This window comes from Catenulispora pinisilvae, from assembly GCF_015356865.1.
Taxonomy (GTDB): Bacteria; Actinomycetota; Actinomycetes; order Streptomycetales; family Catenulisporaceae; genus Catenulispora; species Catenulispora pinisilvae.
Genome location: NZ_JAAFZA010000038.1, coordinates 1 through 57,671 on the forward strand (window position 1 = coordinate 1; position 57,671 = coordinate 57,671).

The 57,671-nt window shown below is 69.7% G+C and carries 42 protein-coding genes (1 of these 42 running past the window's edge); 15 read left to right on the plus strand and 27 right to left on the minus strand.

The window, feature by feature from the left end:
- Positions 1–240: 240 nt before the first annotated feature.
- Positions 241–1,257 (plus strand): putative endonuclease domain-containing protein, encoded by a 1,017-nt coding sequence (locus IZR01_RS13150; protein ID WP_194899199.1) that lies wholly within the window; start codon positions 241–243, stop codon positions 1,255–1,257.
- A gap of 220 nt (positions 1,258–1,477) precedes the next feature.
- On the opposite strand, the gene IZR01_RS13155 is transcribed toward IZR01_RS13150, so the two are convergent.
- From IZR01_RS13155 to IZR01_RS13165, 3 genes are all read right to left on the minus strand, one after another.
- Complete coding sequence (locus IZR01_RS13155) at positions 1,478–2,929, minus strand: ATP-binding protein (protein ID WP_194899200.1); 1,452 nt, start codon at positions 2,927–2,929, stop codon at positions 1,478–1,480.
- Positions 2,930–3,149: 220 nt separating this feature from the next.
- Positions 3,150–3,623: a hypothetical protein gene (locus tag IZR01_RS13160; RefSeq protein WP_194899201.1), complete on the minus strand. Its 474-nt coding sequence runs from the start codon at positions 3,621–3,623 to the stop codon at positions 3,150–3,152.
- Complete coding sequence (locus IZR01_RS13165; RefSeq protein ID WP_228559363.1) at positions 3,605–4,237, minus strand: hypothetical protein; 633 nt, start codon at positions 4,235–4,237, stop codon at positions 3,605–3,607. Before IZR01_RS13165 ends, IZR01_RS13160 begins: the two co-directional genes overlap by 19 nt.
- 123 nt (positions 4,238–4,360) lie before the next feature.
- Here IZR01_RS13165 and IZR01_RS53200 point away from each other — a divergent pair, with 123 nt between their 5' ends.
- Together IZR01_RS53200 and ltrA are read left to right on the plus strand one after the other, a co-directional pair.
- Entirely contained in the window at positions 4,361–6,784 is a 2,424-nt protein-coding gene (locus tag IZR01_RS53200; protein ID WP_194899202.1) for a helicase-associated domain-containing protein, read from the plus strand.
- Between the two features lie 832 nt (positions 6,785–7,616).
- Positions 7,617–8,867: a group II intron reverse transcriptase/maturase gene (gene ltrA, locus IZR01_RS13175; RefSeq protein ID WP_194923994.1), complete on the plus strand. Its 1,251-nt coding sequence runs from the start codon at positions 7,617–7,619 to the stop codon at positions 8,865–8,867.
- Positions 8,868–9,077: 210 nt separating this feature from the next.
- Here ltrA and IZR01_RS50450 read toward each other — a convergent pair whose 3' ends face one another.
- A complete protein-coding gene (locus IZR01_RS50450; protein ID WP_228559365.1) occupies positions 9,078–9,554 on the minus strand; it encodes a WXG100 family type VII secretion target in 477 nt (158 codons plus the stop codon).
- A 97-nt stretch (positions 9,555–9,651) separates the two neighbouring features.
- Here IZR01_RS50450 and IZR01_RS13185 point away from each other — a divergent pair, with 97 nt between their 5' ends.
- The 3 genes from IZR01_RS13185 (at position 9,652) to IZR01_RS13195 (ending at position 12,438) form a co-directional block, all read left to right on the plus strand.
- Entirely contained in the window at positions 9,652–10,272 is a 621-nt protein-coding gene (locus IZR01_RS13185; protein ID WP_194923972.1) for a hypothetical protein, read from the plus strand.
- Between the two features lie 23 nt (positions 10,273–10,295).
- Positions 10,296–10,919, plus strand: coding sequence for a hypothetical protein (locus IZR01_RS13190; RefSeq protein ID WP_194923973.1), 624 nt, complete (start codon positions 10,296–10,298; stop codon positions 10,917–10,919).
- Between the two features lie 172 nt (positions 10,920–11,091).
- On the plus strand, positions 11,092–12,438 hold the full coding sequence (locus tag IZR01_RS13195) for a peptidase inhibitor family I36 protein (RefSeq protein ID WP_194923974.1): 1,347 nt from the start codon (positions 11,092–11,094) through the stop codon (positions 12,436–12,438).
- Positions 12,439–12,467: 29 nt separating this feature from the next.
- Here the strand turns inward: IZR01_RS13195 and IZR01_RS13200 are convergent, their stop codons facing one another.
- Positions 12,468–12,944: a nuclear transport factor 2 family protein gene (locus IZR01_RS13200; RefSeq protein ID WP_228559367.1), complete on the minus strand. Its 477-nt coding sequence runs from the start codon at positions 12,942–12,944 to the stop codon at positions 12,468–12,470.
- 144 nt (positions 12,945–13,088) lie between these two features.
- Complete coding sequence (locus IZR01_RS13205; protein ID WP_194923975.1) at positions 13,089–14,630, minus strand: ATP-dependent DNA ligase; 1,542 nt, start codon at positions 14,628–14,630, stop codon at positions 13,089–13,091.
- A 156-nt stretch (positions 14,631–14,786) separates the two neighbouring features.
- Between IZR01_RS13205 and IZR01_RS13210 the strand changes: the two genes are divergently transcribed.
- Both IZR01_RS13210 and IZR01_RS13215 read left to right on the plus strand, forming a co-directional pair.
- Entirely contained in the window at positions 14,787–15,308 is a 522-nt protein-coding gene (locus IZR01_RS13210; protein WP_194893060.1) for a SigE family RNA polymerase sigma factor, read from the plus strand.
- A complete protein-coding gene (locus tag IZR01_RS13215; protein ID WP_194923976.1) occupies positions 15,302–16,558 on the plus strand; it encodes a hypothetical protein in 1,257 nt (418 codons plus the stop codon). The genes IZR01_RS13210 and IZR01_RS13215 overlap by 7 nt, the downstream gene beginning before the upstream one ends.
- A gap of 22 nt (positions 16,559–16,580) precedes the next feature.
- Here IZR01_RS13215 and IZR01_RS13220 read toward each other — a convergent pair whose 3' ends face one another.
- Complete coding sequence (locus tag IZR01_RS13220) at positions 16,581–17,453, minus strand: rhomboid-like protein (RefSeq protein ID WP_194923977.1); 873 nt, start codon at positions 17,451–17,453, stop codon at positions 16,581–16,583.
- 83 nt (positions 17,454–17,536) lie between these two features.
- On the opposite strand from IZR01_RS13220, the gene IZR01_RS13225 reads away from it, so the two are divergent.
- A complete protein-coding gene (locus tag IZR01_RS13225) occupies positions 17,537–18,085 on the plus strand; it encodes an NUDIX hydrolase (protein WP_194923978.1) in 549 nt (182 codons plus the stop codon).
- Between the two features lie 17 nt (positions 18,086–18,102).
- Here the strand turns inward: IZR01_RS13225 and IZR01_RS13230 are convergent, their stop codons facing one another.
- The 10 genes from IZR01_RS13230 to IZR01_RS13275 all read right to left on the minus strand — a co-directional run bounded on the left by IZR01_RS13230 (position 18,103) and on the right by IZR01_RS13275 (position 34,229).
- Positions 18,103–19,134 (minus strand): mannonate dehydratase, encoded by a 1,032-nt coding sequence (locus IZR01_RS13230; protein WP_194923979.1) that lies wholly within the window; start codon positions 19,132–19,134, stop codon positions 18,103–18,105.
- A 4-nt stretch (positions 19,135–19,138) separates the two neighbouring features.
- Positions 19,139–19,948, minus strand: coding sequence for an SDR family NAD(P)-dependent oxidoreductase (locus IZR01_RS13235; RefSeq protein WP_194893065.1), 810 nt, complete (start codon positions 19,946–19,948; stop codon positions 19,139–19,141).
- 69 nt (positions 19,949–20,017) lie between these two features.
- Entirely contained in the window at positions 20,018–20,824 is an 807-nt protein-coding gene (locus IZR01_RS13240) for an NAD-dependent epimerase/dehydratase family protein (RefSeq protein ID WP_194893066.1), read from the minus strand.
- On the minus strand, positions 20,806–24,693 hold the full coding sequence (locus IZR01_RS53205; protein WP_194923980.1) for a fibronectin type III domain-containing protein: 3,888 nt from the start codon (positions 24,691–24,693) through the stop codon (positions 20,806–20,808). The genes IZR01_RS13240 and IZR01_RS53205 overlap by 19 nt, the downstream gene beginning before the upstream one ends.
- Positions 24,690–25,643 (minus strand): carbohydrate ABC transporter permease, encoded by a 954-nt coding sequence (locus tag IZR01_RS13250; RefSeq protein ID WP_323746997.1) that lies wholly within the window; start codon positions 25,641–25,643, stop codon positions 24,690–24,692. The genes IZR01_RS53205 and IZR01_RS13250 overlap by 4 nt, the downstream gene beginning before the upstream one ends.
- Positions 25,640–26,539, minus strand: a complete 900-nt coding sequence (locus IZR01_RS13255; RefSeq protein WP_194893068.1) for a carbohydrate ABC transporter permease — start codon at positions 26,537–26,539, stop codon at positions 25,640–25,642. The genes IZR01_RS13250 and IZR01_RS13255 overlap by 4 nt, the downstream gene beginning before the upstream one ends.
- Before the next feature lie 105 nt (positions 26,540–26,644).
- A complete protein-coding gene (locus IZR01_RS13260; RefSeq protein ID WP_194923981.1) occupies positions 26,645–28,000 on the minus strand; it encodes an ABC transporter substrate-binding protein in 1,356 nt (451 codons plus the stop codon).
- 40 nt (positions 28,001–28,040) lie between these two features.
- Positions 28,041–29,264, minus strand: a complete 1,224-nt coding sequence (locus IZR01_RS13265; RefSeq protein ID WP_438939697.1) for an enolase C-terminal domain-like protein — start codon at positions 29,262–29,264, stop codon at positions 28,041–28,043.
- A gap of 122 nt (positions 29,265–29,386) precedes the next feature.
- Positions 29,387–32,383, minus strand: coding sequence for a DOMON domain-containing protein (locus IZR01_RS13270; protein ID WP_194923983.1), 2,997 nt, complete (start codon positions 32,381–32,383; stop codon positions 29,387–29,389).
- 31 nt (positions 32,384–32,414) lie between these two features.
- Positions 32,415–34,229, minus strand: a complete 1,815-nt coding sequence (locus tag IZR01_RS13275) for a glycoside hydrolase family 36 protein (RefSeq protein ID WP_194923984.1) — start codon at positions 34,227–34,229, stop codon at positions 32,415–32,417.
- Positions 34,230–34,317: 88 nt separating this feature from the next.
- On the opposite strand from IZR01_RS13275, the gene IZR01_RS13280 reads away from it, so the two are divergent.
- Entirely contained in the window at positions 34,318–35,169 is an 852-nt protein-coding gene (locus tag IZR01_RS13280; RefSeq protein WP_194923985.1) for an SMP-30/gluconolactonase/LRE family protein, read from the plus strand.
- 39 nt (positions 35,170–35,208) lie between these two features.
- Here the strand turns inward: IZR01_RS13280 and IZR01_RS13285 are convergent, their stop codons facing one another.
- The 3 genes from IZR01_RS13285 to IZR01_RS13295 all read right to left on the minus strand — a co-directional run bounded on the left by IZR01_RS13285 (position 35,209) and on the right by IZR01_RS13295 (position 40,537).
- Positions 35,209–36,183 carry a LacI family DNA-binding transcriptional regulator gene (locus tag IZR01_RS13285; RefSeq protein WP_194893087.1) on the minus strand — a complete coding sequence of 325 codons (975 nt, stop codon included), beginning with the start codon at positions 36,181–36,183 and terminating at the stop codon, positions 35,209–35,211.
- 104 nt (positions 36,184–36,287) lie between these two features.
- On the minus strand, positions 36,288–39,482 hold the full coding sequence (locus IZR01_RS13290) for a glycoside hydrolase family 2 TIM barrel-domain containing protein (RefSeq protein ID WP_194923986.1): 3,195 nt from the start codon (positions 39,480–39,482) through the stop codon (positions 36,288–36,290).
- A 41-nt stretch (positions 39,483–39,523) separates the two neighbouring features.
- Entirely contained in the window at positions 39,524–40,537 is a 1,014-nt protein-coding gene (locus tag IZR01_RS13295) for a LacI family DNA-binding transcriptional regulator (protein WP_194893075.1), read from the minus strand.
- A gap of 198 nt (positions 40,538–40,735) precedes the next feature.
- On the opposite strand from IZR01_RS13295, the gene IZR01_RS13300 reads away from it, so the two are divergent.
- Together IZR01_RS13300 and IZR01_RS13305 are read left to right on the plus strand one after the other, a co-directional pair.
- Positions 40,736–41,785, plus strand: coding sequence for an acetylxylan esterase (locus tag IZR01_RS13300; protein WP_194923987.1), 1,050 nt, complete (start codon positions 40,736–40,738; stop codon positions 41,783–41,785).
- Positions 41,786–41,863: 78 nt separating this feature from the next.
- Positions 41,864–44,029, plus strand: coding sequence for an NHL repeat-containing protein (locus IZR01_RS13305; protein ID WP_194923988.1), 2,166 nt, complete (start codon positions 41,864–41,866; stop codon positions 44,027–44,029).
- Between the two features lie 110 nt (positions 44,030–44,139).
- Here IZR01_RS13305 and IZR01_RS13310 read toward each other — a convergent pair whose 3' ends face one another.
- The 5 genes from IZR01_RS13310 to IZR01_RS13330 form a co-directional block, all read right to left on the minus strand.
- Positions 44,140–44,883, minus strand: coding sequence for a PspA/IM30 family protein (locus tag IZR01_RS13310; RefSeq protein ID WP_194893078.1), 744 nt, complete (start codon positions 44,881–44,883; stop codon positions 44,140–44,142).
- 37 nt (positions 44,884–44,920) lie between these two features.
- Positions 44,921–45,916 carry an EamA family transporter gene (locus IZR01_RS13315; RefSeq protein ID WP_194923989.1) on the minus strand — a complete coding sequence of 332 codons (996 nt, stop codon included), beginning with the start codon at positions 45,914–45,916 and terminating at the stop codon, positions 44,921–44,923.
- A gap of 172 nt (positions 45,917–46,088) precedes the next feature.
- Positions 46,089–47,012: an alpha/beta fold hydrolase gene (locus IZR01_RS13320; protein ID WP_194893080.1), complete on the minus strand. Its 924-nt coding sequence runs from the start codon at positions 47,010–47,012 to the stop codon at positions 46,089–46,091.
- Positions 47,009–48,382: a M20/M25/M40 family metallo-hydrolase gene (locus IZR01_RS13325; RefSeq protein ID WP_194893081.1), complete on the minus strand. Its 1,374-nt coding sequence runs from the start codon at positions 48,380–48,382 to the stop codon at positions 47,009–47,011. The genes IZR01_RS13320 and IZR01_RS13325 overlap by 4 nt, the downstream gene beginning before the upstream one ends.
- Positions 48,383–48,394: 12 nt before the next feature.
- Positions 48,395–49,357, minus strand: coding sequence for a LuxR C-terminal-related transcriptional regulator (locus tag IZR01_RS13330; protein WP_194893082.1), 963 nt, complete (start codon positions 49,355–49,357; stop codon positions 48,395–48,397).
- Positions 49,358–49,606: 249 nt separating this feature from the next.
- On the opposite strand from IZR01_RS13330, the gene IZR01_RS13335 reads away from it, so the two are divergent.
- The 3 genes from IZR01_RS13335 to IZR01_RS13345 all read left to right on the plus strand — a co-directional run bounded on the left by IZR01_RS13335 (position 49,607) and on the right by IZR01_RS13345 (position 56,138).
- Positions 49,607–53,803 (plus strand): outer membrane protein assembly factor BamB family protein, encoded by a 4,197-nt coding sequence (locus tag IZR01_RS13335; RefSeq protein ID WP_194923990.1) that lies wholly within the window; start codon positions 49,607–49,609, stop codon positions 53,801–53,803.
- Between the two features lie 166 nt (positions 53,804–53,969).
- Complete coding sequence (locus IZR01_RS13340) at positions 53,970–55,250, plus strand: MFS transporter (protein WP_194923991.1); 1,281 nt, start codon at positions 53,970–53,972, stop codon at positions 55,248–55,250.
- Positions 55,251–55,298: 48 nt separating this feature from the next.
- Positions 55,299–56,138 carry an alkaline phosphatase family protein gene (locus IZR01_RS13345; protein ID WP_194923992.1) on the plus strand — a complete coding sequence of 280 codons (840 nt, stop codon included), beginning with the start codon at positions 55,299–55,301 and terminating at the stop codon, positions 56,136–56,138.
- Between the two features lie 35 nt (positions 56,139–56,173).
- On the opposite strand, the gene IZR01_RS13350 is transcribed toward IZR01_RS13345, so the two are convergent.
- Together IZR01_RS13350 and IZR01_RS50460 are read right to left on the minus strand one after the other, a co-directional pair.
- Positions 56,174–57,103, minus strand: coding sequence for a ribonuclease Z (locus IZR01_RS13350; protein ID WP_194923993.1), 930 nt, complete (start codon positions 57,101–57,103; stop codon positions 56,174–56,176).
- Positions 57,103–57,671, minus strand: partial view of a TetR/AcrR family transcriptional regulator gene (locus IZR01_RS50460; protein ID WP_228559371.1) — the 3' portion only. The gene runs 190 nt beyond the window's last position; 569 of the gene's 759 nt are visible here — the last part of the coding sequence; its start codon lies beyond the right edge, outside the window — the gene reads right to left on this strand; the stop codon is at positions 57,103–57,105. The genes IZR01_RS13350 and IZR01_RS50460 overlap by 1 nt, the downstream gene beginning before the upstream one ends.

Below are 57,671 nucleotides of genomic sequence, written 5' to 3' on the forward strand. Positions count from 1 at the left end.
CGTCCAGATGCGGCAACAGCGACTCGAACACCCCTCGGAACAACTCGACCATCTCACCCGGAACCGTCGTCATACCATATGAACGACCCACCCAACGGGAAGTCACCTGTAAAACAAATGCGCCCCCCTCATGGCCGGTTTTCCGCAACCATCGGCGTCTGTCGCCAACACGTCGCCGGTTATCCACAGGCTGCATGGGCGAGGTTGCCGCCGGTCGCGCCAGACTCCGACAGTTGAATCATGAGACAGACCAAACGCTACGAATCCGCCACCAGGTACGACACGGCACTCGTCAACGCACTGATCCGGTCGCAGGACCAGGTGGTCTCCCATCGGCAACTGCTCGAGCGCGGGTTCCCCGACCGGACGATCCGCAACCGCACGGCGCTGGGCGGCCCGTGGCAGCGAATACTCCCTCACACATATCTCACGCAGACCGGACCGCCGACGCCGCGACAGTTGGGACGGGCCGCGCTTCTCTATGGTGCGCCAGACTCGAAGTGGGGCGCCGTGCTCACCGGAGGCGCGGCGCTGGAGCTGTATGGGATGCGGAGGCTGCCCAGTCAGAAGCGGGTTCACATCCTCGTGCCGAGCGACAACCAACGCGCCACCACCGGTCACGTCGTCATCGAGCGGACGGCACGAATGCCAGCTCAGGTTACGCGGCACGGATTGGCCTGCGCGCCGTTCGCACGCGCGTTGGCGGACGCCGCCCGCCACTCGACAGACCTCGACGAGGTACGGGCCATGATGGCCGAGGCAGTCCAGCGCCGATTCTGCACACCACGGCACATCATCGACGAGGTTCGCGACGGGCCCATCCGCCACTCAAAACTCGCACATCGCGTAGCGCTGGAGATCGCCGACGGAATCCGCTCGCCGGCCGAGGGATGGCTCCGCGAGGCATTCACCCGGTTCCGCGTGCCACCGCCACGCTGGAACGCCACCCTCCGCGACGCGACCACGGGACAAACCATCGCGATCCCCGACGCGCTGTGGGCCAACTGCTGCCTCATCGCCGAAGTCGACTCCAGGGACTACCACTTGAGCCCCGATGACTGGCAGCGAACACAAGAGCGCCACACTAGGCTCGCAGCGCTCGGCTTCGTGATCCTCCACTTCGCACCAACCCGGATCAAAGCGGACCCCGAAACGGTCTGTATCGAAGTCGGAGCGGCACTCGCCGCCAACACCGGGCGCCCCTGGCCACAGTCAGTGCTCATGACGCGCGCCGACGACGTCGTGTGCACCTCATGAATGGAAAAACCGGGATCTTCCAGCTTTCCTGGAAGATCCCGGTTTTTACTGATGGTGGAGCTGATCTTGCGGTACTTGAACACCGTTGACCTGCCACATGGCACTGCACACGCCGATCGGCAGGACGAGCCGGCTGGCCCTCCGTAGCGCTGCGTCGTCCACGCGGATAGAACTCGCGACGTATACCGCGCTCGCCACGGGGTCGGAGGCCGAGTTTCGGTCATTCACCGTGGTAGATGCGTGGCAAGTCTACGAGTTGGATGGAGGGGTCCTCGGTCGCGCGCCGCCGGAGTTCAGGCATGAATCCGGCGCCACTGTAGAAGATCAGCCGGGTGTCGGCGGCTTGGGCCGGATCCCGAGTGCGGAGAAGGTCTCGAGTCCCTTCCAATCGGCGGAGGTGGCCCATTCCGATGATGTCGCTCCATTTCGCTTCGCCGATGGCCAGGAGGATTTCACGCCCGGATCCGTCGCGGCCGAAGGCGGCCACATCGACTTCGCGTCCGGTACGTGTCGCCGGATCGCTGAGGCTGCCGGAGGCGACACGGTCGGCGTTGCCGCCGAGGGTGTCCGGGCTGGCTTGCCAACGGGTCCACTCACGGGATAGTTGCTCGAAGTGCGGGCCGAGGACCTTGGACTGGAACGTCGGCTGGACGCGCTGCCAGACACGCTCAGCGCGTCCGGGGCGTTCCAGATCTCCCCAAACCGGGCGCATGACCGCGTGATAGAAGGACACGAGAGGCTCGGCGATCCGGTACGAGGAGCGGTTCTTGCGGAATGCGTCCTCCTCATGGGTGATCATGCCGACGTCCTGCAGAACTGACAGCGGATGTGCCAGGTCGGTGGACTTGCGTCCGAGGTAGTCGGCGATACCGCCGCGGTTCGCGTTGCCATTGGCGATGGCGGCCAGGACCGAATGGTATAGGGCCGTGTCGTAGAGATCCGGTTCCTCGGCCAGCAGGTAGCGGGCTTCACGGAACAACGGCCGGCCGGGGTTCAAGACCGCACGGGCGACCCAGGGGTCGAAGTCTTCCGGGTCTGCGGGGGAATCGCCTTGAGCGAACTCCCGCCGGTAGGCCGGGGTTCCGCCAACGATCGAGTGGGTCAAGGCGGCAGTGCGCTCATCGGTGATTCCCCAGAATTGTGCCGCGAGACGATAGTCGAGGGTGGGGACGATCAGATCGAGGCCCGCTCGCCCGCGCAAGGGGGCGTTCCCCGCCAAAAGCTTGCCCATGAACGAAAGGGCCGACCCGCACAGCAACAACCGCACCGGAGTATTCGAGTGTTGAGCTGCCGGGTCCAAAGCGCGCTGGATGATCGACGGCAGCGCCGGGGACGCCTTGGCCAGGAAGGGGAACTCATCGATCACGACGACCTTGGGGCCATCAGTGGCGATCCTCATGAGCCGGCCGATCGCCTCATCCCAGTCCGCGAACCGGAACGGCGTCGGCTCGTCCAGGTGTCGGGCCAGAGCCTGTCCGAACTGGCCCAGGGCATCGGCCTCGGTGGTCTCGGTCGCGGTGAACATGAAACCGCAGGTCGCCCGAGAGATCGCATCCAGAAGGAACGTCTTGCCCTGGCGCCGTCGGCCGGACACTATCCCGAGCGTGGCCCGCGCCTCGGCGTAGGTGGCGAACCGGGCCAGCTCCGACCACTCGAAGTCCCGATCGAACATCTCAGCCGGCCTGGTCACACGAGCAACATCCATCAGCGCCTCCGCATCGAGTAGGTCCAGCTATTATAACTCCACCTATTCAAAGGGACTTCGCCGTCGACCCCTGGGAGGAGCCCGCCGGGGACGCCACCGGCACCCGTTTATTCGACAAGTCCCCAAGTGTGCGCGTGGCCCACCACGTCACGGCGGCTCGGCCCGGGCGTATCCGACGTGCAGCCGGTCAACGCCGCCTTATGACGCGTTGCGCGGTGTCCGGGATCTCGGCGCCGATCGCGGCAGCAAGTAGATGGAACCCCGCATGTCCCGGAAGCCGTTCCAAGCCAGCGGTGATCAACGCTCGGGCACGTTGGCTGTCACCGACCAGTAGTGCCACCCGTGCCTGGAAGGCGACGATGTCCGAGCTGGCCGACGCCAGTGCGGGATGTTCGGCGATCCGGATCAGGCGGTCGGTGCCGTCGTAGTCGGGCAGACGTTCCAACAGCAGGTCATGCCACACGGACAGATCGTCTCCGCGGCGGGACCGCTCGAACTCCGTGGGGTCGTAGCTGCTGACACCGGTCAAGACACCGCGGCTTGATCGCCGCCCCGTGGGTGTCGATGTCGGCGTGAGCCGGTCGAGCTGTTCCAGGTACGCATCCGTGCACGCGATCCACGCGTCCGGTGTGGGCAGCAGTTTCACGACGACCGACGCCAACGACACCTCCTGATCTGCGACCGGGCCGTCACCGACGCGGGTCCAGCCGTATTCTGCTCCCACCGGACCAACTGGGACATGGCCCGGTCCGCGAACGCCGGCATCCCGTAGCGGCGCAGCACGGAGGCCCACAGGTCGGCCACGAGATCGGAGACCACGATGCGCGCAGCCGCCACCGGGTCCTCGCTGTGCACGTAGTCATGGTCCTTCAAGGTCACGGCCAGGCTGATGAGCTGCTCCAGCGCCTTCTCGGCCGCGGCGGGGTCCGGGGCGGCGAGAGCGGCCCGCGCGTCGGCCACGTGCTGCCGGAACGTGACCCGCCAGCGCGACCGCTCGGTGCGGTGTACCCGCCGGTCGCCGGCCATGTACGCCCCGGATCTCACCATGGAGACGAACTCGGCAGCCGCGCGTCGCACCTGTTCCGGATCCGGCGCCTCGGCCTTGCTCCGAGCTTTCGGAACCTGCGGGGTCGCAGCCGTCTCGGCTTCGATCCACTCCCGCAACGGGGCGGCGCCGCGCCAGTACAGATTCCACAACGCCTTCTTCAGACGCTCCTCGTCCAGCGCTGCGAGGCGCGCATAGAACTCGTCCTTGCCCATCCGGTCACTCGCCACACCGATCACGATAGCCGGGCAGGGAGTCGCGCCTGCCGCGGCCGGCCGAATCGTTGCCCGCGCGCAGTAGTACCGAGTAGTTCCACCTCGGCGTCCGGCATGCCGCAGGTAGGCTCTGGGGACGTGAGCGGACAGACAGCGGGTGCGGTGACGGCGGCGCGGCTGCGCGCTCTGGGCGGAGACGGACTGGCGACCTTGCTGCGCCGACGCTCCGACGCTGTGACCGACCCGGTTCCGGGGAGCCTGACGGAGCTCGCCGAGCGCCTGGACACCGCCGCGTCGGTGACGGCCGCGCTGCGGCGGGTGGATCTGATGACGCTGCAGGTGGCCGAGGCCGTTGCGGCTCTCGGCGGGACGGTGCGCCGGCCGGCGCTGGAAAACCTGCTGGGGATCACGTCCGACCCGTCGCCGTCGGCGCTGGACCGGGTGCTGTCGGGGCTGGCCGCCGACATGCTGATGGATCCCGGATCCGGGGCGCTGACGCCCGTCCTGGCCGGGGCGTGGGCCCGGCCGCTGGGGCTGGGGACGCCGGCGGCGGACCTGTACGCCTCCCGCACTGCCGAGGACTTGAAGGCGTTTGCCCGCGCGGCCGGGCTCAGGGTCGGCACTCGCAAGAGCGAGGTGCTGGCCGACGTCGTCGCGACGTTCATCGACCCGGACACGGTGCGCGCCGTCGCCAGCAGGCTTCCGCAGCCCACGCAGGAGCTGCTAAGGCGGATCGCCGACGGCGAAGAGATCCACGAGTACACCTACTACTCCCCGCGATACAACCGACCGCAGCGGCCCGTCGACCATGCGATCGCGTGCGGCCTGGTCGTCCGCGCCGACTGGGACAGCGGCCTGCGCATGTGCGCGGAGGTCGCCCTGGCTTTGCGTGCGGGCTACACCGCCCCGTTCGACCACGCCGAACCCGCCCTGGAACGCACGCTCGTCGCCCCGTCGACGGTCGCCGACGGCGCCCTGGCCGCGGCCGGCGCTTTCGTCCGCTCGGTGGCCGCGTTGCTCGACCACTGCTCGCGCGCCAAGGTCGCGGCCCTGAAGTCCGGCGGCATCGGCACCCGTGAGATTGCGAAGCTGGTCAAGACCCTGCGCTGTTCCGAGGACGAGGTCCGTCTGACGCTGGCGCTGAGCCATGCCGCCGGGCTCCTCGCGCTCGACGGCGGACAGGCTGCCCCGACCAGCGGGTACGACCACTGGCTCACGCTCGATCCCGCCGAGCGTCACGCCGCGCTCGGCGCCGCGTGGTGGTCTCTGCCCACAGTGCCGCTGGCCACCACCGGTGCCTGGAATCCCGCCGAAACCGAGCCTGCACCCGGCTCCGCCCTCCGGCGAGCCCTGATGTCGCTCGTCGCAGACCACAACGAGGCAGGTGAGGCATCCGGCGACAACGACACGGCAACTGCCACCGCGCTCGCCGACGACACGGCCCTGCCCGCCGCAGCGGCCTGGCAGTTCCCGCTGCTGGCCGGACCCCGCGAGCAGGCGACCGCCCGGGCCGGCGCCTGCTGGCGCGAGGCACAGCTCCTTGGCGCGGTCGCGGCCGGCGCCCTCACCGGGCTCGGCCGCGCACTACAGTCCGGCACGGACCCCGCCACCGCCCTAGCAGGATTGGAATCGGCCCGCGGAACTGCCCGGCTTCAAGCCGATCTGACTGCCGTCGTCACCGGCACCCCGTCATCGGCTCTGTCCGAACTGCTGGACTCCTGCGCCGATCTGGAGACCCGCGGCACCGCCTCGATCTGGCGCTTCAGCCCGTCCTCCGTCCGCCGCGCGCTCGACACCGGCGACTCCGAACTGTCCTTGCGGCAGCGCCTGTCCGCCATCGCCGACGGCGGCCTGCCACAGCCGTTGGAATACCTGATCGACGACATCGCCCGCCGCCACGGCACGGTCCGTGCGCAAGCCGTGGCCTGCTGCCTGCGCAGCGACGACACCGCCCTGCTGGCCGAGATCGCCGCCGAGCGCCGGCTGCGCGGTCTCGGACTACGCCTGCTGGCCCCGACCGTCCTGGCTTCTGACCAGCCACTGGACCAGACTCTCGCAGCACTGCGAACCGCAGGCTTCGCCCCACTGTCCGAAGCCGCGGACGGCACCCCGATCATCGAGCGCGTCCAGGCCCGCCGGGCCCCGGCGAAACCGAAGGCTGCGAAAGTCGTCAGCCTCCGCAGCGCACGCGCGCAGGTCCCCGAACCCCGCCAGGCCTCCCGACCGCCGTCTCCGACGGATCCCAGCGTGCTCGCCAAGCAGCTACTGGCCGGGCCCGACTTTGCACTCACCGCGCCGAACCCGATCCTGCACGCGGTGAGCGGACACGCCCGCGACCTCACCACGGCCGAAGCGAAGATCCTGGCCCACGCCATCGACAACCACCTGCCGGTAACCATCGAATACGTCAACCGCCAAGGCGGCACCAGCACCCGCACCATCGAGAACATCCAACTGGCCGGCGGCTCGGCGCTGCTGGCCTGGTGCCGCCTCCGTCAAGACGAACGCTGGTTCAACCTCGACCGCATCCTCACCGTCGAGCCGACAGCCACCCAGACGTGACGCGGTGGGGTGGCGAAGAGGAACTTCCTGAACCGCGGCCCGACTGTGGCAGCACCCGCCCAGCCGTAGCACCGTTGCCCAGAGCCCAAAAAATCGGGATCATACAGGAATTCCTGGATGATCCCGATTCCTACTACTTTGTGGAGCCGGCGGGAATCGAACCCGCGTCCACGCATAATTCGCGAGTCGGTTCTTTTCAAATACGGCGCCATCTTTCGAGATGGCGCCGTATTTTTGTTGTGCGCCCAGCATGGGCGGTTGTTTGGAGGTGGAAGTCCTCTGGGGGTGGAGCTGGTGCCTACCCCGAGCTGGAGGCAAGGGCGTCGTCGTGAGGCGGGGTCTGGAGGAAGCCCGAGGCGAGACCTGGGTACCGAGGAACACGAACCGTGTAGGAGGCGTGCTGGTCGGGTCAGTCTGCAACGGAAGACGACGCCCGTCACCGGCAAGAGGGCCAGTGCGTAAACGCGGCGGGGATTCAGGGATAGCAGCCGTTCTTACCTGGGGAGATCTGTTCGGGTGTCGGGAGGCCGGGGTTGCCGGGAGGTCCGACCTGACCGGGGCCGTGAGGTGCCGGTGGGACCGGATAGAAGTCAGCAGAGGTCGCGTAGTACCGGCCGGGATGTGCGTGGTGGGTCGGGAAGGGCCGAACGTCAAGTGGAGCGGAGTAGTTGGTGTTGCTCGTGCCGGTCACGGTGATCGCAGCCATCCCGCGGACGCGGGCCTGGTGGGGAAGGGGACGGTGCATCCGTTGAGTACCCCGTCAGAGCGTAGTGGCCGGTCGGTGCGCATCGAGGAGGACGCTCACCGCGATCAGGGGGATCTGTGGCAGCGGATGCTGTCGCGGGAGAACCTGATGGCGGCGCTCAATCGAGTCGAGGCTAACCGGGGTGCGCCCGGTGCGGATGGCATGACCACGGAGCAGTTACGGCCGTGGCTGGTCGAGCACTGGGCGCGGATTCGGGAGGAGCTCGATGCTGGGGTGTTCCGGCCGCAGCCGGTCCGTCGGGTGGCGATTCCCAAGCCCGGGGGTGGCGAGCGGATGTTGGGGGTGCCTCGGGTGCTGGATTGTTTTCTTCAGCAGGCGATGGCCCAAGTCCTTGTCCCGATCTTCGATCCGGAGTTTTGTCCGACGTCGTTCGGGTTCCGTCCGGGTCGCAGTGCGCACCAGGCGGTGCGCAGGGCGGTGCGGGCGATCGAGGACGGTCACCGCTGGGTGGTGGATCTTGATCTGGACCGGTTCTTTGACCGGGTCCAGCATGATGCGCTGATGGCCAGGGTGGCCAGGAAGGTCGATGACCGCCGGGTGCTCAAGCTCATTCGCCGGTTCCTGGAAGCCGGGATCAGGGACGGCGGGATCGTTTCGGCGTCGGTGGAGGGGACCCCGCAGGGTTCTCCGCTGTCGCCGATCTTGTCGAACATCATGCTGGACGACCTGGACCGGGAGCTGTGGGATCGCGGTCTGCGGTTCGTGCGCTACGCCGATGATGTTCGTATCTTCGTGCGCAGCAAGCGGGCCGCTACCAGGGTGCTGGGCTCGGTTACGAAGGTGATCGAGGGCCGGCTGCATCTGTTGGTGAACCGGGAGAAGTCGAAGGTGGTTCCGGCGTCCGTCATGACGATGCTGGGGTTCGGCTTCTACTTCGTCCGGGGCGGGAAGGTCAGGGTCCGGGTCGATCCGAAGGCGGTTGTTCGTCTGAAGATGCGGATCCGGGAGCTGACCTCGCGCAGGTGGTCGATCGCGATGGATGAGCGGATTGCGGCGATCAACCGCTATGTCACCGGGTGGATGGGCTACTTCCGGCTGGCGGACACCCCGAAGGTGTTCGCCGAGTTGGATAAGTGGTTCCGCCGCAGGATGCGGCAGATCCGCTGGAAGGAGTGGAAACGCTGGTCGGCGAGATATCGGAACCTGAAGGCTCTGGGTATCGGCGACTGGCAGGCCCGCGAGTGGGCGTCCAGTAGCAAAGGCTACTGGCGCATCGCGGGGTCCGCTGTTCTGGACAGGGCGCTGCCGAATTCCTACTGGGGCGACCAGGGCTTGAAACTGTTGAAACCGACCTGGCTGAGATTGAGATCAGCCTGACGAACCGCCGGATGCGTGGCCCGCATGTCCGGTGGTGTGGGAGGCGGGTCGGGTGACCGACCCGCCTACCCGATTCTAGGCCGTGGTCGGCGCGGCATACAGTCTCGGCGGCAGGGGCGGGATCGCCGGTCAGGGCCGCTCGGGCTATGCCGTCGTGAGACTCGCCCGCCGAGGGCGATCCTGGCTGTTGGAACGCCGGGTAAGCGGAATTCAGGGCTCGAGGATCTCCCCGAGGTCGACTCGCGAGTCGAGGCACGCGACGAACTGGTCGCGGTGGACGAACAGCTGCTGGTACGCCTCGGAGCCGGGCTTGTCGACCGTGATACGGACCAGGTCCGGTGAGTCTGCGGGCAGGTCCTCGAAACAGATCGCGCAGCTGTAGATGATGGTCGACGAGTCTTCCAGCCAGTACGCGGTCAGGGCATCAGAGGCTTCGCCGTAGGAGACGTACAGCTTCTGCAGACGGCCCGGTAGCGGGCCGAAGGCGGCTTTGAAGGCGTCGGCTGTTTGTCCGACCCAGGACAGTGCGGTGGCGTCGCCGCCGAACGAATTCAGAGCGGACCAGGCACTTTGGACGTCGTGCGAGAAGTCCCCGAACTCCTTCGCCAGCGCCTGGACCGACTCCACCATGCCCGGCGTCGGATCCCCGCCCAGGCCCAACACGTCCCATCCGATTGGACGCACCACTAGTAAGCCCCCCGATTCCCCCGTGCGGCTGCCGCCGCCATAACAGTGTTCTGCGTTACCTCGACGTACGACGGTGGATGAGTGTACAAAGTCGTTCATGGATTCCGAAACCCCTGAGCTGGGACCGATTACCTACCGTCTCGGTCTGGGGGAGGATTGGTACCGGATTCGGTTGGATGAGCACGCCGAGGCAGACGTCAAAACCTTCCTGGACGTGATGTTCGACGGCCTGCCCGCCGATGCGGTGGAGCAGGTAAGGACCCTGTTCTCGGTGCAGTTCGCGACGCAGATCGCCGCGGCTCGTGCCAGGCGCGGGATCGAGATGCTGGTGCCGGCGCCGAAGCCCGGGGGTGCTGCTCTGCCCGGCGCCGCGGTGCTCATCGCCGAGGTGGTGATTCCGACGTCGGTCGTGCCCGACCCGGTCGAGGTCGCCGCCCGGGTGGCGCGGGGCTCCGCCGGTGCCCGTACCGGTGTCATCGCGGGTTCGGTCGCGGTGCGGATCGATCACACGGCCGCTGACACTGAGGCGGACGAGGACGATGGGAAGCCCGAGTCATCGACTCGCAAGCGCATCGAATACGTGTTGGCGGTGCCGGACGACCACCGCTGGCTGTCGATCGACCTGAGTGTGCAGGCCGTCGCGGGGTTCGATGTGGAGCGGACGATCACAGAGTTCGATGAAGCGGTCGCGGGGCTTGATTGGTCTGAGGCGGAATAGTCCCCTTGTGATTTCATGTGCCCATGACTCAGGACAGCGTGGCCATACCCGCCAAGGAGTTCTACGCGAAGCGCACTCGCCACTACCTCGCCGAGCGGGGTTTGGACGAGCAGGTGCTGGCCGCGGTGTCAATTCAGCCCGCCGGGCAGTCGCAGGACACGCTGAATCGGAGTGTCGGCGGTGCGGTCGGGAGTGTGGCCGGGGGCGTGGCTGCGGGTGCGCTCGGCGGGGGCGGTCAGGTGTCGGAGATGCTGCCGGTGATCGGGAGCAGGGTGGGTCGTGGTGTGGCCAACGATCTGAACGCCGGGCGGGAGGTGCCCGTCGGTCGGGCGACGTGGGCTGACGGGCAGTTGCCGAAGAACGGGTTGCTGGTGTTGACGAGCGGGCGGCTGCTGGTGTTCTCGAAGGCCGCGATGGGGTTGTTCAGTGCCAAGCCGAAGGCGGCGGCGATGGACATCCCGCTGGGCGAGGTGAGTGGCGTGTCAGAGCCCGTGGAAGTGCGGGTCGCGGGGATGAACACGGTGCAGGTGGCGATCGGGCTGCGCTCCGGTGGGGCATTGCGGGTCGAGTTCCCGATGGTGGCCGTCAAGAACGGCACCGCGCTGGTGGCGGAGTTGGTGCGGCGGATCGCGCCGACCGCGGCCTAATACCCCGGATCCACGGCAGTCACTGCCTATGACACGCACGTCCGACTGTGCAATCAGTGTGCTGTGATTATGCCGCCCGCCTGCGACACTACTGACGGTGTCAGTCATCTCACAACTCTTGGAGTGACCTCACCCACCCCACACGCACCACGACCTCACGAAGGGAAAGACCATGTCCCTCCTCCTGTACAGCAGACCCCGGCGCCGGATGCGGGCGACCGTGGCGGCGGTGGCCGTGCTCGCGGCGGCGGCCGCCACCACCGGTGCGATGGCCGGGTCGGCGCAGGCCGCGGCGACCGGCTCCCGCTGGACCGAGAACCTGTCCCAGGTGCAGTCCTCCGACTTCAACGTCGCCTGGACCGGCGCGGCACTGACGGTCAAGGACGGCCGGGTGCACGCGGCGTCGGCGCAGGACACCCGCGGCTACGGCCAGGACGTCCTGCCCGCGCACAGCCTCGCCGCCCCGGCGAACCAGGTCGTGGTGACGCTGACCGCGAACCGGCCGGCCGGCTCCGAGGCGCAGGTGGACGTCCGCGGCCTCGGGCTGAACGGGAAGTGGACGCAGTGGACGTCCGCGCGGGCGACCGGGGCGACCCGGCTGCCGGAGTCGGTGACCAAGGTGCAGGCGCGCATAACGTTGCGCAACGGCGCGCAGGGAGCTGTACCGGGTATCAGTAAGCTGACTCTGGACGCCACCGACGTCGCCGGTGCCGTGCCGCAACTCGCCCCGGCATCAGAGTCCTACCAGGTCTACGCCACCCGGGAAGGCCTGGTCGGCGGCACGACCGCGAACGGTCACGTGATCCAGCCCAACGACCACTTCGTGGCGCTGCCCTCGGGCACCGCGCTGTCGCCGAACGGCAGTGGCGACTACTCGGTCCAGGTCTGCGGCCCGAGTGCCTGTGAGACGGCGCCGGTCTGGGACGTCGGCCCGTGGAACACGCACGACGACTACTGGGACGCCAGCCGGGCCGAGTTCACCGACCTGCCGCAGGGCGAGCCGGAGGCACAGGCCGCGTACCAGAGCGGCTACAACGGCGGCCACGACGAGTTCGGCCGCAGCGTCTCCAACCCCGCGGGCATCGACCTCGCCGACGGCACCTTCTACAACATCGGCCTGAACGACAACGGCTACGTCACCGTGACCTACCTGTGGACCGGCGGCGGTGGCGGCAGCGGCCCGTCGGTCACCGGCATGGGCCAGTGCGCCACGTCGTCCAACGCCGACTGCTCCGGTGCCGCGGCCGGCAACGGTTCGGACTGCTACAGCGGCCACTTCTGCATCTACACCGGCCCGAACTACACCGGCACCGTGTTCTCCTTCTATCACTGCCAGTACAACGGCGGTGACTGGGCTCTACAGAACTGGGTCGCGGCCGGGTCCTATATCAACGACAACTCCGGTGGGACCGACGCCGACACCAAGGACCAGAACCACAACGTCATCACCGCATCCGCACCAGGTGACAGAAACACGAACTACGACTTCAATCCGGTCTACTACATCCAAGCATGCTGATGTCGTGAGGCATCGGGGAGCGTGCCTGGTCACGCGACCAGCGCACGCTCCCAGTGCTGGGTGTCGGCGTATTCCCGCATCGTCACGATCTTCTCGTCGCGGACGATGAACACGGCGATGTTGCGCTGGTCGTAGGAGCGGCCGGTCTTGCCGACGCCCCAGGAGCGCCATTCGATCAGCACCTGCTCGCCCTGGTCGAAGACGTTGGTGACTTGCAGACCGACCTCGTGGGCGGGGTCGAAGTGCGCGAAGGCGGTGCGCAGGAAGCCGTCGATGACCTGGTCGCGGCCCTGCCAGGTGCCGGAGATCGGGAGGTCGCCGCCGTACCAGACGGAGCCGTCCTCGGCCCAGCAGTCGCGGATCGTTTCCTGGTCGCCGTCGGCGAGGGCCGCGAAGTAGCGGAGGACGAGCAGCCGCGGCGTGGTGGCCGTCGTGGCACCTGTAGCACCCGTGGCACCCATGGCAGCTGTGGTAGCGATCGGTGTGGTGTCCGTGGTCGTGTTCATCGCGCTGTCTCTCCTAGATCCGACTGGCCGCCGGTGCTTCCCCGCCGGCACAGCTCCAGTTCAGCGCAATAGATCGCGGCGACCAATGAGCAGTCCGCTCTCGCATCCATCATGGATCGTGATGGTTGGAAAGCCATGCCCGCCTCAGCCCTGGACGAACTGCCGCACCGCGTCGATCGTGTCAGCATCCTGAGCCCGCTTGTCGTCGCGATACCGGATGATCCGTGCGAACCGCAGCGTCACCCCACCCGGGTAGCGCGAACTGCGCTGGACGCCGTCGAACGCCACCTCGACCACCAGCTCCGGCCGTACGCGCACCGTCCAGTCGTCCGCGGACGTCTGCAACGCCCGCAACCGCTCGGTCTGCCAGGCCAGCAGCTCGTCGGTCATGCCCTTGAAAGTCTTGCCCAACATGACGAATCCGCCGCTCTCGGGGTCGCGCGCGGCCAGGTGCAGGTTGCTCAGCCGGCCGCTGCGCCGGCCGTGGCCCCACTCGGCGGCGATCACCACCAGATCCAGGGTGTGCACCGGCTTGACCTTCAGCCAGGCCGAGCCGCGGCGGCCGGCGGTGTAGGGGGCGGCGAGGGACTTCACGACGACGCCTTCGTGGCCGCGGTCGAGCGCGTCGTTCGTGAACGCCTCCGCGGCCTCGGGGTCGTCGGTGACCAGGCGCGGGGCCAGCGCCGCGGGCGGCGCGATCGAGGCGAGCAGGGCGGAGCGTTCCTGGGAGGGCAGGTCGATCAGGTCGCGGCCGTCGAGGTGCAGGAGGTCGAAGAGGAAGACGGTCAGCGGGATCTGCTCGCGGAGTTTGGTGACGTCGCGACGGCTCCCGGTGCGGCTCGCGGTCTCCTGGAAGGGGCGCGGTCGGCCGTCGGCGGCCAGGGCCAGCGCCTCGCCGTCCAGCACCGCGGACGTCACCGGGAGCGCCCGCGCCAGCGCGACGGCTTCCGGCAGCCGGTCGGTGATGTCGTCCAGACTGCGGGTGAAGACCTGGACCCGGTCGCCGTCGCGGTGGATCTGGACCCTGATTCCGTCGAGCTTCCACTCCAGCGCCGCCGGGGATGCCTTCTCCAGCGCCGCGGTGACGTTCTCGGCCGTCCCGGCCAGCATCGGCTGGATCGGGCGCCCGAGGACCAGGCCGATCCGGCGCAGCCCGGGGACACCGTCGCTCAGCGCGGTCTGGGCGGCCGCCGCCAGATCGCCGCCGAACATGGCCGCGCGGCGCACCTCGGCGGCCGGGACCTGCGCCGCCTTGGCGACCGCGTCGGCCATGACGCCGTCCAGCGCGCCCTGGCGCAGCTCGCCGGTCAGGAGCCGGTGCAGGAAGGCTTGTTCCTCGGCGGTGGCGCGGGCGAACAGCGCGGTCAGCAGCTCGCGGCGGCGGGCCTGCGATCCGGCACCGGAGGTCGTGCCGATCTCGCCGAGGATCCGGTCGACCTCGGCGACCTCCAGCTCGGCGACCTCCAACCCGCCGGCCCCGGCGGCCGGGGCGGGGAGGTCGCGCAGGGTGGCCCAGCCGACGCCGATCTGCCGCTGCGGCAGTTCCCCGGACAGGTAGTGGACGGCGACCGAGATCTCCGCGGGCGCGGCCGTCCGCAGCCGTTCGGCCAGCAGGGCGATCTTGGCCGAGCGGGCCGAGGTCTCGGCGACCGCCGTGGAGGTGGTGGCCAGATCGAGCAAGCGCATGAGGAAATGGTCCGCCACCGCACTGACAGGTGCGAGCCGAGTCACCCACATGGTGGTGGTGAACGCGGGGTCGGGGTCGGGGTGCGGTTCGGCAAGTGTTCCCGCCGGCGGCAGTGATTTCGGGGCCCTGCCTCGTGTAGTAGGGCGAGGAGGGCAATGGACATCGAAGATGAGCGGCGGTTCCGGGAGTTCGTCGGCGCCCGGTCGAAAGCGTTGCTACAGACCGCCTATCTGCTGACCGGCGATTGGGAACACAGCCGCGATCTGGTGCAGAGCGCGCTGGCGGGACTGGCGCGCAGGTGGGGCCAGCTGGCCGAGCCGGGGCGCGCCGAGGCCTACGCGCGCAAGGCGATCTACCACGCGCACGTGGACCGCACGCGGCGGCTGTCGTGGCGGCGCGAACGGACCACGGCGACGGTGCCGGACACACCCGCGGAACTGTCGGACCCGGCCGATCTGGTCGCCTCGCGGCAGGACGTGATCGCGGCCCTGCGCAAGCTGCCGCCGGGGCAGCGTGCCGTGGTCGTGCTGCGGTATTTCGAGGATCGGACGGACGAGGACATCGCCGAGGTGCTGGGGATCTCCACCGGCACGGTGCGCAGCCAGCGCTTCAAGGCGCTGAGGGCGTTGCGGGTGAGCGTGGGCAACGACTTGAAGGAGGAGGAGACGGCATGGTGACGGAACAGGACTTGCGGGAGGCGTTGGCCGAGGTCGTCGAGGACCCGGAGGCGGACGCGTTCACGCTGGGGCTGTCGGACCGGGCCCTGGCCGAGGCCGGCACCGGTTCGTACTGGCGGCGGGCGATGGTGGGCAAGCGCGGAAAGCTGGTGCCGGGGATCGCCGTCGGCTCGGCCTTCGTGGTCGCCGCGGCGGTCGGCGTGGCGGCGCTCGGCGGCGGTTCCGGCGGCGGGTCGACGGTATCGACGGTCGTGGTGCCCAACACGTCCGCGGATCCGGTGGGTCAGTCGGCGCTGACGGAGTTCGCGGCGGAGTGCATCGACGGGCGCGGACCGAAGCTGGCCCTGTCGTACGTCTGGAACCCGGCGACGCAGCAGTATCAGGGCGTTCTCGGTGACGTGTCGACCTCCTTCCAGGCGTCCCCGAACGGGAAGCAGGCGCTGGTACAACAGGGCCTGCCGCAGTGGGCACAGTCGTGGGCTGTCGCGGACTGGTCGGACGCGGTGGCCGGGAACCTGACGAGGCACCTGATCACGGACCCCGTCGGCATGCAATGGACCGCCGACGGCAAGGAGGTGGTCACCCAGCTCGCCTGGGACTCGGTGGGGAAGACCGAGACCATCGTGGTCAAGAACAAGACGGCCGACTTCTACGACCCGGCATCGGGCCGCCTTCTGGCCTCGGTCCTCATCCCGCACCAGGTGCTCGCGATGGCGGCGAGCGGTCAGTGGTCGGTGCAGCAGTGGCAGGGCGACCATGACAGTGTCCTGTTCCCGCTGCTGCGCAGCGACGGCAAGGAGATGGTCTTCCTGAACGCGCAGGGTGCCACTGTCCGGACCCTGACATTCAAGGACGGCCTGCCCGCGACGATCCTGAATCAGTCGGAACCATCCGAGGTGGCCGCGATCTCTCCCGACGGCCGCTACCTCGCGGAGTCCGACAACGGGCAAGTCGCGACCTTCGACCTCAACGCCGGCGGTAAGCGCATCGGCACCATGGACGACGCCTCCCGGAACTACTACAACGGCTGGACCGGCGACCACCAGATCGTCACCGCGACCGACGAGTCGCAGTCCACCGCGTCGCAGAAAGCGCCAGGCCACAGCCCGCTGTACCGGGTGCTGTCCCCGGAGCTGAAGGTGTTGCAGGAGGCGAGGTTCACCTTGCCGTCCGACCGGAACGGAAATTGCGCGACGTGGCCCATGACGTGGGCGCCGAAGGCACAATTCCCGGGGGCGTTCGTGCCCTGATGGACGGTGCGGTCGAGCCCGGTCACCGCTCTGGATCGGGTTCGACCGCGCGGTCGGTCGCGTCACCTCGCAGCAGGTAGTACCCCGCGGCCAGCCCGAACGCAGCCGCGGTCTCGTGGCCGATCGTCGCGAAGTTCGGCAGCAGCCCGAACCACTGCGCGCTGACGAACGGGTACGCGAACACGCCCGCGATCCAGAGCAGCCGAACGATGCGCGACGGCAACGACCACGACAACGACGACCACGACAACGACGACCACGACAACGACGACCACGACCACGACCGCAACGACGACCACGACCGCAGCGGCCGCAACGACGACAACGACGCCACGGCGCGCGCCACCAACGGCGTCACCAACGGCGTCACACTGGCCGCGATCGCCAACACGCCATAGCTGATCCCGTAGTCGTACCCGTCCCACCACTTCGCCGGATAGCGCCCGGAGTGGATCGCGGCGGCGGCGACGCTGGTCGCGACCGCGGTGGCGATGCTGTTGGCGAGGAGGAAGAGGGCCACGGTACGCAGGGCCCCGATCCGGCGCTCAAGTGCGGCCATGCAGACGCCCACGCCGCCGCCGATGATCAGCAGGTGCGAGAACACGCCGCTGTCGGTGGCGGCGAACACCGGACTGGCCAGCAATACTGTGAGCGGCGCGTGCGCCATGTTGTGCGGGTCGGTGCTGATCGCGATCTTGAAGTGGTCGGCGGCGGGCCCGGACAGGACCTTCGTCATGACCAGCAATCCGGCCAGGATGACCAGCAGGTAGGCGAACGTCAGCGGGTTCCGGCGCGGGTAGTCGCGCACGGCGCGCGCCACCGACGCCGCCGACGCCCGCCACGCACGCGAAGCCCGCGCAGCGGTCGCGGTGCGCGGGCCGGAGTCGATCGCCATGAGCCGAGCTTGGCAGAAATCGCGCGGACGATGGCGGACCATCGGCCAGAATCGGACCGTCGAGTCGAGGAACGGAGCCGCCCATGGACCCCGAGATGCCGCACATCAGCTGGCACGAGGCACCGCCCCCGCCCGGCATGCCGGTGACGCAGGTCTACACCTGGGCCCTCGACCCCGACGACGGCAGGGTTCTGATCCAGGACCGCGGCGTGGACCTGGAGCCCGGCCGCCGCCGCTACAACCTCCCCGGCGGCCGCCCCGAGCCGGAGGACGACGGCGACCCGCTGAAGACCGCCGCGCGCGAGGCGCTGGAGGAGTCGCAGATCCACCTCGACACGACCCGCGCTCTCTACCTGGGCTACCAGGAGATCACCGAGGATCCGCACCGCCCCGGGCCGTACGCCCAACTCCGCTACGCCGCCCCGATCATCGGCTACGACCCCATCGGCCCGGACCCCGACACCGCCGACGGCCGCGTCAACCGCCGCTACCTGGTGAGTCTGGAACGCGCCCCCGAACTCCTCGGCTGGGGCGAACACGGCGTGGCGCAGGCTGAGGCGGCCTTCCGTGCCGGACAAGAGCTCGGCTTTCCTGTTGAGAGCCCCGCACCGGACGGCTACCGCGACGCCTAGAAGTAGGTGAGGGACCGTCAGCTCCCGATGCCGAGCGCGTCCACGATCCCTGAGATGTACCCCAGCTCGTGCGCACGCCCCCGGCTGCAATAGGCCTCGGACGACGTGTCGCCCCACGTGGCCACGTCCCCCACCATCGCCGGGACGTGGTCGTCGATCACGAACCCGTCGAACCCGACCCGGTGCAGCCGGCGCAGGATGCTCGGCGGGTGGAAGTTGCCCTCGCCGAGGAAGCACTCGCTGAACGTCGGCACCGTGCCGCGGACGTCGCGGAAGTGCACGTAGGCGATGTGGCCGCCGGGCCCGAGCAGGTCGATGACCTCCGTGACGTTCGCCGCCCCGGCCATCGCCGACACGCTCCCGGTGCACAGCGTCAGCCCCCACGCCCGGCTGCCGTGGGCCCGGTCCCGCGCCTGCACCAGCGCCGCCGGTGAGGTGAAGATCCGAGCGGCGCCGCCCAGCGGTTCGGCGACCGGCGGGTCATCAGGGTGCAGACTCAGTCGCACCCCGACCTCCTCGGCGACCGGCAACACCGCGTCGAGGAAATACTGGTAGTTGCTCCACATGTCCTCGGCGGTCAGCGGCGGGTCGATCGGATCGTCCGGCGTCAGCTTGTACGCCGCCAGCGCGTTGCCGGCGGCCGTGTCGGGCAGGTGGAACGACGACACGTGCGCGCCGCCGCGTCCCGGCGCGTCCATAGACGTCCGCCACACGTAGGTCGGCATCCAGTGGTGCCCCAGGATCGGGATGCCGGCGGCGGCCAGGTTGCGGACGGTGCGCTGGTAGTTCTCGATCTGTTCGTCCCGGCCCGGCACCCCACGCTGGATCAGCGCGAAGTGGGCGGCCGGGACGTTCTCCAGCCCTTCCAGCCGCAGGCCGTCGCCCTCGATCCGCTCTCGCAGGGCCTTGAGTTCGGCCTCCGACCAGAACCCGTCGGCGCCGGCCAGGTTGGCCGGGGTATGGAGCTGCACGCCCGCCAGGCCTAACTGCTGCGCGAACGCCGCCGTCCGCTCGTCGTACTCGTCGACGTGCCCCAGTGCCACGCGCATCGGTTCACACCCCGTCGTCCGGCAGCGCGACCGCGAGCGAGGCCAGCAGGCCGCCGTCCACCCGCAGGTCCGCGCCGGTCACGAAGCCGGCGCGCGGGCTGGCCAGGAACGTGACCACCTCGGCGACCTCCGGCGGTTGCGCTATCCGGCCCAGCGGGTGCGCGCGGCCCCACTGCTCCAGCAGGGCATTGACACCCTCCGGGGTGCCGTCGCTGAACAGCCGGGCCGAGTGCCGCAGCATCGGGGTGTCCACGGAGCCCGGGCACACCGCGTTCACCCGGACCCCGTACGGCGCCTCGTCGACCGCCATCGCCCGCACCAGCGCCCCCAACGCGCCCTTGCCCGCCGTGTACGCCGCGACGTTCGCCTGGGTCGCCACCGCCTGCACCGAGGACACCACCACGATCGCCCCCGAGCCGGAGCGGCGCAGGTGCGGCAGCGCGGCGCGGGCGGCCAGGAACACCCCCTTGACGTTGACCGCGAACACCTCGTCCCAGGTCTTCTCCTCGGTGTCGGCCACGGTCCCGTACCGTTGGATGCCCGCCGAGGTGACCAGCACGTCCAGCTTGCCGAAGGCGGCGACGGTGGCCTCCACGGCCGCACCGACCGCCGAGGCGTCGCAGACGTCTGCGATCACCGGGATCGCCTGCCCGCCGGCCGCGGCGATCGCCTCGACGGCCTCCGAGGCGTCCCCTTCGTGCAGCCCGTTGACGGCCACCGCGGCCCCGGCGGCGGCGAGCAGTTCGGCCGTGGCCCGGCCGATCCCGCTCGCCCCGCCGGTGACCAGGGCGACCCGCCCCGCGTGCTCTTTCACAGTCCTTCGTCCTTTCCAGGGCCCCTGCGGCGACCGCCGAGGGGCATCAGGTGCCGCCGGGTGTCCGGATCAACCCAGCGGCATTGCGCAGAAACCGCCGCCGACCCGGTGCAGAGCCGCAGCGGACCAGTCGAAGTCCCGGATCCCGGGGATGCCGGCCGCGAAGCGCTCGGCGTCGTCCCGGGGCCGGTAGCCGATCGCCTCGCCCTCGGCCAGCGAGAACCAGCGCCGGGCGTTGGCCGAGACGCCCCACAGCACCCGGAACCCGGCCGGCGGCGGCACGGCCAGGCACGCCTCGACCAGGCGCGCGCCGTCCTCGTGCGAGATCCACACGGTGAGGTCGACGACCGAGTGCGGCGCGGCCCGGTACGCGCCCAATCGCAGACAGCTGACATCTATGCCGAACCGCGAGTGGTACAGGCTGCCCAGCGCCTCGACCGCGGCCTTGCTGACGCCGTAGAACGTGTCCGGGCGCGGGGGTACGTCGGCCGGCAGGAACCCGTCCGGCCCGACGTCGTCCCGGGTCCAGAAGCCGGCCGCGTGGATGCTGGAGGCCAGCACGATCCGCGGCACCCCCTGCCGGACCGCGGCTTCCAGCACTTGGCGGGTGCCCTCGACGTTCACCTCGGCCAAGTGCTCCCACGGCCCTTCCCCGGGCTGCCCGCCGAGGTGCACCACGGCGTCCACACCGTCGCAGGCCTCTTTGATCGCGCCCGGGTCGGCGAACGACGCGGTCACGATCTCCGCGCCGTCCTCGCCGGGGTCCACCGGGTTGATGTCCAGCAGCCGCAGTACCCGGTCCGGCCCGGTCATCAGCGGACGCAGCGCACTGCCGATGCGCCCGGCCGCGCCGGTGATCAGGATCCGTTCGCGCATGATGCCTCCCCATAGGTTTCGGGGGCGATCGGATTCGGCGTGTAAGGAGGCTGGTTATAAGTGTGCTGACGCCGGAAGCCGGAACCTTGTCCGCCGGCACGGACCGGCGGTTCCCAGAACCGCCAGCTGGTGGCGTCGGTGTCGATCGGCGTGGACTCCGGACCGATGCCGTTGCCGTTCTCGGCGGCGACGGCGTACTCGTAGACGCGGTCCGTGTCCGGCTCGGTGTCCCGGAATTCGAATGCCAGCCCTGAGAAGACCTCCCGATAGCCAAGATCGCCCTTCAACCGACGATAGAGGCGATAGCGCGAAGCACCAAGGACTTCACCCCAGGTGGCGTCCACGTGCCCGGCGCCGAGGCGCAGGCGCAGGCCGTCCGGGGCCGGCGGGCGCTGGTTGTCGACGTAGCATGGGTAGTCGGGGCCGGGCTCGCTGATCTGGTCGCCGTTACCAGCCACCACGCGCACGTGGTACTTGGTGCCGTTAGTGAGGCGGTGCAGGGTGAAGGGGCTCTGACGGGCCGAACCGGCGGTCTCCCAACGGTTTCCGCCGTCCTTCGACAGCTGGATCTCGTACGACTCGGCCGCCGACACGTGTTCGAACTCGACGATGGCGCTCCTGCTGCTGTTCGCGGTGCGCAGCACGCGCGGCGGGAGCGGACGCGGTAGGCCGGCGGTGAACTCCAGGACGTGCCGTCCGGCCGGGAGCGAGATCAGCAGCTCGGTGTCGCCGATCCTGGTCATCATCGGCGCAACGCCGTCCAAGAACAGCGATCCGGTGCCGAGCCCGGTGCCGATCCACAGCTTCGCGGTGGTCTCGGTGCGGGTGAAGAAGACCCCTGTGATGTGTGCGGGGTCCGCGAACTCCAGGCTGATGCCCAGCTCCGGGTCGTCGGTGCTGAGCAGCACGTCGCCGGCGCCGATCGCGCTGCCGTGGAACAGGGCCAGCCGGGTGTGGCCGTCGTCGCCGACCCGGATCGCGCCGACGGTGCCGGTGAAGCGCAGGCCGTCGGCGGCGTAGTCGATCTCGCCGGCGCCGAACACGTGGTCCACGCCGTGCGGGCCGCGGATCCGGCCGCCCCAGGGCCGGGCGTCGGCCGCCAGGTCGCCGCGGTGGCTGACCACCGCCAGCACGTCGGTGTCCGTCCCCTCCCAACGCCGGATCTGCGAGGTGGAGGTGCGGATCTCGTCCACGAACGGCACGTCGCTGAGCATGTGGACGGCCGGCATCCGGTCCGGCAGCTCGGCGAAGCTGTTCGCGTCGTGGCCGGTCGCGGCGGCCAGTGTGGACCAGGTCCACACCACGCGCTGCTTGGGGGCGAAGGCGTCGTGGACCGCGATGTAGTCCGAGCCCATCAGCAGGACACTGCGACTCCTGTACTCCTGGGCAACCGGGCCGTCCGGATGCGGCACGATCTCCGCGTACTGGGCCCAGCCCAGGTCGTAGAACGGGCGCTCCAGCACGTTCTGCCCGATCGCCCGGAACGCGCCGTCCTTCCACACCCCGCAGGCGGTGGTGAACGTGGCGTCCGGCACGCGGCGGTCGCCGGCGTCCTCCGGGCCGTGGCCGCTCCAGGCGCGGCCTTCGGCGTAGTAGTAGATGTGGCCGGAACCGTTGTCGTCGGCGATACCCCAGCGGTAGTTCGGGCCGTGGTCGACCTGTTCGAGGAAGACGGCCACCTCAGAGTCCTGCGAGAAGTCGGCGCGCAGGGTGATGCCGTAGCCGGTGTACTTGGAGCTGCGAAGCCGGGGATTCGTACCGGAATTCCCGACTGTCTCGACCAACGGCCGCCATGGATCCGGCATGCCGGGCCGGACGTCCAGGCCCTTGGCGTCCTCGTCGCTGCCCCAGATCAGGTGCTCGGCGAGCAGTGGTTCGTAGTTGCGCAGCGCGTCGGCGAGGCGACGCAGGTCGATCGGGGAGCGCCGGGGCCAGAACGCGTGCGCACCCTGCGCGGGGTGCATGCGCAGTGGGCCCTCAGGCGTGGCGATCGGCGTGGTGAGCGCGTCGACCAGCCAGTGGCCGAGCGCAGCGAATTCCGGTGTGGTCAGCCGGTTGCGGCCGTCGGAGCGCCGGGCCAGCGCGTTGCCGAGGGTGATCGGGCGCAGGAAGGCCCAGGTGTAGGTGGCGATACTCTCGGTCCAGCGGCCGCCGGCGGCCTCGTAGCCGCTCAGGGCCGGCCGGGTGAACGTCTGCCCCAGCAGTTCGGCGACCTTCTCGAACCGGTCCTTCCATCCGGGGGCGTCCGGGTGGTCGGGGAAGGCCCAGGCCAGGGCGCCGAGGGCGGCGACGCCGTCGGCGTTGAAGTTCGGGTGGCCGCCGAACATGCGCAGCAGCGGCGTCATCTCTTCGTTGGCCGAGACGTACGCGCACAGCATCAGCAGCGCTTCGACGCGGCGGCGGTCTTCGCCGGACAGCGATTCGCGGTGCCGGTCGTAGCCGTCCAGGAAGCGGTCGTAGAGCGGCCGTTGCAGGATATTGAGATAGCCGCCGACCTCGTTGACGCCGCGGGCGATCAGCCGCGGGCCCTCGTCGCCCTCGAAGAACGCCTTCAGGAAGTCGTCGGCGGTGGCGAACTCGCCCTCGGTGGCCACCGGGTCGGGCCGGGTGCCGTTGTACTCCAGCCGCCAGTCCTTGACCCGGTCCAGGCTGAGCGTGCCCTGCCAGTGGTGCAGGTCGCGGGCATACGTGGACTGATAGTGAGCGTCGATGCCGCTTTCCTGACGGCGCAAGGCTTCCAGGTCGCGTTCGTGGCTGTAGAAGGCGATGCCGGTGGCGCGGGTGCCGGGGCGCAGCGGCCAGGTCCAGTGCAGGACGCCGTCGCTGTGCCGGAAGTGCAGCTGGAGCTGGTGCGAGGAGGCCCACAGCGCGTAGAGGTGGTCGTCCCACTGCGCGTGGTCGCGGATGAAGACGCCGCACGCGTCACCCGACTGTTCATCCCAGAACGCCGCGTGCGGCCGGATGTCCCAGGCGAAGCTCGGGGCGTAGGGGCCGACGGTGAACATCATGTCCACGCTCGGGTCCTCGGTGCCGCCGGGACCGGAGAAGTTCGGGTCCTCGCCGCCGCCGCCCAGGACGATCGGGTCGTCGATGGCACGCCAGACATGCGCCTGCTCGTGCGGCCAGGACGAGGAGAAGCGGTGGGTGGGGGACAGGCTGGTCCAGGCCAGATCCCAGCGGGCGTCCAGGCCCTCCGACATCGCTTCCGACAGCTCGACGAAGTCGCAGCCGGACAGGGCGCGGACCACCGCGGTGTAGTGGGTGCCGTCGGTGAAGCTGTAGCTGACTTCGCAGGATGCGAACAAGGGGCCCGCTTCCAGGACCCGGCACTTCAGGCTTTTGACGGTGCCGGACAGCGTCGAGGTCCCGATCCAGCCGGAGCCGCGGTCGAAGTGCGTGATCGGGCCCGACACCGGGCCGTCGCCGGCGAACGGGATCTGCGTGCCGGGCAGCCGGACCTTGAGGACCCCGCTGTCCAGCACGATCCCGTCGTCGGTCTTCGTCACCGACACCGGGAGCGGCACTTCCGCGAGCGGCAGCTCGGGCCGGGTGGACAGCGTGAACCGGCGGGTCTGCCCCGGACCGAGCTCGGCGAAGAAGTGGACCGTCGCGGTCGTCAGGAACGTGGTCGATTTCGTACTCTGCGACAGCTGGAACGGGACCGGCTCGCCGTTCTCGTCCGTCAGCCGCAGGTCCCTGGCCCGCACCGACGGTGTCTCCCAGCGCACCGGGTAGCTCAGGAGCGTCCGGGGCCAGGCGAACTCCGGGTGGTCGATCAGGTCGCGCAGGACGAACTCGATGTGCTCGTCCCGCGCGCCCCAGACCCTGGTCGGGGTCTGTATCTGTGACTGGAACCCGGTGGTGCTCACTCCGCGTCTCCCTGGTCGGTCGCGGCCTTCGTCACTCCCTGCGTGCCGAACGCCGCGCCGCCGGCCACGCCCTCGACGAGGAAGCGCTGCAAGAGGATGAACAGCAGCAGGATCGGCGCGGCCACGATGAACGTCCCGGCGGCGATCAGCGGCCAGTTCTGGGTGTTCTCGCCGAAGAACGAGTACAGCCCGCGGGTCACCGGCCACAGCGACTTGTCGGAGAGCATCACCAGCGGCAGGATCAGGTTGTTCCAGGATCCGACGAAGCCGAAGATGGCGAACGTCGCCAGCGCCGGCTTCATCTGCGGGATGACGATCCGGAAGATGAACCGGATGTAGCCGCAGCCGTCCAGCGCCGCCGCCTCGTCGATCTCCTTCGGGATGCCCTTGATGTACCCGACGAAGAAGAAGAACCCGGCCCCGGACAAGCTGACCATCAGCAGGTAGCCGGGCATCGAGTTGTACAGGTGCAGCGCCCGCGCCTCGATGAACAGCGGGATCAGCCCGCCGGGCAGGAACCCGGAGAAGATGAAGAAGCTGTACAGGACGTTGGAGTGCCGGAACCAGCCGCGCGAGATCGGGAACGCCAGGAACACGCCCAAGGTCAGCGTGATCGTCACCGGGATGACCGCGTAGATCAGACTGTTGATCATCTCGCGCCCGAAGTCCCCGGCGCCCCAGGCGTCGCTGAAGTTCTGCTTCGTCCACGGATGCGGACTACCAGTCGGATCCTGCAGGAAGCCGGTGAACGTCTTGAACGACTGGAGGAACAGGTACACCAGCGGCGCCGCGAACACGAACGCCGCGATCACGAAGCACACCAGCTGCCGGCCGCTGACCCGGGCCAGCCGCGCGACCCGCGAGGGCTGCTTGAGCTGGCGGCGGGGGCTCTGCGCCGGTGTGTGCGGACCCTGATTCGCGAGTGCTGTAATCGTCGTCGCGTCGCTCACAGCTGGATCTCCCTGCGGCGCAGCGCCCACAACAACCCGCCACCGATCACCAGCGTCAGGCCGAACTGCAGGATCGCCAGCATCGAGCCGTATCCCAGCTGCGCGTCGCTGCCGAAGGCCGAGTCGTACATGTAGAGCCCCAGGGTCTTGGTGCCGAAGTTGCCGCCGGTCAGGACCAGGATCAGCGCGTACTCGCCGAGCGTGCCCATCGCGGTGAGGAAGACGTTGACGGTGGTGGCCGGGGCCAGCAGCGGCCAGGTGACGTGCCGGAAGACGCGCCACTTGCCGGCGCCGTCCAGGGCCGCGGCCTCGTAGACCGGCTTCGGGATGTTCCGCAGGCCGGCGATGTAGATCAGCATCGAGTAGCCGGAGAACATCCAGATGTTCACCGCCATCACCAGCGGCAGGGCCAGGGTGTTGTCGCCGAGGAAGGCCGAGGTGCTGTGGAAGATGCCGTGCCAGGCGGTCTCGGCCGGGCCGGTGATCGGGTCCAGGATGAGCGCGAAGGTGGTGCCCACGACCGCGACCGAGAAGATCTGCGGCATGAAGATCAGCGCGCGGTAGAAGGTGTAGGAGCGGCCCGGGCGGTTCATCAGCATGGCCAGGCCCAGGCCGATGGCGTTCTGCAAGATGGTGACGCCGGCCACGTAGATCAGCGTGGTCTTGATGGCCGGCCACAACTCACCCCACAGGGCGGTGAAGCCGTTGGTGTAGTTGCAGAACCCGCAGAAGTTCACCGGCGTGCCGGGCAGCCCCGAGTACTGCGTGAACGAGTACACGATGGTCGCCAGCGACGGGTAGAGGCCGAACAACAGCCACCCGATCCCGGGGATCGAGATGCTGGCCCAGGGGATGAACCGTCTGGTGCGTGAGGTTCCGAAGGGACAGCGTGACACGCCGCCTCCTCTCAACGGTGCTTGTGCGGCCCCGCGGGCCCGGCCCCGGCCCGCTTCACGGGGCCGGGAACCGGGCGTCGTCGCGCCGGGCCTAAGGGAGGGGTCTTACTTACCGATCGACTTCGTATAGGCGGACGCGGAGCGGTTCAAGATGGTGTCCAGGCTGTCCGAGCCGATCGGCGCCAGCTTGTAGTAGTCCGGCCCCGCGGCGTCGTTGGACGCCCCCTGCGGGATCCACGGCGTGGTCAGCTGCACGAACGAGTCCGACGTGTGCTGGTTCAGCCAGTCCATCCACGACGTGCCGGAGTTGCTGACCGCGGGCTCGGTGGACATCGAACCGGTGGCCTTGAGCCAGTTCTGGTAGTTGGCCGGGTCCGAGAACATCGTCAGCCACTGCATCGCCAGGTCCTTGTGCGGGGCCGAGGTCGGCACCACCCAGGTCAGGTCCGGCTTGACCGGCACCCGGTTGTCCGCGGCGTTGTCGGTGCCCGGCATCACGAACAGGCCGACGTTCAGCTTCGGGTTGGCCTTCAAGATGGTCGAGGAGTCCCACGAACCGTCCAGCAGGAACGGGTAGTCGTCTGTCTTGACCGCCCATAGCCCCGGCGCGGTCTGCTGGTCCACACCCGCCGCGGCCGGCTCGATGTACTGCATCACCTGCTGGTACTTCGCGCCGATGTCCTTGTACGTCTGGTTGTTCCAGTTCTGCGTGCCGTTCCAGAACGCGTTGGCGCGGTCGGAGGAGACCTGCGTGGAGTCGGCGGGCTGCTTGCCGGCCATCAGCGTCTGGTTCTCGATGCCCTGCCAGATGCCGCCCTGCATGCCGACCTTGCCGGCCAGGAAGATCGGGGTCTTGCCGGCCGCCTTGAGTTTGGCGCAGTCGGCGAGGAACTCCGAGAACGTGGTCGGGACCGTCATGTTGTACTTGGCGAGCAGGTCCTTCTTGTACCAGATCGCCCCGGCCCCGGCGTACTCGGCGGCCATCACGCCGTACACGCCGCCGTTGTAGCCGATCGCCGACTGCTGCGCCGTCATGTCGTAGTTCTTCATGAACGGCTGGTCCTTCAGGTCGACCAGCTGGCCGGCCTCGATCAGCGCCGCGGGTCCCCCGGGCTTGATGTTGGTGAAGCTCGGCGGGAACGCCTTCTGCGTCGGGGCGAACTGCGCCAGCACGTCCACCGACTTGGACTGCAACAGGCTGTTGGACAGCTGGCCCCAGGCGCCGTTCGCGGTCGAGGTGTTCTGGAAGTTGATCTTGACGTTCGGGTGCGCCTTCTCGAACTGCGCGTTGAGCGCCTTGGTGTAGTCCACCGCGCCGGGGTTCGTCCACTCGGCGATGGTGAGCGTCTCCTTGGGCCCGGCCGAGCCCGAGCCCGAGGACTTGCTGGACGAACACGCGGCGGCGCTCGTCGCGGCCACGACGGCCACGATGCCGATCGCGACCGATCTGCGGATGCTCATGACGACTGTCTCCGTTTCCTGACAAGTGGGAGCGAACGAACTAGGGGCGTTGCAGGGCACCGTCACTCCGGCGCGGCGGGCGCCAGGCACGTCCGGGCTCGGCCTTGGCGGCCGGCGGGTACTTGGCGGCCAGGGCCTCGTCGAGGTCGACGCCGAGCCCCGGCGCGTACGACGGCCACAGGTGGCCGTCCCGGATCTCCGGACAGCCCGGGAAGACCTCCCGGTGCTGGTCGGCGAACAGGTGCTGCTCCTGGATCCCGAAGTTCGGGCTGGCCAGGTCCAGGGCGAGGTTCGCGGCGTGGCCGATCGGCGAGACGTCGCCGGGGCCGTGCCACGCCGTGCGGATCCCGAAGGTCTCGGCGAGGTTCGCCAGCCGCCAGGCCGGGGTCAGGCCGCCGATCGCGGATATGTGGACCCTGATGAAGTCGCACAGGCGCTCGGTGACCACCGGCCGGTACTCGGCCGGGTTGACGAACAGCTCGCCGATCGCGATCGGCGTCGCGCTCTGGTTCCGGATGGCGCGGAGCCAGTCGAGGTCCTCCGGCGCTACCGGATCCTCGAGATAGAACAGGTCGTACGGCTCCAACTCCTTGGCCAGCCGCACGGCCTCGGTGGGATGCACCCGCTCGTGCACGTCGTGGATCAGCTCCACCTCCGAGCCCACCGTGCTGCGCAGGTGCTCGAACAAGCCGCGCACCGTCCGCAGATACGCGCGGGGATCCCACGCGTCGGCGACGAGCGCCCGCCGGATGCCCTCACCTCCGGCGGCGCCCGCCGCCTTCGGTGCGCCATAAGTACCGCCCCCAGGGACGGCGACCTGACAGCGCACGTACTTGTAGCCGGCCTCGATCCATTCCTGGACCTCCTCGGCGACCGCCTTGGCGTCCACCCCGGCGGCGTGGGTGTAGAGCGGGACCGCGGTGCGGCAGCGGCCACCGAGCAGCTGCCACACCGGGAGCCCGGCGACCTTCCCCTTGATGTCCCACAACGCCATGTCGACGCCCGACAGCGCGTTGTTCAGAACGGGACCGGAGCGCCAGTACCCGGAGACATGCAGGGTACTGACGATGTCCGTGATGTCGGCCGGATCGCGGCCGATCAGCTGCGGCGCCAGGTATTCGTCGACCGCGGTGGCGACCGCCTTGGCGCGCTGGGTGAAGGTCGCGCACCCGAGCCCGTACAGGCCCGGCTGGTTCGTGTCGATCCGCACCACGACCAGCGTGGTGCCGGTCGGCGCGGTGAGGATCGTGCGGACGCCGGTGATGCGGACGCCTGAGGCGCCGCCGGAGCCGGTGTCCGCGGTGGTGCCTGGGTCGGTGCCCGAGTCCGGCCCGCCGGAGGGCGCCGCCCAAGGCGGTTCGGCGGGCCGGAGTTCGTCGTGCGAAGTCACTTGCCGAGCCCCCAACGGGTGTCGATCCGGCCGCCGGTGAACTGCGCCCCGGTGCCCCAGAACGGGGCGAAGTTGTAGCAGCCCGAGGCGGTTCCCTCGTTCTGCGCCGTCCAGTACGTCGCGCCGTGCGCGCCGGTGCCGCGGTCGTTGACCTGGACCGCCATCGTGGCCTCGTGGACCTGGCCGGCCGGCAGGGCGTTGAGCGCCGCGTACAGATCAGGGAGCTGGTTCCAGTTGATCGCCAGCTCGTACGTCGTCGCCTTGTTGGTCTCGTCGCGGGTGAGGACCACCCGGCCGTCGGCGCCGGTGGTCGCGTGCGCGTCCAGCTGGCCCAGCGGCGTCGGGAGTACCGCGTTGGTCGGGTAGAACGTCTGGTAGTTCGTGCCGGGGGCCAGTTGGCGGTGCAGCTCGCCGGGGCCGAAGGGCAGGGTGGCCACGAACAGGTGTGAGGCGGAGACCAGACACTTGTCGTAGTGCGGGTCGCCGGCCAGCAGGTCGTCGGGGTTGGCCACGACGTTGAAGCCGATCTGGACGCTGTCGGCGGCGAACGGGAACAGGTACTGGCCCTGCGCCGAGGCCCACACCAAGTTCGAGGACTGAGTCTGGTCCTCGATGACCGCGCGCAGGTACAGGCTCGTGCTGTCCCAGGCGGTCTGGAAGGTGTAGTCCTTCGTGTCGCTCACGCCGGCCAGCAGCACCGTGCTGCTCATCGTGACCGGTACGACGCCGTTCCACTGGCTCGCGCTGCCCCCGACCGTGATCGAGCGGTTCGGGACGTAGGCCAGCTGGACGGTCTGCGAACCCTTCAGATGGAAGCCGTCCCGGCCCGGGATCGTCACGTCGTAGGCGATCGGGTACTGGTTGTTCGGATCCACCTGGGAGGTCTGCGCCGGCCAGGAGACGATCTGGCTCTCACCCGGCGCCAGCATCACCGGCCGGGTCGCGCCCGGCACCGTCCAGCCGGCCGGCGGCGTCATCGTCACGTTGGCGTGCACGAAGCCCGGCGAGACGTTCTCCACCCGCAGATCGATGGTGCTGTCGGCCCCGATCGGCTTCACGAACGACAGCGGCGTGACCTTCACCGGCTCGTCGTACGTGAACACCGCGCCCTCGGTCAGCGCCGTCTTCAGGTCGTTCGGCCGCAGATCCGTGTCGAAGTACAGGACCTCCCACGGGTTCAGCGGGAGCGTGACCGTGGACTTGCTGCCGTCGGCCAACTGCGTGCCGAGGTAGTCGTAGACGCGGACGTGCCGGGCGTTGTTCAGCGTCAGCGTGCCGGTGTAGCCGGCGCTCTGGTGCTCCATCGTGCCGTCGTAGAGCTGATCGGCGTAGATCGCCGCCCGGCCCTTGCCGTCGGCGTGCTTGAACAGGAAGCCCCACGTGGACTTCGCCGTCGGGTACAGCTCCTCAAGGAGCTGACAGTCCTCCAGCACCCGGGTCATCGTCGAGTAGGCGACGATCGGCGCGCTCGGGCTCTTGGTCTTGTTGTCGTACATGTTGAACTCGGCGCCCGAGTAGGTCGCGTCGTAGCACAGCGAGAACCAGAACACCTTGACCGGCGAGTTCTCCTCGGCCCCGGCCAGCATGTGCAGCAGGTAGTTCGGGGTCAGGGTGCGGGCCACGCCGTACTGCTGCATGTTCGCCGGATACGCCGTGAACTGAAGGCTTCCGGCGGTGCCCAGCTCGGTCTGCCACTGGCCGGCCCGGCCTTGGTTCTGGCCGTACTTCCGGTCCAGCTTGATCTGGGTCTTGGTCATCGCGTACTGCGTGGAGTCCGGGAAGCCGTACGCGTGGTTGACCGAACCGTCGATGTAGCCGACCTTGTCCGAGCCGATCGCGTAGACGATGTCCCGGTTGTAGGTGACCGAGCCGCCGCCGATCAGGTTCACGTTCGGATAGTCCGGCTTGACCAGGTCCCAGATCAGCTTGGTCATGTCGCGGTAGTCCTGCGCGGTGCCGGTCGCCCAGGACCAGCCGTGCACCCACGGCTCGTTCCACAGCTCCCAGTTCTCGACCAGGTCCTGCAACGGCGCGATGCTGTGGTACACCATCTCCGAGTGGGCGACCATGTCCTTGGGCCGGTTCTGGTACGGCAGCGGGATCGTGCCGTTGGGCAGCGGCTCCACGTTCCAGGACATGTTGTAGTTGATGCCGGCGATCGGCGTGATCCCCAGCGCCAGCCAGTCCTGGATCTCGGCGCGCGCGGCGTCGATCGCGCTCTGGTCCCAGAAGACGCCGGGCGAGGGGGCGACGGTGTCGGGCTCGACGGCGTTGACGCCGCGGGTCCACTTCACCCCCATGCGCGCGGCGATCTGGCGGCTGGTGGCCCACGTGCCCTCGGGCCGGATGCCCAGGCCGAACGGCGAGTTCGGGCGCACCCCGGCCACCGTCTGCCGGATCACACCGAGGCCGTGGATGGCGCTTATCAGGACTGTGTTGTCGGACTTGGTGACGGTGACCGCCACCTGGTAGTGGTCCGGGCTCAGACTGCCCAGCGGGATCGTGACCACGCCGGGGGAGCCGGCCGGGGCGCTGAACGCGGAGCTGCCGGTACCGAGCTGCGTGGTGCCGCGCCGGGTCAGGGTCCAGGCGATGGTGCCGGTCATGGCGACGGTGCTGTTGAAGGTGACGACCAGTGCCGCCGCCGCCGTGCCGCTGTCGGCGTCGGCGATGTAGAGCCCTGTGGTGTCGGTGAAGTTGACGTCCACCAACGGGATCCGGACCGCCGGGGCGGCCGCGTTCGTCAGGGCACCGGCTCTGGCCGGGACCGCCGAACCGCCGGCGCTCCCCGCGGCGTTCGCCGCGTCGGCCTGCGCGTTCTGGCTGCCGAGCATGTTGACCGCCGCGGTTCCGGCGGCGGCCGCCGCGCCGTAGCCCAGCGCGCGACGGCGGCTGATCTGCTTGCGGGTGATCCGCTCGCGTTCGAGCGGGCCGGGGATACCGGGGATACCGGGTACTGCGGGGTGGTTCTCGGCGCCTTCCGGGTGGGTCATCTCTCGGGCCTCCATGGCGACGGAGTTGGTGTCAGACCTCTGTGATCTCGGTGATCAGGCACAGGCCGGACGGGGGCACCGCGATGGAGCTCGGCCCGAGGGCTAGGCGTGTGTGCTCCTCGCGGATGGTGCGACCGCAGGCGTCTGACACGGTCAGGCGCACGGCGGCTTGGTGCCGAAGGTCGAGGACGACGCGGCCGGAATCGGTGGCGTTGACCACGGCGGCCTCACGGAGCCCGCTCAGGTCGAGCGGGACCAGGTGGTTCACGGTGTGCAGGACCGCGACCGCGCGCTCGGCGTCGGTGACGGTCGTCAAGGGATAGAGCTCGTCGGGGCGGCCGGCGCGCAGCCGGCCGCGGGTGAGCAGATCGCGGCGGTTCCGCCAGAAGCCGAGCCAGAAGGCGATCATCGCCCGGTGCTCGGCGGGCAGATCGGCGAGCCGCGTCGAGATCTGCGGGATGGTGTGCAGGACGGCCAGCAACTGCCGGGCCGCCTGCTCCGCGGTGCCGGACGCGTCCCACATCAGCATGTCGGAGTGGATCGCGACGTCCGGGGCGAGCAGCGCCAGGTCCAGGGACTTCACGCGGTTGGCGACCGCGTCGGCCGGGCAGTCGCTGGCGCGCAGCAGGTTGGCGTACTCGAGCATCGCAGGGCCGGTATACGGCTGGCGGAACTCGATGAGGAAGTCGGTGCCGCGGGCGGCGCGCAGCCGGTCGCGCAAGGCGGCCAGCAGGACGCGCATCGCGGTGCCGACGTCGGGGATCCAGCCTTCGGCGGCCGGTTCTCCGGTGGGCACAGCATCAGCGGTGTCACCCGCCTCGGCGTACGTCCCACTGGCGTACACCGAGGCGGAGTCCAGGAAATCGATCTTCAGGCCGTCCAGGCCGTAGGTCTCGACCAATCGTGCGCAGCGGTCGACGACGAAGGCGCGGACCTCGGCGTGCCGCGGGTCCAGCACGTGGCAGCCCCATTCGGGCCGGGCGTGCGGGGCGAACCCGGCCAGCGCTTCACGCACCGCGCTGTCCTGTCCGAGCAACAGCGGGGCGATCCAGGCCATGTACTTCAGGCCGGCCGCGTGGACCTCGGCGACGTGCGCGGCGAAGTCCGGGAACTTGTCGGCGTCCGGTTCCCAGTCGCCGCAACCGGAATAGCCGCCGCCGGTGCCGCCGCGTTGCCAGCCGTCGTCCAGGATGAGGAGCCCGCATCCGGCTTCGGCGGCCAGCTCGGCCTCGGCCTCGACGGCCGCCGCGCTCACGTCTTGGTGGTAGGAGTACCACGTCGAGTAGGTCGCGGTCCGCCCGGCGTCCGGGACGGGCAGCGTTGTCTCAGGAGACTGCCAGCGCGCCAATTCGCGCAGCGCGTCGGCGTGCGGCTGCCCGGGCTCGGCTATTCGGATCCGGCAGACCTCGCCGGGCTCCAGGTCCATCGCCAGCCAGACGCCGAACCGGCCGGTGCGCTCGCCGACGCCGAACTTCAGCCGGGTGGTCGCGACCAGGCGGTCGGTGGCATAGGCGAGTAAGGCGTTTGCGCTGCCGTCGTACAGACAACCCAGCGGCGCCGAGCCGGCCAGGCCGATGGTGCGCCAGCCGGTCATCCAGTCCGCGGCCAGGTGGCGGTCCCAGCCGGCGGCCGGGTGCCAGTGGCCGACGGCGCCGCCGAGCGGGACGTCCAGACGTACCAACGTTGTCTGGGCCGTCCCACCGGCGAGCTCGGCGACACCACCCCCGGGTTCGGCGGTGAGGACCGGCGCCGGACCGGGGGTCAGCCGGGTGACGACGACACCGTGCACCTCAAGGGCACTGCCGTCGTACCACAGGTGACGCCGGTCGGTCAGCGGGGCCATCATCGTTCCTCTCAGGGGATTGGCTGGAACCATAGCCACGCCGAGACAACGTTGTCCAGAGTTTCAGCGAGGGAAAGGAAAGCGCATTCCCATGTTCGATCCGGAGGTATTCGTACCCTGCGACGCCGAGGTGGGCGAGGGTCCGGTCGTCGACCACGCGGCCGGCGGGCTGCTCTTCGTCGACATCCCACGGGGCCGGCTGTTGCGGGCTGATCTGCACGTATCCGGCCCGGCGACCGAGCTCGCGGCCATCGGGATGTCCCTGGGGGCGGTGGCGCCGCGCCGAAGCGGAGGCTGGGTGGCCGCGTGTGCGCGGGGTTTCGGGACGCTGAGACCGGATGGTGACCTTACTGTTCAGTACCCTGTGTTAGACGACCCGGCATTGCGGATGAATGATGCGAAATGTGATTCAGCGGGACGATTCTGGGCGGGCAGCACGGAATTGTCCTTCGAGCCGGGCCGCGGGGCGTTGCACTGCTGGGACCCGCAGAGCGGCGTCCGCACCGTCGTGGAAGGCCTGACCCTGCCGAACGGGCTCGGCTGGAGCCCCGACGACACGGTCTTCTATCTGGCCGACAGCATGCGCCACGTGGTGCTGTCGGCGCCGTTCGACGTGCGGACCGGGACGATCGGGCCCTTCAGTGAGCTGATCCAGGTAGACGACGGTCTGCCGGACGGCCTGTGCGTCGATGTGGACGGCTGCCTATGGCTCGCGGTCTGGGGCGCGGGGCAGGTGCGGCGCTACGATCCGCGCGGTCGGCTGATCGCGACCGTGCGCTTCCCGGTGTCGCAGCCCTCGTCCTGTGTGTTCGGCGCGGACGGGGCGCTGTTCGTGACCTCCGCGCGGGAAGGTACACACGCGGCCCAGGAGCCTTACGCCGGCTCGGTCTTCCTCATGGACGCCGGGGTACGGGGGGTGCCGGCAGGTATATTCGAGGCCTGATTTAATAGGGAGTGCGCGCGTCGGCGTCAGCCGTGCCGGTCAGCCGGCGCTGCGCACTACCAGCTCGGTCGGCACGATCACGGTCTTGGGCCGCGACCGGTCCCCGGCGATCCGGTTGAACAGCAGTTCCGTCCCGATCCGGCCGATCTCGCGGACATCATAGGACACCACGGTCAGCGGCCACGGCACGAACGAGGCGGTCTCGAAGTCGTCGAAGCCGATCAGCTCCACCTGCGCGGCCCGGCCGCCCAACGCGCTCAGCGTGCCCAGCGTCAGCCGGTTGTTCAGCGCGAATATCGCGGTCGGCGGCTCGGGGCCGTCGAGCATCGCGTTCACCGCGGCCGTGGCGTCCGGCACGGTGTGCAGCCCATACTTGATCAGGTCCGGCCGGTACGGCAGCCCGGCCTGCTCCAGCGCCTTCTCCGCCGCCGAGAGCCGCTCGGCCATCGTGGATATCGTCAGCCAGTCCGAGATCACGCCGATCCGGGTGTGCCCGGCGGCCACCAGGGCCTCGACGGCCGCCCGGGCACCCCCGGCGTTGTCGATCAGCACCGTGTCCGCGCGCAGATTGCGCGGCGGCCGGTCCAGGAACACGATCGGCGTGCCGCGCTCGATCTCCGGGCGCAGGTACACGTGGTCGGCGTCGGCCGCCGGGACCACCAGCAGCCCGTCCACCCGGCGCTCGCACAGCTCCAGCAGCAGCTTGCGCTCGCGGTCGGCGTCCTCCTCGGAGCTGGCGGTGATCAGCAGGGTGTCGCGGTCCAGCGCGTACTGCGCCGAGGCCGCGGCGATCCCGGCGTAGAACGGGTTCGCCAGGTCCTCGATGAGCAGGCCCACCGTCGCCGAGGTGCTGCCGGCCCGCAGGTTGCGGGCCATGTCGTTGCGCCGGAAGCCGAGTTCGGCGACGGCGGCGTTGACCTTGCCCACCAGCTGCGGGTCCACGGTGGGGACGTTGTTCACCACCCGCGACACGGTCTTCAGGCTGACGCCCGCGATCCGTGCCACGTCCGCCATGGTCGGGCGGCGGATCTCCCCTCCCGCGCTGGACGTGCTCACCTGCGGTCCGGCTCCTTCCGGCGACACGACGCCGGGCCCGGTGCCTACGTTGTCTCGTGTCGCTACTGTAGCGCCTCCAGGGTAAAGGTGAAGCTGGAGTCCCTGGCTTCCAGGCGGTAGCGGGGCTGCAAGGGGTGGCCGCACGACGCGCTTCCGGCGCCGTGGTGTGCGTGGTCCACATGGACGTGCAGGCGTCCGTCCGGGACCAGTTCGTCCGGGTGGCGCGCGGCTTCCAGCGCCGCGTTGCTCCACGGCCGCACCGCGAGATCGAAGTGCGGGGCGCCGGACAGCAGCAGGCCGGTACCGTCGGCCCGGGTGATCGAGGCCGTGCGGACCTGGTGCCGGTTGCCGTTCTCCTGCGGGAACAGGTACGGCGTCTGGAGATCTGTGACAGAGCTCTGATGGTTGCCCACCCGGACCGCCGACCGGCTGTCGCGGTACGCCTCGCCCGGGCCCAGGCCGAACCAGCTCACGCGGTCCAGGTCGCCGGGGAGTTGGAACGACAGGCCGAGGCGGGGGATCGGGCAGGGCCAGGGCCGGTTCGGCGCGCTGTGGACGGTGAGGTGCAGCCTGTCCCCGGCGGCCGACCAGATGTACGTGACGTTCAGGTGGTGGTCCAGGCCGACCGGCGCGACGCGGGTGGTGACGGTGAGCGCGTCGGGTTCGCAGTCGACGGCCAGGACGTTGTGGGTGAGCCGGTCCAGACCGGCCGCCTGCCACACTTCGAGCAACGGCGGCGCGGTGAAGGAGGACCGGCGCTCGTTGTCGATCGGTGCCCGCCACAGGTTCAGGCGGAGCCCCTCGACCGCGAGGTCCCCGAGCCGGGACAGGTCGCCGGTGGCCGGGTCGAAGACCGCCGGGCCGAGCTCGATGGCCTCGGCGGTGCGGTGCGGGGCCTGGTAGTCCGCCGCCCAGCCACCGCGGTCGATCGTCGTGCCGGTGAGCGTGCTGCCGCCGCGAGTACGGCCGCTAGCACCGCCGTGAGTGTCGCCGACCGGCGGACCGGTCACCGCTGTGCCGATCGCCGTGCCGACCGCCGAGGCGGCGAGGAACATGTCCACGGTCGCCGCGACAGCCTGGTCCACAAGCGCGCCGGCCGGCGAGTCCGCGCTGAGCGTCGAGGCTTCCGTCATGGCCGAAGAGGCGATACCGCGGGCATCTTCCAGCTCGGTCTGGCCCCAGGCGATCACGTGCCCGGCGCCCGCCCAGCTCTCGTCCGCCGCCAGCACGGCCTCGACCGTCACCCAGCGCTCGCCGGCGTCCGCGGCCTCGGCCGCCTTGGTCAGCTCCGCCGGATACTTGAACCGGAACGTCGCACCCGGCGCGATCGGCGGCACCGCGAGCTCGTCCTGCGCGATCAGCTCGCCGTCGACCTCCAGCCGCCATCTCCAGCGCAGATAACCGGTGTCGCGGGTGTGGTGCAGGTTGCGGATCGCGTCGTCTTCGACGCGGACCGGCTCGCAGACCCTCGCGTACTCCAGCAGGCCCGGCGAGGGCGTGCGGTCCGGGAACACCAGGCCGTCGGCGACGAAGTTGCCGTCGTGGACCCGCTCGCCGAAGTCGCCGCCGTAGGCGTAGTGCGAGCCCTGCGCGATGCCGTGGTCGATCCACTCCCAGACGAAGCCGCCGGCCAGGCGCGGATGGGCCTCGAACAGCTCGCGGTACTCCAGCAGGCCGCCGGGGCCGTTGCCCATGGCGTGCGCGTACTCGCAGAGGAAGAACGGCAGTGAGCGCCGGTGTGCGTCGACCGTCGGGTCCGCCGTCACCGGCTCCTGATACACCCCGGTCGCGGCCACGTGGTCGTAGTTGGAGTACATGCGCGTGTACACGTCGACGTAGGAGGAATCCCGGTCGCCTTCATAGTGGATCAGGCGCTCGGGATCGCGTTCGCGGATCCACGCCGCCATCGCGGCCAGGTTCTCGCCGCTGTCGCATTCGTTGCCCAGCGACCAGATCACCACGCTCGGGTGGTTCTTGTCCCGCTCCACCATCCGCTCGGCGCGGTCCAGCATCGCCTCACGCCAGGCCGGGTCGGCGACCGGGTTGTCGCGCCAGCCGGCCAGCGCGAAGCCGTGGGTCTCCAGATCGCACTCGTCGATGACCCACAGGCCGTACTCGTCGCACAGGTCCAGGAAGCGCGAATCCGGCGGGTAGTGCGAGGTGCGGACCGCGTTGATGTTGTGCCGCTTCATCAGCAGCACGTCTTCGAGCATCGTCTCCACGCTCAGGGTGCGGCCGGTGAGCGGATGCCACTCGTGCCGGTTGACGCCGCGGAACTTCAGCGGCCTGCCGTTGGCCAACAGGACGCCGTCGGCGGTCTCGATCCGGCGGAAGCCGATCCGGACCGGGACGCGTTCGCCGGTACTGACCAGCTCGCCGGCGTAGAGCCGCGGGCGCTCGTCGCTCCACGGCTCGACGTCCCGCAGCGTGAACGGACCGGCCGGGTCGGCGTCGTTGATGCCCAGGTCGGGGACGGTGAGCCGGGCCGGGCCGGTGCCCGTGAGGACTTCGACGCGCAACGTGCCCTCGCCGGTCGCCGGGTCGTAGTCGGCGTGGACGAAGAAGTCTGAGATACCGTCGCGCGGCCGCTCCAGGATCGCCGCCGAGCGGAAGATGCCGGACAGCCACCACATGTCCTGGTCTTCCAGATAGGTGCCCGCCGACCATTGGTGGACCCGGACCGCGATCACGTTCTGCCGCCCCGGAAGCAGGGCGGCCGACACGTCGAACTCGGTGGGCAGGCGCGAACCCTTCCCGTCGCCGAGCAGCGTGCCGTTCAGCCAGACCGCGAAGCAGGAGTCGACGCCCTCGAAGCGCAGCCGCGCGCCGTCGGCGTGGAAGCCGGCGGGCACGTCGAAGGCGTACCGGTACTCCCCGGTCGGGTTCTCGCGCGGGACGTGCGGCGGGTTCAGCGGGATCGGGTAGGTGACGTTCGTGTACGCAGGCTTGCCATAGCGCGGCTCTCCCGGCACGCCGTCCAGCTGCCAGCACGACGGCACCGCGACCTCGTCCCAGGCGGCGTCTTCGAAGGCCGGTTCCTGGAACCCCTCGGTGGTGTCGTGCAGCCCGGCGGCCAGCCGGAACCGCCACCGGCCGTCCAGGCCCAGCACCGCGGCGTCCGAGGCGAACGCCGCGCGCGGCGCGAGTCGGCCGCTGCCGGGGGAGCGGTCCTCGACGTAGGCGCAGTGCTGATTCTGGGGCGAGTGCTGATTGCGGGGCGAGTGCTGGTCGTGGGACGAATGCTGGTCGGTGGTCATCGAGCCGGACCAACCTTTCCGGATGTCAGGGGCCTGAGGTCTCAGATCGTTCCGGCCGGTGGCGGCGCGGTGGAAGCACGCACCATGAGCCGACCGGCCATGACGGTCTCCCCGTTCGGTGCGGTCTTGCCGTCCAACAGGTCTAGCAGGATCTGGGCGGCGCGCCGACCCAGGTCCACACTTTGCAGGGCGACGCTGGTCAGCGGGGTCTCGCCGAGCACCGCCGCCGAGGTGTCGTCGAACCCGGCGACCGAGACGTCGCCGGGCACGCCGCGGCCGCTCTCGCGCAGGTAGCGCAGGACGCCCAAGGCCATGCCGTCGTTGAAGGCGAAGATCGCGGTCGGCGGTTCGGGCCGGGCCATGAGCCGCTGGGCGGCGGCGTGGCCGGATTCGAAGGTGAAGTCGCCGTGGACGGTGAGCCCGGGATCGGGTTCCAGGCGCGCGTCGGCGAAGGCCCGGTGGACGCCGCGCAGGCGGGCCGCCATCGCCAGCCGGTTCTCCTGCGGACCGTTGACCACGCCGATCCGGCGGTGGCCCAACGCCAGCAGGTGCTGCGCGACCGCGTAGGCGCCGCCCTCGTCGTCCGGGTGCACCATCGCCAGGTCGTCCTCGGTATAGCCGATGACCACGACCGGGTAGCCGAGCTCGACCAGATGCGGCAGCGCGGCGGTGCCGCCGCCGCCCTCCACGATCAGGCCGTCGACCAGCCGGCGCCGGTCGAAGCGGCGGTAGGCCGAGCCGGGGTCGCCGGAGGCCTCGCGGGTGGACAGCAGCAGGCCGTAGCCGCGGGCGGCGAGTTCCTGCTCGGCGCCGGTCATCATCCGGATCAGGTGGTCGTTGGCGAAGGCGAAACCCGGGTCGTGCGGGATCACCAGGCCGACCACCTCGGTGCGGCCGCGGGCCATGGCGCGCCCGCCGGCGCTGGGCCGGTAGCCGAGCGCGGACATCGAGGTGACGACCCGCTGGCGCACCGGGTCGGTGACCGTCGGGTCGCCGTTCACCACGCGGGAGACCGTCTGGTGCGAGACCCCCGCGTGCTCAGCGACGCTGCGCATGGTCGGCCGTCCTGGCATCCCCCTCGTCCTCCCCGGGATGAACGTTCACGTGACAACAGCTTGGATCATAAGCAACGGCAACGGAATCTGGAAGAGCCGTCCGCGGAGTAACCCGAGGATTGACGCGTGATCGCGACGGTTCTACTGTCCCTGTTCGGCGAGTGAACGCTCACTTGACAACTAAGGGGATCGCCGACGATGCCTGATTTCGATCTGCCCCTGGCCGGGCTCCGCGAACGCCACGCGGACGACACCACCCCGGACGACTTCGACGCGTTCTGGCAGGACGGTATCGAGGCGGCCCGCGCGCTCGGCGGCAAACTGACGGCCGAGCTCGTCGACACCGGTCTCACCACGATCACCACCCACGATGTCACGTTCCCCGGCTATGGGGGCGAGCCGGTACGCGCTTGGTTGCACCTGCCCCGGCACACGGATGGGCCGCTTCCGGTAGTGGTGCGCTACATAGGCTACGGCGGCGGACGCGGATTGCCGTATGAAGACGTGCTGTGGGCCAGCGCCGGCTACGCGTATTTCGTGATGGACGCGCGCGGGCAGGGTTCGGATTGGGGATTGGGCGATACCGTCGATCCCCATGGATCAGGGCCCGCATATCCGGGGTTCGCGACCCGCGGTATCGGCGATCCGGAGGAGTACTACTACCGGCGGGTGACGATCGACGCGGTGCGCGCCGTGGATGCGGTGGCAGCGCTGGCGACGGAGTTCGTCGAGGTGGACGCGTCGCGGATTTCCGTTGTGGGGACTAGCCAGGGCGGGGGATTGGCGCTGGCGGTCGCGGGTCTGCATCCGGCGGTGCGGGCGGCGATGATCGACGTGCCCTTCTTGTGCGACTTCCCGCGAGCCGTGCATATCGCGCAACGCGGCCCGTACACGGAACTCGCGGCCTATATGCGGATGCACCGCGGATCGGTGGCGCGGGTGCGGCAGACGCTGGCGTATTTCGACGGGATCAGTCACGCGCGGCGGGCGATGGCTCCGGCGTTGTTCTCGGTGGCGTTGATGGACGACATATGTCCGCCTTCAACTGTGTTCGCCGCCTACAACGTCTACGGCGGCGCGAAGGAGATCAGGGAGTACGAGTTCAACAACCACGAAGGCGGCGGGTCGTTCCACGCGGGCGTCCAACTGCGGTGGCTCTCTGCGCTCGGTCAAGTCATCAGTACAGCGTCGCGTAGCGACTCCATAACGGGCGGTGGTGGGAGACGGGTGGGCGAAACAGACTGTTGACAGTCCGGTCGCTCGAACCTACCTTCGTCAGTGCCCTCAAGTGAACGTTCACTTTACGGTCGTTCTAGGGAGCCACACATGGAGGACAAAAAGGGATTCACGCGTCGGCAGCTCATCGTGAGCTCGGCCGGTGCGGTGATCGCGGGCGGGGCCGCAGGGGCCCTGCTGACTGATTCCACGGCGCAGGCAGCACCCGCCCGCTCCGCCACCGCGGGTGCGGTAGCCGCCGACAGCAATGCCACCTTCCCCACGCTGAACGTCACCACCTCGTGGGTGGGGAACACGTATGCCGGCGCCACACAGTGGATGCAAGACTTCCTGTTCAACATCGCCGTCACCGCCGACGGCACCGTGTACACCAACTCCTTCTGGGACGAGGGCGGCGACGAGGCGGGGATCTACAAGGACGGCAAGGTCATCGGCAACAGCCACAGCGCGAACGGCGACGCGGTGGCGGTCAACAGCAAGAACGCGTTCCTGACGGTCGGCAACGGCCTGACGGCGTTCTCGCTGGCCGGCGTCGCCAGCACCCTGACGTTCGCCGTCGGCAGCCCGCCGGCCGCGGCCGCCGCCACCGACACCCAAGTGGTCGCCACCGACCGGGTGCAGAACCGGGCCATCATCTTCGACGCCGCGACCGGCACGATCGTCCGGACCTGGGCCGTGAACATGCCCGGCGCCGTGACGATCGACCCGAAGAGCGGCGATGTCTGGGTGGTCTCCGGCGTCACCCGCGACACCAACGACGGGCACTTCTGGCACCCGGGCACCAACGGCCCGGTGACGGTGCTCGGCTTCACCAACACCGGCACCGCGCTGCCCGGCACGATCTCCGGCCCGGCCGCCGACTGGCTGCCCACCTCGCTGGCGATCGACGTCAACGGCGACCTGCTGGTCGGCGACAACGGGCCGCTGCGGCAGGTGCATACGTACACTGCTTTGACCTCGGCGAAGCCGACCCTGGCCAAGAGCCTGGGCCGGCCCGGCGGGATCGGCTCCGGCACGCCCGGCGTGCCGGACCCCACCAAGTTCTGGGGCATCTCCGGTGTCGGCGGGGACTCGGCGGGCAACGTCTACGTCGGCATGAACGAGTTCGGGACCTGGCTGCGCAAGTACAACCCGGCCGGGAACCTGGTGTGGCAGCTGGTCGGCCAGGAGTTCGTGACCACGGGCGACTTCGACCCGGCCTCGAACGCGCTGGACATCTACAGCCCGCACGCGCACTACCGCATGGACTACAGCAAGACCCCGGGCAGCGACTCGACCTGGATGGGCTACACCCTGGACTCGGTGAAGTACCCGCAGGACCCGCGGCTGTTCATGATCGGACACCAGCACCACATCACGTCGGCGTTCGTGAAGCGCCTGAACAACAACCTGTACATGTACACCACCGGTATGTACAGCGGCGAGCTCGTGATCCACAAGATGCAGGGCGAGATCGCCGTGCCCTCGGCCGCGATCTTCAAGGCGCACTTCACCGACGACCCGACCTGGCCGCCGTTCCAGCCCGCGACCGGCGAGTGGATCTGGCGCGACGCCAACGGCGACGGCGTGTTCACCGCCGACGAGTACACCACCAACAACGGTCTGAGCGCCCCCAGCAACTGCTGGGTGTGGTTCGTCGACGACAAGGGCGACGTCTGGGAGGGCGGCGACCGGAACCTGCGGCGCTACCCGCTCCAGGGCTTCGACAGCCACGGCAACCCCATCTACGACTACGCGCACATGGTGACCACGGCCCTGCCGGCGCCGTTCAAGCCGGTGCGCCGGCTGAACTACGACGTGGCGACGGACGTGATGTACGTGTCCGGATACACGGCGGCGCAGCCGTTCGAGAACGCGCACTGGAAGGAGTGCGGCAAGGTCCTGGCACGGTACGACAACTGGAGCAAGGTGGACCCGGCCACCGCGACCCCGACGTGGCAGATCCTGCTGCCGTGGGACGAGACGGTGCAGCCGGTGGCCACGACTCCGGTGAGCTGGCAGCCGGCCGGGGACTACATCTTCGTGTGCGGGATCGCTACGCGCGGGTTGGTGTGGGTGCTGAAGGCCTCGGACGGTTCGCCGGTCGGGATGTGGGAGCCCAGCGCGATCGTCGGGCCGCCTTCGGCTTACGGGCCTACGGGATGGGTGGACGTCCCGTATGGGCTGAACGCTGCGAAGGGGTCGGACGGGTCGTATCACGTGACCGTCGAGGACGACTTGAAGAACAAGATCCTGGTTTACACGTGGAAGCCGTGATGCGGTTGCCCGTGATGCGGTAGCCGTTGGCGACGCGTCACGACAGCGAGAAGCGCGGCGGACTCCAGTCCGCCGCGCTTCCTCGTTGGTCCTGCTACGTGCTCACGTGCTCACGCGCCCTGGCCCGGACCGATCTGCTTCTGAGAGTCGGTCGCCGCGATCTCGTTCCGCAGCCGTGCCATCTCGTTCTCCACACCCGGGCCGGCGGACAGCGCCTCCAGCTCGCGGGTGATGTCGTCCTTGCCGTAACCGGTGGGGTCGTTCAGGACGCCGGAGGCGGTGAGCTCGTCCAGGGCCGCGCCGCGGGCCTGGAGCTGGGCCGTCTTGTTCTCGGCCCGCTCGATGGCCATGTTGACGTCGCCCATCTCCTCGGAGATGCCGCTGAACGCCTCGCCGATCTGGGTGGTCGCCTGCGCCGCGGCGTAGGTGGCCTTGATGGTCTCCTTCTTGGTGCGGAAGGCGTCGACCTTCTGCTGGAGACTCTGCGAGGCGCGGACGAGCTTTTCCTCTTCCCCTTGCAGCGCGGTGTACTGCTGGGTCATGTCCTCGATCTGCTGCTGGAGCGGGCCCCGGCGGACCAGCGCCTCACGCGCCAGGTCCTCGCGGCCTACTTCCAGGGCGCGCTTGGCTTGCTCGCCGCGCTTGTCGTAGTCGGCTTGGAGCCCTTTCAGCTGGATTTCTATGCGTTTGCGGCTCGTCGCGACCTCCGCGACGCCCCGGCGCACCTTCTGTAGGAGCTCCAGCTGTTTCTCGTAGGACAGGTCGAGCTGTTCGACCGGATTCTCGCGGCGCTCAAGGGCCGCGTTGGCCTTGGCCTCGACGACCAGCTTCATCCGCTTCATGACGCCGCTCATGGACGCTCCCTGCCCCCTTCGATACACGCGCGTTGGTTCAACGGATCAACGCTTCTGTGGTGACCGTGGTTCCCAGGATAGACGGGGTGGACTCTCCTTCGGAACGGGTGCTCTGCCCAATTCCGCGCTGGGCCAGGAACGCACCGGCCAAGACGATGGCGCCGCCGGCGATCTGGGTGGGGCTCAGGCGCTCACCGAGCGTCGCCCAGGCGATCACCGTCGCGGACGCCGGCTCCACATAGGCCAGGCCCGCCGCGACCGGCGCGGACAGCCGTTGGATGGCCGCGGCGCCGGTGAGGTAGGACAGAACTGTGCTGATCAGCACGATGAACACGGCCAGCGCCCAGCCCGGCACCTGGTGCGAGCCGAGCGGCACCGAGTGCCCCAGGATGTGCCACGGTGCGGACCACGGCGCGGCCAGCGGAGTCAGCACCACCATGCCGACGGCCATGCCGCCGGTGGTGAGTGTGAGCGGATCCACACTGTCGCGCAGGCGGTCGATCAGAAGGAAGAACGTGGCGTTGCCGGCGGCGGCACCGAGCCCGGCCGCGATCCCGATGGCGTCCAGGTGCAGCCCGGCCCAGATCTGCACCACGACCGCCAGGCCGAGCATCGCCACCCCGACCCCGATCGTCGACTCGCGGGCGACGTGCGCATGCCGCACCAGCTTCTCCCACGCGACGACCAGCACCGGCCCGGTGAACTCCAGCAGGATCGCTATCCCGACCGGCAGCCGAGAGGCCGCCACGAAGTACAGCGACTGGCACGCCGCGACCGCCACGATCCCGTACAACAGGATCTGCCACTTGTTCCGCACCATCATCGCCAGCTGCCCGGGCCGACGCAGCACCAGACAGAGCGCCACCAACACCACAACCGTGCCGATCAGGCGCACCCACACCGCTTGCAGCGGGCTGAACCCGGCGGCGATCAGGGCTTTAGCGAACGGCCCGCCAGCGCCGAAGGCCACCGAGGAGGTGACGCCGAACAGGACGCCGGCCGTCGTGCGGTTGGCGGATGGGGTGCTGGTCACATTGCCGAGGGTAATAGGCGCTGGGCTGGTTTGTCCTTAGACGATCACGGAGTGACGCCGAGTCGTGATGGGCTGCTTAGGGCTGACACTGGACGCGCTGCTTACGGCTGACAGCGGATGCGCTGCTTACGCTGCCTCGTGCCCGCTGCCCACATCGCGTCGGACATGCTGCTCACGCCGCATCCGCATCCGCACCGGCGCCGACCAGTTCCACGGCCTCGGCGAACGCCTCAGGCGCCTCCTGCGGCACGTTGTGCCCGATCCCGTCCAGCAGCCGGTACTCGAACCGGCCGGTGAACAGCTCCCGGTCCCCGGAATCCGCGAACGTCGGCCCGCCGACCCCGTCCGCCCCGGCCTCCAACACCACGGTCGGGACCCCGATCTCGGTCCCGAACGCCAGCCGCTCCTCGATCGCCGTGTAGCGCGGATCGCCCTGGGCCAGGCCGTAGCGGTGCCGATAGGAGTGGATCACCACCTCGACGAAGTCCGGGTTGTGCAGGCTCGGTGCGCTGGCCGGGAATTCGGCCGAGGCCGCCTCCCACTTCGGCGACCACGTCCGCCACAACAGCTCGCACAGTTCCTCGCGGTTCCGCTCCAGCCCGCGCAGGCCGCGCTCGCTGTGGAAGTAGTACTGATACCAGAACGTCGCCTCCCACTCCGGCTTCGACGGCTCGGCGGAGTGCGCGATGTCCTGCACGTTGTACCCGTCGACCGTGACCAGGCCCCGCACGCGCTCCGGCCACAGTGCCGAGACGATGCACGCTGCCCGGCCGCCCCAGTCGTAGCCGGCGACGATCGGCCGGTCCAGGCCCAGTGCGTCGATGAAGTCCAAGAGGTCCTGGCCGATGGCGCCCTGCTGGCCGGAGCGGAGATAGGTCTCGGACTGGAAGCGTGTCCTTCCGAAGCCCCGCAGATACGGTGCGTACACGGAGTAGCCGCCCCGCGCCACCAACGCCGCGGCGACCTTGTCGTAGGCGCGGACGTCGTAGGGGAAGCCGTGGAGCAATATGACGGGAATCCCCGAGGGGTCCCCTGCGTACTCATAGGCGATGTCGAGGACGGGCGTCGCTATGTGATCCACCGCAGTGAAGGTCATGAAGAAAGTTTCGCATGCCCGTTCGCATAAGCCTGGAAGAAAGCGGCCTCGGCGAGGACGGAGTTGCGCAGCTCAGAGAGTAGGACGCGCTCGTTGGGGCCGTGGAGCTGGCAGGCCGCGTCCTCGGCGCCGAAGAGCAGGATCTCAGCATTCGGAACCGCCTTCGCGAGCCCGTTGACCAACGGGATCGCGCCGCCGCTCGCGGCCTGCGTCGCCTCGGCGCCCCAGGCCGCCTTCAAGGCCGTCGAAGCAGCCTGATACGCCGGTCCGCCGGTCTCGGCGGCGAAGCCCGGGCCCGCGTCCTGCGGCGTCACGGTCAGCTCGACGCCGAACGGCTTGAGCGCTTCCAGGTGCTGGACCAACGCCTGCTGCGCTTCCTTCGGATCCTGCTGCGGGTGGATGCGCAGGTTGATCAGAGCCCTGGCATACGGCACGACCGCGAGCGCCGCGGTGTCCACGGCCGGTGCGTCCAGGCCGACGACGCTGATCGCCGGGCCGCTCCACAGCCGTTCGCCCAGTCCGCCGGTTCCCAGCAAGGGAGTGTCGGGCTCGACCGCGGCCAGCGTCCGGAATTCCTCGTCGGTGTAGGCGGTCCCGGACCACGGTTCGCGGCGCAGTCCGGGCACGGCCACGTCGCCCTTGTCGTCGTGCAGCGTGGCCAGCGCGGCGATCAGGGTGAGCAGGGCGTCGGGCGCGGCGCCGCCGTACAGGCCGCTGTGCCGTGCCTCCTTCAGCGTGCGGACCTCCACCTGCACCTCGGCGTCGCCGCGCAGCGCGGTGGTCAGCGTCGGGGTGCCGGGGCGGATGTTGCCCATGTCGGCGATGACCATCGCGTCGCAGGCGAAGGCCGCCGGGTTCTGCGGCGGGTAGTCGTCCAGGACGCTGCCGTACTCCTCCTGGCCCTCCAACACGATGCGGATGCCCACCGGCGGCCGGCCCTCGAAGGCGCGCAGGGCGCCCAGGTGCACGGCCAGGTTCGACTTGTCGTCGGCGATGCCCCGGCCCCGGATGGCCGGACCGTGCTCGGGGTCGGTGTACTCCGTCGGGGTGAAGGGCGGCGAAGCCCAGGCCGCCTCGTCGCCGGGCGGCTGGACGTCGTAGTGCCCGTACAGCAGTACGGTCGGGGCGTCCGGCGTCGGCGGCGGGATGTGGCCGGTGATGATCGGGGACGTGTCGGGCAGCCGCAGGTCCGCCAGGTCCTGCACGCCCGCCGCCCGCAGCAGCTCGACCAGCAGGTCGTGGCACTCGACGACCTTCTCCTGCGGATAGCCCGGGAAGGCGATCGAGGGGACGGCGGCCAGGCGCTTCAGATCGGCGGCGACGCCGGGCATCAGGGCGTCGACCTTGGCGGTGAGCTGCGCGATGTCCATGCGGTCAGTAACTCATACCCAGCCGCGGCGCGCCGCCTGAGCGCCGATCTGGAAGCGGGACGCCGCCCCCAGCCGGGCGGCCAGGTCGGCGACCCGGCGGCGCACCGTGCGCTCGCTGATCCCGAGCTGGCGGGCGATCACGTCGTCCTTCATCCCGGCGTTCAGGCACTGCAAAATCGCGTCGTCCTCCGAGGGCAGCTCCGGGTTCGCGTCGGCGCGCGGGGCGAACAGCGGCACCGCCTGCGTCCACACCGCCTCGAACAGCGCGATCAGCGCCTCGCAGAGCCCGGAGGCGTGCACGACCGCGCAGCGCGAGGCGGCGTCCCCGGCCCCCGGCTCGGACAGCGGCAGGATCGCCTCCCGCCGATCGGCGATCACCAGCTTGGTCGGCAGCGCCGGGGCCACCCGTGCCTGCTCGCCGAGCTGCACCAATGCCCGCACCCGGCCGGTGCGCAGAGGTTGGTCCAGCACCTCGGTGGCGTACACCGCCCGCACCGCGACGCCGCGCGACAGGGCGCCGGTCTCCGCCTCCGAATCGCCGTAGCTGGAGGCGACGTAAGGCGGGGTGTCGAACGCCAGGATCTCGCGATCGGCGCGCGCCATCAGGTCGTGGAAGCGCGCGGCAATGGCGGATCGGCCGACGATCGCCTCCACCGGTCGCGCCGCCCCGGTGCGCACCGCGCGGTCGTGGAAGCTGGCGGACAGCTCGTCGATGGTCTGGGTCAGGCGGTCCAACTCGGTGCGGCGCTCGCGCAGCAGGCCGGTGAGCGCCACGCGCGGGTCGACGGGCACGACCGCGACGCCGTCGCGCAGCGCCAGGCCGAGCTCGGTGAGCCGGCGGACGCTGCGGCGGACCTGCTCGGGCGGGGCGCCGAGGTCGTCGGCGAGGGTGCCCGCGGTGTGCGGGTCGCCGACGGTGAGCAGCCGGCGCAGGACGGATTCGTCGAACGCTGACAGGCCCGCGGGGGTCAGCATGGTTGGGTTCCCCTCCTGCGATCAAGAAGCGGCCACACTATAGCGCCGACATAGCGCCGACCGACCGGAACCGGCGGGTGTCCGGTAACGGTCAGGGAAAGCGCTTCCGCGATGTCGGGTGCCGCTGCCAGCATCCCTGTCACCGCTTCCGGTGTCGGCCGTCGCATTCGGCCGATCCGGAGGCGTTGTCATCAGCGCTTTGTCATCGGCGCTTTGCCATCAGCACTCAGTGATGTCGGGAGATCACCCTTGCCTGCGATACCTCAGTGCCGCCCCTGGCTGGCCGCGACGTTGGCCGCGACCGTGGCCGTGACGGTCTTCGGCGCGGCCGCCGGCGTGGCGAGCGCGGCCGACGCGGCCGCATCTGCTGCGTCCGCCTCGGCGCCCACATCCGTCGGCCTCCACCTGACCGCGGATCAGGTCCGCGCCCTGTCCGCGAAGTACACCGTCGGGGTCGGCGCCACCGGCACCATCGCGCAGCGGGTCGGGCTCGCGCAGGCCGCGGCGGCCGGTGTGAGCGCCGACCCGACAAAGTCGGCCGCGCCGAGTGCCCCGGCCGCGGGTCCGGCCGGGAATCAGAGCACGAATCAGAGCGCGAATCAGGCCTCGACCTCGGGCCTGTCCTTCACCGCCGACCAGCAGATCGAGACCGCGCGCGGCCTCGGCCTGACTGCTGCGGTCCCGGGCAGCGACGACTGGATCCACGTCGACACCTCCGGCCAGGTCCAGCGGGTCGGCCGGGACGGCAAGCCGGTGTGGACCAAGACCGAACAGGGCCTGGCCGCCGACTGGGGGCTGAAGGGCACCGTCCCGTACCTGCCCGAGCCGCCGCCGCTGGACATGTTCGCCGGCTACGACCCGATCTCCGGGACCGGCGTCAGCTCCGACCAGACCTTCGCGGTGGGTGACTTCGGCGGCGGATCAGGGGACGACATCGCCGTCGCCTACACCCTCGGCGCGAGCGCGGCGTTCCCGTTCACGGTCCCGGACTCGCCGCTCACCCACTACGCCTCCTTCGTCACCGTCATCGACGGCCGCACCGGCAAGACGTTGTGGCATCAGGTCTATCCCGGTGACGTCAACCGCCTCGCGGCCGGGGCCGGCGGCCTGATCGTCGGCGACGTCACCGGCCCGATGTGGAGCGTCGAGTCGGCGCCGTCGTCGGGGGAGAGCCGGACCGGCGTCTCGCTCGTGAAGTTCCACAAGTCCGGCGCCGCGGTGACGGGCACTACGTCCTGGACCTACAACACCCAAGTCCCGTGGGCCGCCCTGGCCACCCTCACCCCGACCGCCGACGGCATCGCGACCGGCTGGACCGACACCCCGATGGGCCTGGGCACGCCGCGTCCCGCCGACGGTCACGTGATCCTGCTGGACGCGGCTACCGGCAAGCTGAAGCTCGACGTCCCGACCCCCGGCTACCCGCGCATCATCCGCGACGATCCCGAGCGGCACCGCCTTGTCGTCGCCGAGGAGAACGACCCCGAGGACGCCGTCAGCTGGCAGCTGACTGCGATCGACCCGCGGTCCGGCGCTCGGCAGGTGCTCGCGACGCGGACCGGCACCTTCGTCACCACGCTGAGGGTCGCTGACACGGGCCAGGGAAATGCCAACCATAAGAACCCTGCGTATGTCGCCACCGAGCTGACCCTGGACATGTCAGGCAGCCAGCCGGTTCCGGTGAACTCGTCGGTCCTCTCCTTCGACGCGCACGGCAAGAACCTGTGGACCACACCGATCCCGGCAGCCTTCGCCGGTGACGCCCCGGTGGTCGGCGGCACGGTCCTGCCGGACGCCGACAAGGCGAGCGTCGTGGTCACCACCCAGGATCCACAGAATCCGACCGAGGCCGTCCCCAACGGTCCCGAAGGCACGCAGATCCTCTCCTTCGACGCCCGCACGGGCAAGCTCCGCTGGCGCCAGGCTGGCGCGGTCGGCACCGGCCTGGAACCGGCGCAGTGGGGAGACCGGATCCTGTCGGTGGCCGCCGACCAGACCGCTTACGCCTACAAGATCTCCAACGGCGCCCCGGTCGCGGTCCAGCCGCAACTCGGCGACCTTTACGCCGGCGTCCTCGTGCCCGGCGCGACCACCGCGCGGGACGGCGTCAAGAACATCGTCGCGGCCGGGCAGAGCCGGGGTGTGTTCCTGCTCGACGGCCACTCGCAGCCGAATGGCGTGCCGAAGGTGTTGTGGAGCGCGACCGTGCAGGGCGCCGTGCACCACGCCGAACTCGTCGACGACGGCAAGCAGGTGCTGGTCGCCGCGACCGGCGGCTGGGACCTGATCGACGTGGCCACCGGCAAGGTCAAGGTGGCCAAGGACGTCCCCGGCGCCTACACCTGGTCGGTGACCGCTGCCGGCACGGGTAAGAACACTGAGATCATCGACCCGACCCGCGCGCTCACCGCCTACGGCCTGAACGGCCGGCAGCTGTGGACGTTCAAGCCGGCCGGCAGCGCGGTGAAGTTCAGCAACGCGACCGTGGACGCCGACGGCCACGTCATCGCCGAGTACGCCACCGCGGCGGGCGACAAGGCGCCGAAGTACGGAGTCGTGTCGGTCGACGCTCGCACCGGCAAGACCGTCTGGGACCTCCCGGCCGATCCGTCGGTGCTCAGCACCGCTCCGCTGGACGCCGTATACGCGAGCCCTGACATCCCCGGCGCGGACGGCCACGGCGTCGCCCTGGCCTGGGCCGCGAGCGACGGTTCGCCGGCCGGGACCACTCGCGTCGAGGTCCGCGACAGCCGCACCGGCGCCGTGCTCACCTCGCACACCGGCGGCGGCTCGACCACGAACATCGACTTCAGCGCCGATCCGTCGGACGGCCTGGCCTGGTACCACTTCGCGGTCATCAGCAGACTGCTGCCGGACGGCAAGACCTGGACCGACACCGGCATGTTCTCCGACACCTACTCCGGCGGCTTCGCGACCTCCACCGGCGGCTCGACCGTACTGCTGGACTCGCCGTTCGGCGCCTCCGCTTACGATCCGGCGCTGTTCGACGGCAACAACGACTACCCGATGCAGGCCGCGCAGACCGGACCGCTTGACGACGCACATCAACTCGTCATCGACGGCTCGCAGGTGCTGGGGCTCCAGCAGGACGTCCGGGAGTGGGGCATCAACAGCGAGTGGATGGGCTCCTACTACTTCGACTACGACCAGAACATGCACGGCCTCACGGTCTCGACGCTGACCGGAACGCTGAAGCCCGGCGCCGCGCCGAAGCCCGCGCCCAAGCCGCAGCTGAAGGCCGCCGCGCCGACCCCGCAGACCGCGCCGCTGACGACGCCGGTGCTGGACCCGACCGGCGGCGGCCTCGCCCCCGACTCGATCCTGGTGAATCCGGACCCGAACACGCCGAACGCACCGAACGCACCGGCGACGCTGGCGGCCGCCCCGCCGATCCGCGGCTACACCCCGGCGCAGATCCAGCACAACCTCGCGTTGAAGGGCGACGGCAGCGGCCAGACCGTGGCGATCGTGGACGCCTACCACCACCCGGCGCTCCCGAGCGACCTGAATGTCTTCAGCAAGCAGTTCGGCCTGCCGCCGACGTGTGACGGCGCGGCAGCCGGAGCCGACTGCTTCGACTTCTCCGTGGACACCATGCCCGGCACGACCGTCGACGGCGGCGGCTGGGACGGCGAGGCCGCGCTGGACGTCGAGTGGGTCCACGCCGTGGCCCCGCACGCGAAGATCGTGCTGGTCGAGGCGCAGGACCCGTCGATGCAGCACCTGAACGAGGCCGTGGACGCCGCGGCCGCGCTGCACCCGGCGGCGGTCTCGATGAGCTGGGGTATGAATCGCGAGTTCTCCGGTGAGTCCTTCTACGACAACCGGTGCCTGTTCACCGACACGGTCTGCGTGGAATCGGCCGGCGACAGCGGCAACCCCGACGGCTACAGCGCCACCTCACCGAACGTGCTCTCCATCGGCGGCACCACGCTGAAACTGGACGCCGCGGGCAACACGGTGAGCCAGACCGCGTGGCGCGGCACCGGCGGCGGCCTGTCGGTCTTCGAGAAGCGGCCTGCTTACCAGGACGGCGCGAACCCCGACGCACACCGGGGGACGCCGGACGTCTCGGCCGTCGCCGATCCGCAGACCGGCGTCGCCGTCTACTACACGGACGTGACGCAAGGCAGTGCCGGCTGGGGCCAGATCGGTGGGACCAGCCTGTCGGCGCCGATCTGGTCGGCGATCCTGGCGAGCGCGGACCAGGCGCGGGCGGCGCTCGGAAAGCCGCACCTGGCCTCGGCCGACGGTTCGGTGTTCCGCGACATCTACGGGCTCGGATCCGCGCTCGTGGACGTCACGTCCGGGAGCAACGGCGCGTGCCCGCCGGCGGAGTGCTCGGCGCGCGCCGGCTACGACACCGTGACCGGTCTGGGGACGCCGGGTCCGGGGGTGGATCAGGCGCTGGCGGCGAAGCCGTAGGGCCGTTTTCCCTTATAGCGAAACCGAAGCGGTGTCCCGGGGGTACTTCCCACCGGGGCACCGCCTCTTGTTGGATGACTCGCACGCGCCTACGATGAGCGTCCCAGGAACATGAAGATGCTTCATATATCTGCCTCCCTCCCACCCAGCATCCCTGGAGCGCGCCTTGTCCCTCGAGACTTCGCCCGGCCCCGGCACCACGTCGTCCCCGTTCGACGCCGAGCCCACGGAGCGGGTGCGGGCGCCGTGGATCACCGGGTTCGTGTTCGCCGGGCTCGGCTGGCAGGTGGCGAGCCAGGTGCCGAGCACCTTCACGGTGCCGCAGCAGATCAAGGACATCGACCCGGCCGGGCACGTCGCGGACTTCGCGTGGGTGAACACGATCGGGACGCTGTCGATCCTGTTCCTGGGGCCGCTGTTCGGGATGCTGTCGGACCGGACGGTCTCGCGGTTCGGACGCCGGCGGCCGTGGATCGTGTTCGGCGGCCTGGCCGCCGCGGTGGCGCTGGTCTTCAGCGGGACGCAGAACTCGGTGTGGGGCGTGGGCCTGGGCTATCTGTTGCAGACGGTGTTCGTGGCGGCGTTGGCGGCCGGCATGGTGACGATCGTCCCGGACCAGGTGCCCGCCGGGCAGCGCGGGATGGTGCTCGGCTGGGGCGGGGTGCCGCAGGCCGCCGCGCTGATCATCGGCGGCGTGCTGGTCTCGCTGTCGAAGGGGTACGTCGGGCAGTACGCGGCGCTGGCCTCGCTGATGGTGTTCGTGGTGCTGTTCGCGTGGCGGGTCGGGGACCGGCAGCTGCCTCGGGAACGGCGCGAGCCCTTCAGCTTCCAGGCGTACGTGGCCAACTACCGGATCCAGGTGCGGCAGTTCCCTGATTTCGGGTGGGCGCTGGCGACCCGGTTCCTGATGGTGCTCGGATACGGCCTCGGAACCCTTTACACGCCGTACTTCCTGTCCGACGTCCTCGGCTTCAAGAACACCCCGAGCGACAAGAGCAACGACAGCCACCTGCTGATCGTGGTGGCCGTGAACAGCGTCTCCACGGTCGCGCTGGTGGTGATCGCCGGCTGGCTGTCGGACCGCTGGGGCCGCCGCAAGCCGCTGGTGGCCGCCGGATCGGCGGTGATGGCGGTCGCGGCGGCGATGATCGCGGTGCACCAGACCTGGGGCATGATGCTCCTCGCCGGGGCGGTGCTCGGGCTCGGGTACGGGGTCTATCTGAGCGTCGACGGCGCGTTGGTCACCCAGACGCTGCCCTCCGGCACCGACCGCGGCCGCGACATGGGTTTCGCGAATTTGATGACGATCATCCCGTTCGCGCTGGTCCCGCCGATCGCCGCGCTGCTCATCAAGTTCGCAGGCGGGTACGCTGCGCTTTTCTGGGCTTCGGCGATCGCCTCGGTCGCCGGGGCCGTGTGCATCAACAGAATCCGCGGCGTTCGGTAGCGATACCGAGTTCGGTAGCGACACCGAGTACAGACAGATCGGGTACCAATGACCACACCTTCACGTGTCCTCGTCATCGGCATCGACGGGGTGCGCCTCGACGTGCTCCAGTCCGCGGCGACCCCGCACCTCGACTCGGTCGCGGCCGCCGGCTTCCTCGCGCCGGTCCGCATCGACGACGCGACCCCGACCTGGTCCGGACCGTGCTGGGCGACGGTCGCGACCGGCGTCTGCGCCGACAAGCACGGCATCACGCACAACGTGTTCACCGGGCACCGCCTCGCGGAACACCCCGACTTCCTGACGCTGGCGTCGCTAGCGGGCAAGCGGACCTACCTGTCGGTCGGGAGCTGGGAGCCCCTGGCGACCGCGGCCTGCGGCGGACCGCTGTTCGCGGCACCGGACCGGGTGACGTTCACCTCCCACGGCCTGGACTGCGATCGCGGGGACGAGGCAGCGACGGCCGACGCGGAGCGCGAACTGCTGGCGGCGGACTACGACGTGGCCTTCGTGTATCTGGGCGACGTGGACGAGACCGGGCACGAACTCGGCGTCGGCGCGGAGTACACGGCGGCGGTGGAGCGCGCCGACGCGCGCGTGGGGCGGCTGTTGGCGACACTGCGTGCCCGGCCTGCTTATGAGGACGAGCAGTGGACGGTCATCCTGGTGACCGACCACGGCCACGTCGACGAGGGCGGGCACGGCGGGGACAGCGACGTGGAGCGGACCGCGTGGATCGTCGCCAGCGGGCCGGGGATCGTGGCCGGGGCGGAGATGGGGACGCTGCGGCATGTGGATGTCGCGGCGCATGTGTTTGAGGCGGTCGGGCTCGCGGGGGAGTTGGACGGGCTGGCCTTGGAGGGAAAGGCTTTTGCTGTAGTCGCTTAGCAGCGCCTCATGGACAGGACAGTCGCGCAGCAGATCTATCGGGACTTGTCGGTGTCCGGCTGCACTCGCTTCGGGAACGGGATGCGCATCAGGTCCTCTGCGATGTGGATCGGACCGTCGAACTCCTCGGCTGCCTCTCTCAGGTAGCGGGCCGGCGCCTCGTCGATCGGGTAGCGCTGCGAGAAGTGCGTCAGGACCAGTTCGCGGACGCCCGCGTCGGCGGCGAGGCGGGCGGCCTGGCGGGCGGTGAGGTGGCCGAACTGGGCGGCCTGCTCGGTTTCGGAGTCCAGGAAGGTCGCCTCGATGACGAGCAGGTCGACCCCGGCCGCCAGCCGCTCGGCGCCGGGGCAGCGGCGGGTGTCCATCAGGAACGCGAAGCTCTGGCCGGGTTTGGCGACGCTGACGTCTTCGAGCTTGACGTCGCCGAGCCGGCCCTCGGCGCGCAGGCGTGAGATGTCCGGGCCCTTGATCCCGGCCGCCGCCAGCTTGTCCGGCAGCATCCGGACGCCGTCGGCCTCGTCGACGCGGTAGCCCTGGCAGGGCATGCCGTGGTCGAGCGGGGCGACGGTCAGGGCCAGGCCCTTGCCGAGTTCGTAAGCCCGCTCGCCGGTGGCCGGGCGCGTCGCGATCTTCGCGCGGGCGTGGTGCGGCGTGGCGAAGCGGAGCCGCTCGAAGTAGTCCTCGTGCTCGCCGGGGAAGTGGCAGACCACCTCGTGCGGGACGTCGTCCAGGGACATGCGCTGCAAGATGCCGGGCAGGCCCAGGGCGTGGTCGCCGTGGAAGTGGGTGATGCACAGCCGGGTGATGTCGCCGACCGCCAGACCGGCGAACTGCATCTGGCGCTGCGCCCCCTCGCCGGGGTCGAACAGGAACCCCTCGTCGTCGAAGCGCAGGAAGTACGCATTGTGGCTGCGGTAGCGCGTCGGCACCTGCGAGGCGGTGCCCAGGATGACGAGTTCACGCATCACCGGCGGGCCTCCCGCTCCACCCCGCCGCGGACGCGGTCCCAGCCCCAGCCGTCCGCGAGGAGGTGGCTGACCAGCCCCGCGTCGAGGAGCGCCAGGACGGTGTAGGCGCGGAACTCGGGGTCGGGGTCTTCGGTGAAGAGCATGGTCAGGTGAGCCTTCCAGAACTGATACACGCCCAGGCGGTAGCGGGCGCCGGGGGCCGCGGTCTCGGCGGCGAGGAGGAGGTCCAGGTGCGCTTGGAGGTAGTCGAGGTAGGCGTGGACGAAGGCGACGCGGCGCTCGGTGTGGGTGGCGGCGGTGATTGTGGTGGTGGGGGCGATGGTGGTCGCCGTCGCCGTCGCCGTCGCGGTGGTGGTTGCGGGCGTGAGCGGCGCTTGACCTACTGGCGTTTGACCTACTGGCGTTTGACCTAGCGGCGCTTGACTTATCGGCTCCAGGCCGAGGGGCGCCGGACCGAGCGGCGGCGGGCCGGAGATCATCGCGAGTTGGAGTTCCTTCTCCTTGTCGTCGAGCAGAGCCGCGACCAGACCGCTCTTGTCCCGGAAGCGCCGATACACCGTGCCCT

Coding starts and splice junctions, on each gene's coding strand:
- IZR01_RS13150 (WP_194899199.1), top strand. CDS start 241: ATGAGACAGACCAAACGCTACGAATCCGCCACCAGGTACGACACGGCA.
- IZR01_RS13155 (WP_194899200.1), bottom strand. CDS start 2,929: ATGTTCGATCGGGACTTCGAGTGGTCGGAGCTGGCCCGGTTCGCCACC.
- ltrA (WP_194923994.1), top strand. CDS start 7,617: ATGCTGTCGCGGGAGAACCTGATGGCGGCGCTCAATCGAGTCGAGGCT.
- IZR01_RS13185 (WP_194923972.1), top strand. CDS start 9,652: ATGGATTCCGAAACCCCTGAGCTGGGACCGATTACCTACCGTCTCGGT.
- IZR01_RS13190 (WP_194923973.1), top strand. CDS start 10,296: ATGACTCAGGACAGCGTGGCCATACCCGCCAAGGAGTTCTACGCGAAG.
- IZR01_RS13195 (WP_194923974.1), top strand. CDS start 11,092: ATGTCCCTCCTCCTGTACAGCAGACCCCGGCGCCGGATGCGGGCGACC.
- IZR01_RS13200 (WP_228559367.1), bottom strand. CDS start 12,944: ATGAACACGACCACGGACACCACACCGATCGCTACCACAGCTGCCATG.
- IZR01_RS13205 (WP_194923975.1), bottom strand. CDS start 14,630: ATGCGCTTGCTCGATCTGGCCACCACCTCCACGGCGGTCGCCGAGACC.
- IZR01_RS13210 (WP_194893060.1), top strand. CDS start 14,787: ATGGACATCGAAGATGAGCGGCGGTTCCGGGAGTTCGTCGGCGCCCGG.
- IZR01_RS13215 (WP_194923976.1), top strand. CDS start 15,302: ATGGTGACGGAACAGGACTTGCGGGAGGCGTTGGCCGAGGTCGTCGAG.
- IZR01_RS13220 (WP_194923977.1), bottom strand. CDS start 17,453: ATGGCGATCGACTCCGGCCCGCGCACCGCGACCGCTGCGCGGGCTTCG.
- IZR01_RS13225 (WP_194923978.1), top strand. CDS start 17,537: ATGGACCCCGAGATGCCGCACATCAGCTGGCACGAGGCACCGCCCCCG.
- IZR01_RS13230 (WP_194923979.1), bottom strand. CDS start 19,134: ATGCGCGTGGCACTGGGGCACGTCGACGAGTACGACGAGCGGACGGCG.
- IZR01_RS13240 (WP_194893066.1), bottom strand. CDS start 20,824: ATGCGCGAACGGATCCTGATCACCGGCGCGGCCGGGCGCATCGGCAGT.
- IZR01_RS13260 (WP_194923981.1), bottom strand. CDS start 28,000: ATGAGCATCCGCAGATCGGTCGCGATCGGCATCGTGGCCGTCGTGGCC.
- IZR01_RS13270 (WP_194923983.1), bottom strand. CDS start 32,383: ATGACCCACCCGGAAGGCGCCGAGAACCACCCCGCAGTACCCGGTATC.
- IZR01_RS13275 (WP_194923984.1), bottom strand. CDS start 34,229: ATGATGGCCCCGCTGACCGACCGGCGTCACCTGTGGTACGACGGCAGT.
- IZR01_RS13280 (WP_194923985.1), top strand. CDS start 34,318: ATGTTCGATCCGGAGGTATTCGTACCCTGCGACGCCGAGGTGGGCGAG.
- IZR01_RS13285 (WP_194893087.1), bottom strand. CDS start 36,183: ATGGCGGACGTGGCACGGATCGCGGGCGTCAGCCTGAAGACCGTGTCG.
- IZR01_RS13290 (WP_194923986.1), bottom strand. CDS start 39,482: ATGACCACCGACCAGCATTCGTCCCACGACCAGCACTCGCCCCGCAAT.
- IZR01_RS13295 (WP_194893075.1), bottom strand. CDS start 40,537: ATGCGCAGCGTCGCTGAGCACGCGGGGGTCTCGCACCAGACGGTCTCC.
- IZR01_RS13300 (WP_194923987.1), top strand. CDS start 40,736: ATGCCTGATTTCGATCTGCCCCTGGCCGGGCTCCGCGAACGCCACGCG.
- IZR01_RS13305 (WP_194923988.1), top strand. CDS start 41,864: ATGGAGGACAAAAAGGGATTCACGCGTCGGCAGCTCATCGTGAGCTCG.
- IZR01_RS13310 (WP_194893078.1), bottom strand. CDS start 44,883: ATGAGCGGCGTCATGAAGCGGATGAAGCTGGTCGTCGAGGCCAAGGCC.
- IZR01_RS13320 (WP_194893080.1), bottom strand. CDS start 47,012: ATGACCTTCACTGCGGTGGATCACATAGCGACGCCCGTCCTCGACATC.
- IZR01_RS13325 (WP_194893081.1), bottom strand. CDS start 48,382: ATGGACATCGCGCAGCTCACCGCCAAGGTCGACGCCCTGATGCCCGGC.
- IZR01_RS13330 (WP_194893082.1), bottom strand. CDS start 49,357: ATGCTGACCCCCGCGGGCCTGTCAGCGTTCGACGAATCCGTCCTGCGC.
- IZR01_RS13345 (WP_194923992.1), top strand. CDS start 55,299: ATGACCACACCTTCACGTGTCCTCGTCATCGGCATCGACGGGGTGCGC.
- IZR01_RS13350 (WP_194923993.1), bottom strand. CDS start 57,103: ATGCGTGAACTCGTCATCCTGGGCACCGCCTCGCAGGTGCCGACGCGC.